Source organism: Peptoniphilus sp. oral taxon 836 str. F0141 (genome assembly GCF_000179335.1).
Taxonomy (GTDB): domain Bacteria; phylum Bacillota; class Clostridia; order Tissierellales; family Peptoniphilaceae; genus Peptoniphilus_A; species Peptoniphilus_A lacrimalis.
The window spans coordinates 1-42,215 of the sequence record NZ_AEAA01000079.1 but is presented as its reverse complement, the minus strand read 5'-3'; the positions used below and the strand labels follow the sequence as shown (position 1 = coordinate 42,215).

The 42,215-nt window shown below is 28.7% G+C and carries 40 protein-coding genes and 2 pseudogenes; 16 read left to right on the top strand and 26 right to left on the bottom strand.

From position 1 onward, the window contains the following. Positions 1–6: 6 nt before the first annotated feature. Positions 7–2,491: pseudogene (gene mprF, locus HMPREF9131_RS03685) on the top strand (bifunctional lysylphosphatidylglycerol flippase/synthetase MprF). A 137-nt stretch (positions 2,492–2,628) separates the two neighbouring features. Here the strand turns inward: mprF and HMPREF9131_RS03680 are convergent. The 7 genes from HMPREF9131_RS03680 to HMPREF9131_RS03650 all read right to left on the bottom strand — a co-directional run bounded on the left by HMPREF9131_RS03680 (position 2,629) and on the right by HMPREF9131_RS03650 (position 8,030). Next, positions 2,629–3,528 (bottom strand): membrane protein, encoded by a 900-nt coding sequence (locus HMPREF9131_RS03680; RefSeq protein ID WP_009345398.1) that lies wholly within the window; start codon positions 3,526–3,528, stop codon positions 2,629–2,631. A 164-nt stretch (positions 3,529–3,692) separates the two neighbouring features. After that, positions 3,693–4,697, bottom strand: coding sequence for a 3D domain-containing protein (locus tag HMPREF9131_RS03675; RefSeq protein ID WP_009345399.1), 1,005 nt, complete (start codon positions 4,695–4,697; stop codon positions 3,693–3,695). Positions 4,698–4,946: 249 nt separating this feature from the next. Next, positions 4,947–5,561 (bottom strand): CoA pyrophosphatase, encoded by a 615-nt coding sequence (locus tag HMPREF9131_RS03670; RefSeq protein ID WP_009345409.1) that lies wholly within the window; start codon positions 5,559–5,561, stop codon positions 4,947–4,949. Further along, complete coding sequence (locus HMPREF9131_RS03665) at positions 5,554–6,597, bottom strand: patatin-like phospholipase family protein (protein WP_009345404.1); 1,044 nt, start codon at positions 6,595–6,597, stop codon at positions 5,554–5,556. Before HMPREF9131_RS03665 ends, HMPREF9131_RS03670 begins: the two co-directional genes overlap by 8 nt. Positions 6,598–6,601: 4 nt before the next feature. Further along, positions 6,602–7,012 carry a large conductance mechanosensitive channel protein MscL gene (mscL, locus tag HMPREF9131_RS03660; RefSeq protein WP_009345388.1) on the bottom strand — a complete coding sequence of 137 codons (411 nt, stop codon included), beginning with the start codon at positions 7,010–7,012 and terminating at the stop codon, positions 6,602–6,604. 8 nt (positions 7,013–7,020) lie between these two features. Beyond that, complete coding sequence (locus HMPREF9131_RS03655) at positions 7,021–7,440, bottom strand: deaminase (protein WP_004826371.1); 420 nt, start codon at positions 7,438–7,440, stop codon at positions 7,021–7,023. Beyond that, the gene (locus tag HMPREF9131_RS03650) at positions 7,437–8,030 is read right to left on the bottom strand and encodes a viroplasmin family protein (protein ID WP_009345401.1); all 594 of its coding nucleotides are present in this window, start codon (positions 8,028–8,030) and stop codon (positions 7,437–7,439) included. Before HMPREF9131_RS03650 ends, HMPREF9131_RS03655 begins: the two co-directional genes overlap by 4 nt. Before the next feature lie 159 nt (positions 8,031–8,189). Here HMPREF9131_RS03650 and HMPREF9131_RS03645 point away from each other — a divergent pair, with 159 nt between their 5' ends. Next, complete coding sequence (locus HMPREF9131_RS03645) at positions 8,190–9,080, top strand: fructose bisphosphate aldolase (RefSeq protein WP_009345417.1); 891 nt, start codon at positions 8,190–8,192, stop codon at positions 9,078–9,080. A gap of 41 nt (positions 9,081–9,121) precedes the next feature. Here the strand turns inward: HMPREF9131_RS03645 and HMPREF9131_RS03640 are convergent, their stop codons facing one another. The 9 genes and pseudogenes from HMPREF9131_RS03640 to HMPREF9131_RS03605 form a co-directional block, all read right to left on the bottom strand. Next, on the bottom strand, positions 9,122–10,177 hold the full coding sequence (locus HMPREF9131_RS03640; protein WP_009345392.1) for a LacI family DNA-binding transcriptional regulator: 1,056 nt from the start codon (positions 10,175–10,177) through the stop codon (positions 9,122–9,124). Between the two features lie 227 nt (positions 10,178–10,404). Next, positions 10,405–12,027: a chaperonin GroEL gene (groL, locus tag HMPREF9131_RS03635; protein WP_004826393.1), complete on the bottom strand. Its 1,623-nt coding sequence runs from the start codon at positions 12,025–12,027 to the stop codon at positions 10,405–10,407. Positions 12,028–12,043: 16 nt separating this feature from the next. Continuing rightward, complete coding sequence (groES, locus tag HMPREF9131_RS03630; protein ID WP_004826402.1) at positions 12,044–12,325, bottom strand: co-chaperone GroES; 282 nt, start codon at positions 12,323–12,325, stop codon at positions 12,044–12,046. A gap of 166 nt (positions 12,326–12,491) precedes the next feature. Beyond that, a complete protein-coding gene (locus tag HMPREF9131_RS03625) occupies positions 12,492–13,709 on the bottom strand; it encodes an MFS transporter (protein ID WP_009345402.1) in 1,218 nt (405 codons plus the stop codon). A 213-nt stretch (positions 13,710–13,922) separates the two neighbouring features. Then, positions 13,923–14,132, bottom strand: a pseudogene (locus HMPREF9131_RS08945) (LytTR family transcriptional regulator DNA-binding domain-containing protein); the annotation flags it as partial. 13 nt (positions 14,133–14,145) lie between these two features. Then, positions 14,146–14,508: a hypothetical protein gene (locus tag HMPREF9131_RS03620; RefSeq protein WP_009345407.1), complete on the bottom strand. Its 363-nt coding sequence runs from the start codon at positions 14,506–14,508 to the stop codon at positions 14,146–14,148. A gap of 63 nt (positions 14,509–14,571) precedes the next feature. Continuing rightward, positions 14,572–15,267 carry a DUF554 domain-containing protein gene (locus HMPREF9131_RS03615; RefSeq protein ID WP_009345414.1) on the bottom strand — a complete coding sequence of 232 codons (696 nt, stop codon included), beginning with the start codon at positions 15,265–15,267 and terminating at the stop codon, positions 14,572–14,574. Further along, complete coding sequence (locus tag HMPREF9131_RS03610) at positions 15,264–16,145, bottom strand: DNA-3-methyladenine glycosylase (RefSeq protein ID WP_009345403.1); 882 nt, start codon at positions 16,143–16,145, stop codon at positions 15,264–15,266. Before HMPREF9131_RS03610 ends, HMPREF9131_RS03615 begins: the two co-directional genes overlap by 4 nt. Before the next feature lie 99 nt (positions 16,146–16,244). After that, complete coding sequence (locus HMPREF9131_RS03605; protein WP_009345419.1) at positions 16,245–16,874, bottom strand: redox-sensing transcriptional repressor Rex; 630 nt, start codon at positions 16,872–16,874, stop codon at positions 16,245–16,247. Positions 16,875–16,953: 79 nt separating this feature from the next. On the opposite strand from HMPREF9131_RS03605, the gene HMPREF9131_RS03600 reads away from it, so the two are divergent. Continuing rightward, on the top strand, positions 16,954–18,843 hold the full coding sequence (locus HMPREF9131_RS03600) for an ABC-F family ATP-binding cassette domain-containing protein (RefSeq protein ID WP_009345413.1): 1,890 nt from the start codon (positions 16,954–16,956) through the stop codon (positions 18,841–18,843). A gap of 359 nt (positions 18,844–19,202) precedes the next feature. Here HMPREF9131_RS03600 and HMPREF9131_RS03595 read toward each other — a convergent pair whose 3' ends face one another. After that, complete coding sequence (locus tag HMPREF9131_RS03595) at positions 19,203–20,240, bottom strand: acyltransferase (RefSeq protein WP_009345397.1); 1,038 nt, start codon at positions 20,238–20,240, stop codon at positions 19,203–19,205. 212 nt (positions 20,241–20,452) lie between these two features. Further along, complete coding sequence (locus HMPREF9131_RS03590) at positions 20,453–21,106, bottom strand: aspartate/glutamate racemase family protein (protein ID WP_009345396.1); 654 nt, start codon at positions 21,104–21,106, stop codon at positions 20,453–20,455. A gap of 283 nt (positions 21,107–21,389) precedes the next feature. Here HMPREF9131_RS03590 and gltS point away from each other — a divergent pair, with 283 nt between their 5' ends. Continuing rightward, positions 21,390–22,634, top strand: coding sequence for a sodium/glutamate symporter (gltS, locus tag HMPREF9131_RS03585; RefSeq protein ID WP_009345394.1), 1,245 nt, complete (start codon positions 21,390–21,392; stop codon positions 22,632–22,634). Positions 22,635–22,811: 177 nt separating this feature from the next. Here gltS and HMPREF9131_RS03580 read toward each other — a convergent pair whose 3' ends face one another. The 3 genes from HMPREF9131_RS03580 to HMPREF9131_RS03570 form a co-directional block, all read right to left on the bottom strand. Continuing rightward, complete coding sequence (locus tag HMPREF9131_RS03580; protein WP_009345387.1) at positions 22,812–24,383, bottom strand: SH3 domain-containing protein; 1,572 nt, start codon at positions 24,381–24,383, stop codon at positions 22,812–22,814. A 71-nt stretch (positions 24,384–24,454) separates the two neighbouring features. Continuing rightward, a complete protein-coding gene (locus HMPREF9131_RS03575; protein ID WP_009345395.1) occupies positions 24,455–25,003 on the bottom strand; it encodes a chromate transporter in 549 nt (182 codons plus the stop codon). Continuing rightward, on the bottom strand, positions 25,000–25,557 hold the full coding sequence (locus tag HMPREF9131_RS03570; protein WP_009345386.1) for a chromate transporter: 558 nt from the start codon (positions 25,555–25,557) through the stop codon (positions 25,000–25,002). Before HMPREF9131_RS03570 ends, HMPREF9131_RS03575 begins: the two co-directional genes overlap by 4 nt. Positions 25,558–25,651: 94 nt before the next feature. Here HMPREF9131_RS03570 and proC point away from each other — a divergent pair, with 94 nt between their 5' ends. The 4 genes from proC to HMPREF9131_RS03550 all read left to right on the top strand — a co-directional run bounded on the left by proC (position 25,652) and on the right by HMPREF9131_RS03550 (position 29,423). Beyond that, a complete protein-coding gene (proC, locus tag HMPREF9131_RS03565; RefSeq protein WP_009345423.1) occupies positions 25,652–26,407 on the top strand; it encodes a pyrroline-5-carboxylate reductase in 756 nt (251 codons plus the stop codon). Positions 26,408–26,458: 51 nt separating this feature from the next. Beyond that, positions 26,459–27,040, top strand: a complete 582-nt coding sequence (locus HMPREF9131_RS03560; protein WP_009345421.1) for a DJ-1 family glyoxalase III — start codon at positions 26,459–26,461, stop codon at positions 27,038–27,040. A gap of 137 nt (positions 27,041–27,177) precedes the next feature. Further along, positions 27,178–28,779: a Na/Pi cotransporter family protein gene (locus HMPREF9131_RS03555; RefSeq protein WP_009345420.1), complete on the top strand. Its 1,602-nt coding sequence runs from the start codon at positions 27,178–27,180 to the stop codon at positions 28,777–28,779. A gap of 35 nt (positions 28,780–28,814) precedes the next feature. Further along, entirely contained in the window at positions 28,815–29,423 is a 609-nt protein-coding gene (locus HMPREF9131_RS03550; RefSeq protein ID WP_009345390.1) for a C39 family peptidase, read from the top strand. Here HMPREF9131_RS03550 and HMPREF9131_RS03545 read toward each other — a convergent pair. Next, entirely contained in the window at positions 29,420–30,118 is a 699-nt protein-coding gene (locus HMPREF9131_RS03545) for a hypothetical protein (RefSeq protein ID WP_232202582.1), read from the bottom strand. The genes HMPREF9131_RS03550 and HMPREF9131_RS03545 overlap by 4 nt on opposite strands. A gap of 78 nt (positions 30,119–30,196) precedes the next feature. On the opposite strand from HMPREF9131_RS03545, the gene HMPREF9131_RS03540 reads away from it, so the two are divergent. Both HMPREF9131_RS03540 and HMPREF9131_RS03535 read left to right on the top strand, forming a co-directional pair. Further along, positions 30,197–30,490: a putative quinol monooxygenase gene (locus HMPREF9131_RS03540; protein WP_009345384.1), complete on the top strand. Its 294-nt coding sequence runs from the start codon at positions 30,197–30,199 to the stop codon at positions 30,488–30,490. A 58-nt stretch (positions 30,491–30,548) separates the two neighbouring features. After that, a complete protein-coding gene (locus HMPREF9131_RS03535; protein WP_009345411.1) occupies positions 30,549–31,088 on the top strand; it encodes a phosphatase PAP2 family protein in 540 nt (179 codons plus the stop codon). Positions 31,089–31,105: 17 nt separating this feature from the next. On the opposite strand, the gene HMPREF9131_RS03530 is transcribed toward HMPREF9131_RS03535, so the two are convergent. Further along, the gene (locus tag HMPREF9131_RS03530) at positions 31,106–32,221 is read right to left on the bottom strand and encodes a DUF3048 domain-containing protein (protein WP_009345406.1); all 1,116 of its coding nucleotides are present in this window, start codon (positions 32,219–32,221) and stop codon (positions 31,106–31,108) included. A gap of 3 nt (positions 32,222–32,224) precedes the next feature. Beyond that, positions 32,225–33,100 (bottom strand): LysR family transcriptional regulator, encoded by an 876-nt coding sequence (locus HMPREF9131_RS03525; RefSeq protein ID WP_009345385.1) that lies wholly within the window; start codon positions 33,098–33,100, stop codon positions 32,225–32,227. 276 nt (positions 33,101–33,376) lie between these two features. Between HMPREF9131_RS03525 and HMPREF9131_RS03520 the strand changes: the two genes are divergently transcribed. Further along, positions 33,377–34,741 (top strand): MATE family efflux transporter, encoded by a 1,365-nt coding sequence (locus HMPREF9131_RS03520; protein WP_009345400.1) that lies wholly within the window; start codon positions 33,377–33,379, stop codon positions 34,739–34,741. 36 nt (positions 34,742–34,777) lie between these two features. Here the strand turns inward: HMPREF9131_RS03520 and HMPREF9131_RS03515 are convergent, their stop codons facing one another. Next, a complete protein-coding gene (locus HMPREF9131_RS03515) occupies positions 34,778–35,296 on the bottom strand; it encodes a nitroreductase family protein (RefSeq protein WP_009345416.1) in 519 nt (172 codons plus the stop codon). 444 nt (positions 35,297–35,740) lie between these two features. Between HMPREF9131_RS03515 and HMPREF9131_RS03510 the strand changes: the two genes are divergently transcribed. After that, entirely contained in the window at positions 35,741–36,397 is a 657-nt protein-coding gene (locus tag HMPREF9131_RS03510) for an S-layer homology domain-containing protein (RefSeq protein WP_009345410.1), read from the top strand. Positions 36,398–36,467: 70 nt separating this feature from the next. Here the strand turns inward: HMPREF9131_RS03510 and HMPREF9131_RS03505 are convergent, their stop codons facing one another. After that, the gene (locus HMPREF9131_RS03505; protein WP_198002570.1) at positions 36,468–36,908 is read right to left on the bottom strand and encodes a nucleoside deaminase; all 441 of its coding nucleotides are present in this window, start codon (positions 36,906–36,908) and stop codon (positions 36,468–36,470) included. A gap of 144 nt (positions 36,909–37,052) precedes the next feature. Between HMPREF9131_RS03505 and HMPREF9131_RS03500 the strand changes: the two genes are divergently transcribed. Genes HMPREF9131_RS03500 through trxB form a run of 4 tightly spaced genes read left to right on the top strand, consistent with a single transcriptional unit; the run spans position 37,053 to position 42,174 of the window. Then, positions 37,053–38,693: a M20/M25/M40 family metallo-hydrolase gene (locus HMPREF9131_RS03500; protein ID WP_009345393.1), complete on the top strand. Its 1,641-nt coding sequence runs from the start codon at positions 37,053–37,055 to the stop codon at positions 38,691–38,693. 59 nt (positions 38,694–38,752) lie between these two features. Then, the gene (locus HMPREF9131_RS03495) at positions 38,753–39,631 is read left to right on the top strand and encodes a DegV family protein (protein ID WP_009345391.1); all 879 of its coding nucleotides are present in this window, start codon (positions 38,753–38,755) and stop codon (positions 39,629–39,631) included. Positions 39,632–39,677: 46 nt separating this feature from the next. Further along, complete coding sequence (gene glpK / locus HMPREF9131_RS03490) at positions 39,678–41,168, top strand: glycerol kinase GlpK (protein ID WP_009345405.1); 1,491 nt, start codon at positions 39,678–39,680, stop codon at positions 41,166–41,168. A 52-nt stretch (positions 41,169–41,220) separates the two neighbouring features. Next, positions 41,221–42,174 carry a thioredoxin-disulfide reductase gene (gene trxB / locus HMPREF9131_RS03485; RefSeq protein WP_009345408.1) on the top strand — a complete coding sequence of 318 codons (954 nt, stop codon included), beginning with the start codon at positions 41,221–41,223 and terminating at the stop codon, positions 42,172–42,174. The last annotated feature ends 41 nt before the right edge of the window (positions 42,175–42,215 follow it).

Below are 42,215 nucleotides of genomic sequence, written 5' to 3'. Positions count from 1 at the left end.
ATATTTTTGATTGGTGTAGTTTTTTTAGTTATATTTGAACTTTCAAAGTTAAGACGCGAATTTTCTTATGATGAACTTTCAAATATTTTTACAAGCATAGGATTTTTTAAACTAACTTTTTTGATGGTTTTAGGTTTCTTAGCCTTTATACCTATGATAAATTACGATTTAATCTTGAATAGATTTGCCAATTGTGAAAAATCTATTAAATATACAATAAAAAGAAGTATTATAATAAATTCTTTTAACAATTTAATAGGTTTTGGAGGCCTAATAAATATGGGTCTAAGATTTAGATATTTTGCAAAGGAAAATGACGATAAAAAACTTCTGAAATTTTTGGCGAAATCTTTTTTATTTGATTTAACTGGCATTTCCTTTTTATCTTTAATCACTTTAATTTCTCTTATAATTTATAAAAGTACGATTATTATAAATTATAAATATTGGTTAATTGGTGGGATTTTATATGGACCTTTAATTTTAATTGTTTCTTTATATAAAAACACAGACGAATTTCATATTTCTAAAAAATATAGCCTAGATGTTTCACTAACTTCTATTGTAGAGTGGACAAGTGCTATGTTATTTTTCATAAGCATAGCTTATGTTTTAGATTTAAAAATAAAGTTTTTCCCTGTGGCTGCTATTTTTGTTGTGGCAAACTTAATAGGTCTTATTTCTTTTATCCCAGGTGGTTTGGGATCTTTTGACCTAGCAATAATTACCATTCTTTCTTCTATAGGAATAAATACCAATGAAGTTTTTACTTGGTTAATTTTATATAGACTTTTTTATTACATTGTGCCTTTCATAATAGGAATTTTATTTTTTATTTCAGATTTAGGAGAAAGTTTTGATTTAAAAAATGATAAAATTCCATCAAAAATAGTTAAGTCTATTGGGCTTGATCTTCTTTGCCTAATACTTTATATACTTGGGGCTTTAATGGTAATTTCTATTTCTGTACCTGATAATTTATCAAAAATTCGACTATTTAAAGGCTTTAACCTTCTAAATGCCAATTTAATTTATCAGTTTTTAAGTTTGCTCTTGGGTTTTTCTTTTATTCTTCTTGGCAGAGCAAACAGAAAAAGAGTAAAAAGTGCAGTTAAGGCAACAATTATTTATTTATTAATAGCTTTATTTTACTGCATTTTATCAGGATTTAGTTTTATAGAAATAAGTTTAATAATAATAAGTCTAATTCTTATTACTTTCACAAGAGAAATCCATTTTCGTAAACAATTTGTTTACTCTATGGAAAATATAACACTAGATTCAATAGTTTATTTTGCTATTGGAACTTTAACAGTAATTTTAAGTGTAATAAATTATGGTATAAAAATTAAAAGGACCAGATACTTTATTTTAATTCCTTTTGAAAAATCTTTTGTAAATATAATTATAATTACAGGAATTGTATATTTTGCAACGAGAATTTTAATGGATTATTTAAAGGGAAATAAGGAAAAATTAGGAGAAAAATTAAATAGACAAACCGTTCTTGAAATTTTAAATAAATATGATTGTTATGCTGAATCTGCTCTAGCTCTTGTAGGAGATAAAGATATTTATTATTATGAAAATGAAAACGGTGAAAAAACTTGTGCTATGTCGATATGTACCTACAGAGATAGGGTTTTAGTTATGGGAGATGCTTTTGGAAAGAAAGAAGATTTTAAAAAGCTTATAGAAAATTTTGTAACAGATGCAGATAAACTTTGTTATAATCCAGTATTCTATGAAATAAAAGAAAATCAAACCATATATCTTCATGACTTTGGCTACTCTTTTATAAAATTTGGTGAAAAGGCAAAAGTTAAACTTTCAGACTTCGTAATGGAAGGCCCTAAGCGTAAATCTCAAAGAAATGTAATAAAAAAATTTGAAAAAAAAGGTCTAAGCTTTGAAATTGTAAGCCCTCCTTACCAAGATGATTTTATGGAAGAACTCAAAAAAATATCAGATTCTTGGCTTGATGGCAGAATCGAGAAAGGATTTTCTCTTGGATTTTTTAACGAAGATTATTTAAAACTTTGTCCAATGGCCTTAGTTAAAGATGGAGAAAAAAATCCTTGCTTTCTCAAATATAATGCCCACCTCAGGAGAAACTTGGGCAACAATAGATTTAATGAGATATGACAGGGAAAATGAGCAAAATGGAATCATGGATTTTTTATTTATAAATTTAATTTTATATTTTAAAGATTTAGGCAAAAAATATTTTGACTTTGGCATGGCTCCCCTTTATAACGTCGGCATAAATTCCAACAGTTTTATCGAAGAAAAACTCGCATATTTAGTTTATAAATTTGGCTATAAATTTTATTCTTTTGATGGTCTAAGGGCATATAAGGAAAAATTTAACCCAGAGTGGTCTTCTGTTTATTTAAGTTATACTAAAAATACTTGGTTATTATATAGTGTAATAACAATTTTTCTTATAGATATAAAAGCCAAGGAAAATTACGATAAAAATAGAAAATAATTTTTTCAAATTGATTCATATCAGAAATATTAAAAGTCCCCATATTTAGGGGACTTTTTGCTTGCAATAATTTTTATTAAACTAATAAATATTTAATAATATAAAATAATGAATAATAAATTTATTGATGATTAAAACTATTTATCCTCATCAATTTTTTTATATTTTCTATTTCTATTTTCACGTTTCCTCTTTTTTCTAAGACTGATAATGTTTTTATCTCTAAATAAATTTACAGTCATATATAAAATATCTACAACATTCATAAAAATAATAACCCTGATAGGAAAAATATTTGGTATAGCAAATTTTAAAAGAATAGCGAAAATAGATATAGTAAGCAAGTCAAAAATATAAGCCACATAAACAATATTAGATACAGTTGAGTCCTCGCTAATTCTTAGCGTATCCCTTAAAACATTTACAAAAAAGAGCAAAATAATAATATTATAGGTACTTTTTTCAATATTTCCTGTTTTTGTATAAAGTTGTAAAAGAAAAAACATTGATGAATATATAAGAATAAATATAATGCCATATATAGAATGTTTTATAGAAGATGATTCATATAGGTCATCAATGCTCCAAGCTTTCATAAAAGTTTTTAAAATTTTTGTACTCTTCACTTTTTCACATATCCATGAAGGTATAAGAGCAAGCATAAAAGCCGTAAGAATTATGGTTTGTAATATTTCAAAAAAACCGAGCTTCGATATTCTTGCAAAATAGTTGAAGAAAAAAAGAATTAGGGAAACTGCACCTGCAGAAAAAAGCATGTAAATCATGGAAATAAATATCTCATAAGACTTACCATTTAATAAAAAATTACCCTTATTACTATATTTAAGACCTATCTCATAAGGATTTCCCAGTCTATTTAGCTCATCTTTAATGTCTTTATCGGTATAGGCTATAGGAAGTCGCCTTTGTAAAATATCCATAATTTCATCCTTAGCCAATTCCTTTTTATCATAAGGAATATAACGACACAAATAATATATATATCTATTAATAATTTCATTATCTATAAGTTTCATTCAATCACCTTTAGTTCTCTATAATATATTATAAGGGATAAATTACCTCTTGCAATAAATAAGATAAAATTTTCTAAAAAAAAATCGGCATAAAAGATAAAACCTCTTTGCCGATTAAATATCATAAAATAATATCAAATTAAGATAAAATTCTTATATCAATTTTATTTTCCTAAAACATAAACTTTAACAGTTCTTCTGCCGAATTTGTTAGCCGTTGCATTTGAATTAAAGAATAGATCAATCCTATTACCCTTAATAGCTCCGCCTGTATCTTCAGCTACTGCATAACCATAAGATGGCCATGAATCAGTTGATTCAATATAAAGTTTTGAACCTAAAGCAATTACTGATGGATCAACTGCAACTGCTCCTACTCTTGCTCTAGTTCCTGAAGCAGTCCTTGAGCCTGCTGATGGGTCATAAGCTGTTGCCTTCATTGTATAAACAGCTATTACATTATCTCCTGTAGGACTTTTGCTAACAGTGTTTTTAACTCCAATTTCTTCTACTTGTGTTACAGGTTCTTTAATAACTTTTCTTGAAACAAGCTCTTGAGAACGAAGTTGGTCATTAATGTAAAGGCTTTTTATTGTGTCTTCTTGTAGACCTTTTTGTCCAGGTGTAATGATGTTTTTTTCTCCCTGTTCTAAATCTTTATTCTCTTTTGATATAATTTGAAAATCAATTTCTGTTTGATTCTTAGTAACTTCTTCTTTAACCCTATATATAGTTATTTGAAATTCATCTTCTATAGTATCTGTAGCTGTATCAAGAGATGGTTTTACAATATCAAGTTTGTTAACTTTAATTCCTAAATTGTTTAAAACTTCTTGAACACTTGCGCCCTTAGCTTTAACTACAATTGTTCTGTTATTAATTTTAATTTTATATGTTTTTATTTTCCTGATATTAATTTCCATTCCTTCAGTAATTTCTTCTGAAGGTGAAGGATAAACCTCTTCGTCATCTTTAAGTTCAATTTTTTCTTGATTTAATAAAGTTTCTACATCATTAGCATAAGTAAAAACTTCTTTTACCTCTCCATTTATATTTATAACAACATCCTTACCAAGGACTGTTGAGAAACCCATTGTAATAATAGAAAGGAGAAATATTGCTATAGTTAAAATTTTAAAATAGCTTTTTCTTCTTTTGTATTTATTCAATTAATTACCTCCCAAATTGAAAAATTATAAATAGTTACTAAAAATTGTTACTAATTTGTAACTTTTCTATATATTAGTATAAAGAAAGGCTTTTTATTTGTCAAGATTTTTGTAACTATTTTGTAACCTTTGATAAACACTGGGTTTCATGGGATTATTTCGACCTAAAATACAATAAAAAAATAAATAATAAAGGCTCCATTCCCTAAAAATGGAGCTTTTAATGCTTGTATTACAGTTTTATTACAATTAATATACATTTTTTATGAAATTCCTCAACATTTTTGCTGTAAATCCCCAAATAACTATGTCTTTATAAACATAAAAATCCATCTCTCCCTCAGCTCTTTTCCACTTATAATTCCTACCATTAGGAATAAGTTCGTAGGGAAAAGAATCTTCTCTAATTAGATTAATTTTTGTTTTATAGGAATTGGGTTTATTAATTTTAAAAAAATCCAAGGGTATAGTAAAAATACTTTCTACCTCTTCTTTTGAAGGGCTTATAGCATCAAATTCAATATTTAATATGCCCACATAAGAATAAATAATGGCTGAATAAGGATTTACCCAAAAATCTCCCTTACCAATTATTGATAAATCTCTCTTATTAATTAATAATTCCTCACAAGTTTCTCTGATCGCAGCATCCCTGGAATTTTCTCCTCTTTCAATTCCACCTCCTGGAAATGAAATTTCTCCAGGCTGATTTTTTAAGCTTAAGGCTCTTTTTTCAAAAAGAATATGAACTTCATTATCTCTTTTTATTAGAGGAATCAAAACTGAGTATGCATTCCTAACATCTATTGCTCTTGGCTTTTTATGTCTAAATTTTTCTTTTATTGTAAAAAGCTCTCTATCCACTAATTATTTCACCTACAAGTTCATCTACACTATAAATTTTTAGCCTATCAATATGCTTTTTCTTGGCCTCTCTCTCAATTAAAAGATATAAGATATCTCTATAATCGTAATCATTTTTTACATTAAATTCTTTAGCCATTTTGGGAATAAGATTTTCAACTATATATCTCATCAATAAATTTTCATTCTCTTTGAGGGAATTTTTTAATATCATATAAATATACTTCAAGGAATCTTCTTCAGGAATTTCTTTGATGTAATAATCATAACCCTTAAGATTTTTTATTTCTTTATAGGTATCAAAATATCCCAATCTAATTAAATTATCACTTTTTTCTGGGTCAAAATCCATTATTTTACCTAAAGAATGTTTTGGGCTTATAATATATTTTGCTTGTGAGAGATCATCATTAATTGGAAGATTTTTAAGCCTTATTACTATTGGGGTAAGTCCCTTTTTTAAAACCATGTTTATTGGGGCTTGTGAGTGAAATCCACCATCCAAATAATACTTACCGTTAATTGGTCTCATTTTAAATATAGGTAGATAACAAGAAGCTATTATATAATTTTTAATCTGCCCCTCAGGCATATCTTCACAAAAAAGTTCTTCACTTTTAAAATCCGAAATATTTACTGTGCAAAGTCCAAAATCTATTTGGCTATTTCTAATCTTATCTTCACAAATAAGTTTATCTACAAGATCAAATAAGGGCTGTGGTGATACTCCTATATCGGTTATTTTTTTTGTAATTTCATTTAATCTGTTTTTTATAATTTCAATTAAATCTAAATTTTTAAAGTTTTTGTTTGAAATCTCTATATTTTTATTGAAATATTCAAGGTCCAAAGACCTCCAAGCTCTCAAACAATCATAAGAATCTCCAGACACAAACATTGCCGCATTTATTGCACCAATTGAAGAACCAACTATTGCTTGGAATTTAAATCCCAATTCACAAAGAGCAAGATAAGCTCCAACGTGGTAGGCACCTCTAGCCCCTCCACCTTCTAAAACAAGACCGTACTTATCCATTTTATCACTTACTTAATTCTGATGTACAATGTGGACATCTAATAGCTTCAATAGGTATTTGTGTAAAGCAGTAGGGGCATGATTTTTCTTTCTCTACTTTGGGTTCTTCTTTCTTCATCTTTGAAGTTAGTTTTCCGATTTGTTTAATAACTAAGAATATTACAAAAGCAATTATTAAGAAATTAACTATACTTTGGATAAACATACCATATTTAACTTCAGCACCACCAACTGTTATTGATAGAGATTCAAAATTAATTCCTCCTATAAGTATTCCTATAAGGGGCATAATAATATTATCTACTAGAGAAGTAACAATGGCTCCAAAAGCTGCACCAATTACAACACCTACAGCCATATCAATAACATTGCCACGTGCAATAAATGCCTTAAATTCTTTAATAAATTCCTTCATTATTCCTCCTAAATTTTCTTTAAACTGACATTATTTCTTTCCAAAATTTCCAATGCATAATCATCTACCCTATAAGCTTCATGATAATAAATTGCAGATATTCCAGCTTGAATCAAAGCTTTTGTGCAGTTAAGGCAAGGAAAATGCGTTACATAGCATATGCTTCCCTTAGCCGGTATCCCTTCCTTGGCACAGTATAAAAGAGCATTCATTTCTGCATGAATAGTTGCAATGCAATGACCATCCCTCATCCTGTGACCCACATCAATACAGTGAGGGTTTCCTGAAGCCGTGCCGTTATAACCAGTTGAAACAATCCTATGGTCGCTATTAACAAGAACACAACCTACAAAAGCCCTATCGCAAGTAGATCTTTGGGCTACAAGCTGTGTTATTTCCATAAAATACTCATCCCAAGACTTTCTCATTTTGCCTCCTTTGCTAACTTATCAACAAGCTCATTAAATTCCACTCCGCTATGAGCCTTCACTTTAACAAAAATAACTTTTAACCTATCTTTTATTGAATCGAAATAATTTTTGTAGGAAATTGTGCCTTCTTTATTGGTTTTCCAATTTCCTTGAGGCCAAGCCCTTATACCTTCATAATCATAATGTAGATAAAGAACTTTTTTATTTTTCTCCAAGGAAACTTCCATAGCCTTCATGGCACCTTTAATCTCACCACAAACATTTCTCATAGTTGAATCTTCATCGTGAAATCTTTTGGAAAAAGAATAACTTTCCCTCTCATTAAAGATATATACCCCATAAGAGAAGGACTTATCACTATTTCTGTAAGACCCATCAACATAAGCTATAAATTCATCATCTTTTACCTTTATATCTTCCTTATCTTCTAAGGAAAAACTATCAGTTTTAATAAAATTTTCAGCATCTTCTAAATTTGAAAACTTTTTATATATAGCACCCTTAAAGCCTTTAACTTCTTTATTGCACTCATCCCAAGTTTTATAAATTCCAGGATTTCTTCCACACCTCACAGCGTAATAATTCAAATAATCACCTCAGTATTGTAATTGTAATATACTTATAAAATTATACTATCTTTAGAAGAACTATAGTAAATAATTTTGCCAAATATATTTAAAATTATTTTATAAATTTTACTTATGAAACTCGGTATTATATAATTAAATAAAGACTAGGAGGTATTTATGAATAGGCAACAATTTGAAAGAATGAAAAGTGGCAAGGGTTTTATAGCTGCTCTAGACCAAAGTGGCGGTTCAACACCTAAGGCTTTAAAAATTTATGGCATAAACGAAGATGCGTACAAAAATGATGACGAGATGTTTGAACTTGTCCATGAAATGAGAAAAAGAATTATAACAAACGAAGCCTTTACTTCTCAAAGAATTTTGGCTGCTATTTTATTTAAAATTACTATGAATTCAAAAGTTGGAGAACTTTACACTGCAGATTACTTATGGGAAAAAAAGGGCATAGTTCCAATTTTAAAAGTTGATGAAGGTTTAGACGAATTAAAAGACGGAGTTCAACTTATGAAGCCTTTTAAAAACTTAAATAGCCTGCTTGAAAATGCAAAACAAAGACATATATTCGGCACTAAGATGAGATCAGTTATAAAGGAATTAAATGAAGAAAGCATTAAAAAAGTTGTTAAACAACAATTTGATTATGCAAAAGAAATTTCTAAACAAGGTTTCGTACCTATTATAGAACCAGAAGTGGATATACATTCAAAAGATAAGGAAAAAATTGAAGAAGTCCTAAAAAAAGAATTGATAACTGAACTTGAAAAGCTTGATAAAGAAACTTATGTAATGTTTAAACTAACTTTACCTGAAAAAGCAAATTTATATCACGATTTATATAATTACGAAAATACTCTAAGAGTTGTCGCTTTATCTGGTGGATATTCAAGAAAAGAAGCTAATGAAAAACTATCAAAAAATAAAGATGTTATAGCATCTTACTCAAGAGCCTTAACAGAAGGTTTAAATGTAGATCAATCAGAAGAAGAATTTACAAAAACACTAGATGATTCAATAGACAAAAATTATAAGGCTTCAATTGCAGGCTGACAAAAATGGACTTAAAGTCGAAAAAGCTTTAAGTCCATTTTTTAATCAAAATATTTATTATTTTCAACCAATTTGGGATTATATTTAATCCTTATTACACCTTTATTTATAAGCGGTTCTCTAATCTTAGTTGTTAAAAGATTATAAGCTGACATAGCAAGTTTATCTATAGAATAATCCACGCTAGTTAGGGAATAACTTTTAAGATATGCTAGAAAAGAATTTCCAAAACTTGCAACGGGTATCTTTCTTTCATTAATATAATCAAGCTCCTTACAAGCATCAACAATTCCGCATGCTAAAAAATCAGAAGAACCAATAAATGAATCTATATTAGGTTCTTTTTTTAGTATTGATATAGCTAAATTATAACCTGTTTGATATTCTATGATATATGGGTCTAAATCACTTTCAAGCTCAACATCTTTTTTATAAAAACTTAATTTCACATGTTCATGTAAATCTGCTTCTTTTTTCGCACCTTTTATAGCTTTTAATCTAGTCAATGAAGGATATTTGTAAGTTGTATAAACATAGGCTATGTTTTTGTGACCCTTTTCTACTAAAGATTTAACTATTGTACTAGCAGCTATTTGATCGTTAGTATCTATAGAATCAAAAGAATCCTCATAATCAAAATTATTTAGAATAACTGTTGGAATTTGCTCATTGATAGCTTTTGCAACTTCTATATTTAAAGGATAAGCCGAATATATGACTCCCATAACTCTGTGTTCTCTTATAATTTCTAAAAGTTCTTCTTCCTTTTCCTTATTGGCACAATTATTAAAAATAAGAACCTGATAATTATCCTTGGATGCTAATTTGCAAATATAATGAGCTACACTTAAAGAAAGAAGCTTATTAAAATTAGCAGAAATTATTATTAGTCTTCCACCTTCTAAAAGAGTTTGTCTATCTTTTTGAGTTTTTACCTTATAACCTAATTGTTCTGCTGCTTTAAAAACATTTTCCTTTGTATCCTCTTGAAAGCTTACGCCTTTTTTATTATTTAATATCATAGATGCTGAGGAAGTAGAAACACCTGCTAATTTTGCAACATCTATTAGTGTGGGTCTTCTTTTATTACTTTTCATGATTCCAATCCCCTGTTAAAATATATAAATTTTCTAACTGATTAAGGATATTATACACTATATCGTAAGAAAATTTAATGTAATAATTTAATAAATATTAAATTTTTTACAAATTTTGAAAATATTTTCCTACTTTTTAATTAATACTAGAATCTGAAAAAAGCATCAAAAATTTGAATAAAAAAATCGACCTTAAAATAATTAAGGTCGATTTAACTTATTTTATCTTACATCATGCCGCCCATACCTGGATTCATTGGTGGTTGTGGATTATCTTCTTTGATATTTGCAACAGCAGCTTCTGTTGTTAAAATCATAGCTGAAGCTGAAGCAGCATTTTGAAGAGCTGATCTTGTTACCTTTGTTGGGTCAACAATACCTTCTTCAAGCATATTTACATATTTATTTGTGAAGGCATCATAGCCAATTCCTTTTTCTTTGTTTCTAATATTTTCAACTATAATAGAACCTTCAACACCAGCATTTTCTGCAATTTGTCTTACTGGAGCTTCTAGTGCTTTAAGGATAATATTAGCACCTGTTTTTTCATCACCTTCAAGAGAGTCAACAAGTTTTTGAACTTCATCACAAGAATCAAGAAGTACAGTTCCACCACCTGGTACAATTCCTTCTTCAACAGCAGCTCTTGTTGCTGATAGGGCATCTTCTATACGAAGTTTTCTTTCTTTAAGCTCAACTTCTGTAGCTGCACCTACTTGAATTACAGCAACTCCGCCAACAAGCTTTGCAAGTCTTTCTTGTAATTTTTCTCTATCGAAATCAGAATCAGTTTCTTCAATTTGTCCTCTGATTTGACCAATTCTTTTATCAATAGCTTCCTTTTCTCCTGAACCATTAACAATAACTGTTAATTCTTTTTCTACTCTAACCTTGCCACAATGACCAAGCATTTCTATTGTAGTATCTTTAAGGTCTTGACCAAGATCAGTAGAAACAACTGTGCCACCTGTTAAGATAGCAATATCTTGTAACATATCTTTTCTTCTGTCACCATAACCTGGAGCCTTTACACCAACAACATTTAAAGTTCCTCTTAAAGAGTTAACAACAAGTGTAGCAAGAGCTTCTCCATCAATATCTTCAGCAATAATTAAAAGTGGTTTAGATTGTTGAAGAACTTTTTCAAGTAAAGGTAAAATTTCTTGAATATTTGAAATCTTCTTATCAGTAATTAAAATATATGGGTCATCAAGTTCAGCAACCATTTTTTCAGAATCAGTTACCATATATGGAGAAAGATATCCTCTATCAAATTGCATACCTTCAACAACATCAAGACTTGTTCCCATAGATTTTGATTCTTCAACAGTAATAACACCGTCGTTGCCTACTTTTTCCATAGCTTCTGAGATAAGCTTTCCGATTTGTTCATCAGCAGCAGAAACAGCGGCAACTTGTGCTATTTCATCTTTAGAATCTACAGATTTTGAATATTTTTTAATAGTTTCAACAGCCTTATCTACAGCTTTTCTTATACCTTTTTGTAAAACCATAGGATTTGCACCTGCTGCCAAGTTTTTCATACCTTCAAGAGTAATAGCTTGGGCAAGTAGGGTAGCAGTAGTTGTTCCATCCCCTGCAACATCATTAGTTTTTGTTGCAACTTCTTTTAAAAGTTGAGCACCCATGTTTTCAAATTTATCTTCACATTCAATTTCACGAGCAATAGTAACACCATCATTAGTAATAAGTGGAGTTCCATATTCCTTATCAAGGATAACATTTCTTCCCTTAGGTCCAAGAGTAACTTTTACTGTATTTGCAAGTTTGTTAATACCTTCAATAAGGCCAGCTCTTGCATCTTCTGAAAATTTAATTTCCTTTGCCATATTATCACCTTTCTTCTTATTCAATTACAGCTAAAACATCAGCGAATTTTATTATTGTAAATTTTTCTTTTTCAAGTTCAATTTCTGAACCAGCATATTTAGAAAATACTACCTTATCTCCAACTTTAAGAAGACCTTTCATATCTTCATCTTTATCAATTTTATTGCCAAGAGCAATAATTTCAGCTACATTTGATTCTTCCTTAGCGCTTGAAGGTAAAACAATACCTGAAGCGGTTCTTTCTTCCATTTCTATTTTTTTAATAACAATTTTGTCATCTAAGGGTCTTAAATTCATATTATACCTCCAATTTCTTTTTAGCACTCACCGTCGAGTACTGCTAACACTTATTATAATAATACATATTCTGTAATTTTGCAAGAGATAAATATATAAAATATAAATTTCAATAAATTTTCACACACCGACATAAATTATGAATATTTAAATCAGTTTTCAAATTTCATGTAGATTTAATTAATTTCTTCATTTTTATAAACAAGATAAATGCAATTAATTCAGCTATAAGGGAAATAATGATAATGGTAGTAATTGAAGACTTGTCATAAAGCAGACCCATTATTGAGGAACCCCAAAAAAGTGCAAGTCCATAAGAAGTATTAAATACACCATAACCGCTACCTCTTTTAGAAAAAGGAACTAAATCTCCTATGGCAGATTTCATTATTGTTTCATGAGTGCCCATAACCATTCCCCAAATAAACATTCCTATTATAATAAGGGGGATTTTATAGGAAAGTGTCAGAAAAGGAAGCAGACAGGTTAATAGAGGAATTAGGGCCAAAACTAAAATACCTCCGGTTTCAAGGCCTGTTTTATCTTTTAACTTATCGTATAAATGACCAACTAAAAGGGCAAAAAAAGCATCAACAATCATTGCAAAAGAATAGATCATTGCGATTGACTTATCACCAATTATTGCTTTTGCTTTTAAATGATAGCCGATAATAGAAAAGTTTACAAAGCCTAAGCTGGCAAAAAAGGCAAAGAATGTATAAATCCAAAAAATACTTTTTAAATTATCCGACCTGTATTCTTTAATATTTATTTCTTTAATAATATTTTCTCCGTTAACTTTTCTATAAGCAATATACACAAAAACCATTAATAAAATAAAAGGCACAATTAAAAGTTTGTAGGAAAACTGATATTCATTGATTGTATTTTTACCGGTAAAATAAAAGACAGCAGTAAAAATCAAGGGACCTAAAAAAGCACCTACCTGATCAAGAGCTTCCTGCAAACCGAAGGCAAAGCCAAGGCCGACTTCATTTTTAGCAATGCTTGATAAAATTGTGTCTTTGGCAGGATTTCTTAAAGATTTTCCAATTCTTTCCAATAAAATTAAGATGATTAAAATATTCCAATTTTGACTAAAGCCAATTAATGGAATAACAAATAATAAGCCATAGCCAACAAAAATAAAAAGCCAATGTTTTTTTGTATAATCAGACAGGTATCCTGCAAAAAGTCTTAAAAAATAACCTAAAAATTCACCAATGCCAAATACTACTCCAACTTTTGTTGCACTGATGCCTATTAAATTTAAATATTGGCTGTTTACGCCCCTTGCAGATTCGTAAATCACATCACCCAGCATGGAAATAATTCCGAAAATTAGGATTATTTGAATCGCTGGAGATATATTTCTTTTTTTCATATAATCACCTTGTTTAATTATACACTAATAAAATTTATAAAAACTTTTGTAATATTAAGTTATTGTAAAGAAAAATCTTATAAAAAAATATAAATATAACTTTAAACATAAAAAAAGATGCTATCTATAATATAGAAAGCATCCATTTATAATAAATATAAGAATATTATAATTTTTTATTAAGAATTAAATATGGCTTAGATTATTAATAAACTAACTTATTTTGTGAAAAGATTCTAAAAAACTTTTGAATTTTCTTTCGGATCCCTTAATCTTCTTAGAATTTTTAAATAAGATCTGTTTCTTTTCTTTATTTATAACACATATATTTGAACAATTTACTAAAATAGACCTATGGATAAATAAAAAGTCGGGAAAATTTTCCTTTATATGATTAAGATCTACTCTTATTTTATAGTCTTTGTCTTGAGTGTAATTATTTTTTTATTTTTCTTAAAAATTCCGCCAAGATTTGACCCATTAATATTAATAGCAAAAATAAGATTTTATAGACATGATCGATATTTTGACTCGGGGAAATAATTGCCAGTAAAATAAATGCTGTTAAGAAAGTAAATATAAGAGTTTTTTTACTTAGATTTTTAATATCTACTGCGAATAGATTCAAGAAAAATCCCAAAAGAATTATTTGAAAAGCTTGTACCAGCAAAGATGAAATAAAAAATTTATGGTCAAAACTCTTTTTAAAATAAATAGAAAACCTATTTAAAATTAAATCGCTTATAAGGTATAAAAATGTTATAAATGAATAACTAATTATTTTTGAAAATTTTTTCATATATTAAAGTCCTTTCTTTATAAAAAATACAAAATAAAGAAATAAAGAGCTAAAACTCATTAATTAAGCAATAATATTTAATATAAGTTGATAAATTAAGGGAACTAAAAGGGCAGGCAGGGTATTAGCAATTTTAAAATTTTTAATTTTCATCATTTGTAGACCTATTGCAAAAATCATAACTCCCCCAATTCCAGATATATTTGCTATTACAGCTTCTGAAAAAATTGGGGCTAAAAAACTTGCTAGTATGGTCAAAGTTCCTTGATAAATTAAGAGGGAAAATCCTGATACAGCTACTCCTATGCCCATTGTTGAAGCAAGTATTAAGGCTGTTATTCCATCTATTGATGCTTTTGCTAGTAAAATGTCAGAGTTTCCTCTTATTCCTGCATCAAGAGAACCTAAGATACCCATTGAACCCATGCAAAATATAAGGGTTGCAGAAACATAGCCCTCAACAAATTTTGAATCATTATCTTCAGGATTTTTTATCAGTAATTTTTTGAATTTTTCTCCCAATTTGTTTACAGAACCTTCAAGGTCAAGTTTTTCTCCTATTACAATTCCTATTACTAGGGACACAATAATAATTAGAGTGCTGCCCTTTAAACCTGCGTTTACACCTATCATCATTATAGCTATAGGTATAAATGCTAAAATTGTATCTTGTAAGGATTTTGAAATTTTATCTCCAATTTTTGAGCCTGCAAATCCAAGTATTAAAACGGCTAAGGCATTTGCAATTACTCCTATCATTTTTTTACTCCTATCTTATTTTCACGTCCATAATAAAAAAGATATTGATTAGCAAAACCCGCATAGGCTCCGAAAATCTCTCTGCCTTTTTGGGCAACTTCTTTTTTTTGTATTTCTTCTTTTATATATAATTCTTCCATTACTCTTTTAATCCATACATCTACTGGAAAGGATTCATTTCTTTCAAAAGAAAATAATAGTATGCAGTCTGCAACTTTAGGACCAACTCCTGGAAGTTTCATCAGTTCTTCTCTTTGAGATTGTAATGAAAGTTTTGAAATTTCTTCTATGTCTATATCTTTATTATAAATCATTTTTGAGCTTTCAACTATTCTTTTATCTCTAAAACCCACCTTTGTTTTTTCTCTTATTTCTAGCGGGTCTATATCTTTTAATACTGATGGACTAGGAAAAGAGTAGTAGCTTCTGTTTTTATCTTCTGTAATATAATTTCCATATAAATTTGAAATTTTTTCTATAGATTTTCTTATTCTTGAAATTCCATTATTTGCTGATATTATAAAAGAGATTATGGTTTCAAATTTTTCCTGATTTAGAATTCTTATACCCTTGCCGTAGGAGATTGCTTTTTTCATAACAGGGTCTATAGAAAGAGCTTTTTCAATTTTTTTGTAATCTTTTTCTAAATCAAAATATTTATACCAAATATTTTTGAAATCTTCTTCGTTAGAGCCAATAATATAAATATCATCATCTTCTTTTTTTATATTAAGGACTTTTCCGTAAGCTACTATTGTAAAAGATTCATCATCTTCTTCATAAAACCTAAAGCATTGACCACAGGTAAATATATCTTTAGGATCAAATTCTATCAAATTTTTTATGTGCACATGGTCTGAATAATAAGTAATTTCCATATAATCTTCCTTAATAATTAATTTAAAATAACTACAGAATAAATACCCTGTAGTTAGTTATTTGATTTTTAAATACAATTTAAAATCTTAAGTAGTTTCTTATTTATCTATATTTTTCATATAATATGATAATATAAGTAGTGAATCATTTAATCTTATGTTTTCTACAACAACATCTTTTGGTGCTTTTAAATCAAAGGGTGCAAAATTCCAAATTCCCTTTATACCTGCATCTATCAAATCTTTGCCAACTTTTTCAGCTTGTGATTTAGGCACTGTTATTATAGCTATTTGAATTTTATTTTCTATTATAAAACTTTTTAACTTATCCATAGGTAAAACAGGAATACCTTCAAGATTCGGGAGATTTTTTACATCAAAAAGGGCTTTTATATTAAAACCCGACTTGCTAAAACTAATATATCTTGCAATAGCTGAGCCTAGTCTTCCTGCTCCTACCAATATTGTATTATAAGATTTATCAACGCCTAAAATTAAATCTATCTGTGATTTAAGTTCGTAAGTATTGTATCCGTAACCCTGTTGACCAAAACCACCAAAATTGTTAAAATCTTGTCTTATCTGTGAAGCTGTAAATCCTGTTAGTTCACTTAATTCTTGGGATGAAACTCTATTGATACCTCTATTTATCAAATCTTCCAAATATCTGTGATAGACAGGCATTCTTCTTATTACCGTATCTGATATTTTATTAGATAATTTAGCCACATTTCACCTCCAACCTAAATAATTATAACAATCTTTTATTGCTTTGTAAATTCTGTTAGAATAAGAAGTGGAGGATAGTATGGCAGAAATTCTACTAAAAGATATTAAAAAAATTTTTATAGATAAGGTAATTTTACAAAAAGCTAATTTGACTGTTGAAAGTGGAGATAAAATTGGACTTATAGGTGCAAATGGTGCTGGTAAAACAACTCTTTTTAAAATTATTTTAGGAGAAATTTCTTATGATGATGGAGATATTTTTGCCAAAAAAGCTTTAAAAATTGGATATTTAGAACAGCAACTTAATCTTTTAAATTCCAGTAAGGTTTACGATACTTTGCTGGAAATTTTTTCTGATTTAATTGCTATGGAAGACAGATTAAAGCATTTAACTGAGCAAATTTCTAAGGACCCCCATTCTAAAGAATTACTTGAAACTTATTCCAAGCTTCTTGAAGATTTTAACAACAAGGGTGGCTATTCCTATCCCTCTATGATAAGGGGTACTTTGATTGGTCTTGGATTTAAAGAAGAAGATTTTGATAAAGATATTGGAACTCTTAGTGGAGGACAAAAAGCAAGGGTTGCCCTTGCTAAGCTTTTGCTTGAAGATTCTGATATTTTACTATTAGATGAACCTACTAACCACTTGGATATAGAAGCAATTAATTGGCTGGAAAAATTTTTAAAGGACTACAAAAAGGCTTTGATCGTAATTTCTCACGATAGATATTTTTTAAATAATGTAGTTAATAAAATAGTTCTATTGGAACATGGAATTACCACTACTTATAAGGGAAATTATGATTATTATGTAAAAAAGAGAAAACTAGATTTAGAAATCTTAAAAAAGCAATATGAGGATCAGCAAAAAGAAATTAAAAGACAAGAGGAAATAATAAAGAGATTTCTAAACCTCGGCAGAGATAGATTTATTAAACAAGGCAAGTCTAGAAAAAAACTTTTAGATGCCATGACAAAAATGCCAGCTCCAACTAATGAAAAAAAGACCAAAATTTCTTTTACAACAAAAATTGAATCTGGTAAGGAAGTTTTACAAATAGAAGGCTTGAAAAAAACTTTCAAAGATAAATTGTTATTTGAAAATTTATCCCTAAAGGTTTTTAAAAAAGATTTGATCGGCTTAATTGGTCCTAATGGAATAGGAAAGTCAACTCTATTTAAAATTATTTTAGGGAAAATGCAAAAAGATCAAGGCAAGATAGAAATTGGAACTAATGTTAAAATAGCTTATTTTGACCAAGAGCTAAAAAACCTAAATAAAGAAAATACAGTAATTGATGAAATTTGGGATGCTTATCCTAAATTAGACCATTTTCAGCTAAGAAAATATCTTGCCCAATTTTTATTTGTTGGTGATGATATTTTTAAAAGTATATCTGAGCTTTCAGGTGGAGAGATGGGCAGACTTAGCCTTTTAAAAATTATGCTTTCAAAGGCAAATTTTCTCCTTCTTGACGAACCCACTAACCATTTAGATATAGACTCAAAAGAAATTCTTGAAGATGCCCTAAATTTATATGAAGGAACTGTTCTTGCAATTTCTCACGATAGGTATTTTTTAAATAAAGTAGCTAATAAAATTTTTGCCATGGATAAGTGTGGAATTGATGAATATTTAGGTAATTATGACTATTATTTAGAAAAGACCCAAAATACAGTTGAAAATGAGGATGAATATATTTCAAAAACTCAACTGCAAAAAAAGAAAAAAGAAGACCAAAAAATTCGTCAGGAAAAAAAGTTACTTAAGGGTAAAAAACAAAAAATGGAAGACGAGATAAAAACTCTAGAAGAAAACTTATCCACAATTGATGCAAAACTGACAAATAACAGTAATTACGAAGATTATAAAGAAATTTTAAAGCTTACAGAAGATAGGCAAAAGCTTGAAAATAAGCTGAATTCTCTATATGAAGAATGGATTTTGTTAGATGATAAAGTCTAAAAAAACTTTCCACTTTTATTATTTGTTTCAAAGTTACTTATGGACTTTATCCCCAAACTTATGCACATTATCCACATACTTTATAGGATTTTTAAATGATACTATTAACATTTGCTGTGAATTTATACTTATTCACAGCAAATCTCATATTTTATAGTTTTCCCACCGTTTTTTTACAAAAAATATATAAACTTATCCACATTTTTTATAATATTATCAACATTTGTTAATAAATCGCTATTTTTTAAGATTTTATACTTATCATGAATTGAAAAAATTTTTTAAAAAGTTTTGTCAACTGATAAATGTAATTTTATCTTAAATTTTAAGAAATTCTTATATTTAATCACTAAAAAGTTTTAATTCCTTTGAAAAATCTTTTTTGCCAATATAGATATACCGAGAGATAAAAAAAGGATTATGAAAAGATCTATAAATAAAATTAAAATTTTCTCTATTCCAAAAAAATTAATATAATCTAAATCCATATTGTGAATAAAATCTGTAAATAAAACATGAACAAGATATATACCCAGAGTATTTTGGCTAACAAGTGTCAAAATTTTTTTAATTTTATTGGAATTTATTTTAACCTTTAAGGCAAGAACAAATAAAAAATATGACATAAGGAAAGTAAAAATATTAACGCTGTCCCATATAGAATAATCGCTTTGTCCACTGGTTTTTGATAGCTTCCACATAATAAAAACTACACCTAAATATCCAATCAAAAATCCTAAGATGCAAAGAATAGTATTAAAATTTAGATGGATTTTTTTGTACTTTCTTATATATGCTCCCAGCAGTGCGTAAATAATAAAATTGTAGGCTCCATTAAGAATATAAATATTAAATATTTTAAAAATTCTTATATTAACAATATCTGCTAAAAAAAGCGTACACATTGATAAAATTATCCATAATTTTAGAAGATATGAAAGTTCTTTATTTTCATTTTTTACAATTAATATTCCCAAGGGTGCAAATAAGTACACCAATGATATAATTTGCAAGAAATACAGGTGAGGTTTTATGTTTCCTTGTAAAATATCTTCTATTATATTATGTAAAACAATTTTTTCCCCATACAAATATTTCATATATGGACAATAACTTATCCTATATACTATTTCTGCTAAAACAAAAATAATTGCAAATTTTAAAACTTTTTTTAAAATCTTATTTATATCTATGGAATCTTTTGTGTATAATAAGTAGCCTGTTGCCATGCAAAATACTGGCACACAAAACCTTAGTAAAGAGCCGAATAATACAAAAAAATTCCAAGTTTTTGAATAAATTTGGCATATTGATCCACAAGCATTTAAGTGAATCCCCACTGTTGCTATTATTGCTAATGTTTTTATCAAATCTAAATTATAATCTCTTTGTTTCATCTTATTCTCCTTATTTGAAAAAATTATAGCATAAAACTAAGCTTGAGGTTTTATTATATTTCATATCAGATTAAAATAAATAAAAAAAGACTCGCAAGAGCCTTTTTTATATTTAGATTTTCCTAACAAGCCAATACCAAGCTCAGGCTTTATGATGAAAGTTTCTCTTAAATCTTGGCTTTAGGTTTTACCACCACTATATTCTCAATAAACTAATTTTTTAATAATTTTATCATTTCAGTAGCTGGGTCTATAATATCAATTGAAGTATATTTTTTCAGCTCATCTTTTAAATAAGGAAAATGAGTACATCCTAAAATTATTGCTTGAATCTTATATTTTTCATCCTTGATATTGTTAATATAATTCATTAGTCCTTTTAAATTTAATTTTTCAATAATTTCTTCTGCAGGTGTATCCACTTCTATATTTTCTACAATCGAAAGATTACCCATGCTTATTATATTTCTGTGAAAAGTTTTACTTAAAATTTCATCTTCCTTATATGCTGCTAGGGCATTTGCAGCTAATATAAATATATTTTTATATTTTTCATCTAAATTTTCATATACATCAAAGGGACAGATAATTTGAATATCTAGCTCCTTTGATAATCTTTTAACATCTAAAGCTGCAGAAAGTGAATTACAATATATAAAAAATTTTTCAGCTCCCCAAGATAAAGCTTGTCTACTTAAATTTTTGAATTTTTTTTCTAACATATCTTTAGAATAATATTGAAGCCTACTTTGTTCTTTTGGTGAATCTGCTAAGAAAAACTTTCTAGCTTCAAAATTATTTTCTATAAGAATGTCTTGACCCATCTGGCTATCTTTTGGAGTTCCAGCAAAAACAGCTACTTTCATTTTTTATCACCTCAATCTTTATTATTTTAGCCTATATTAATTTTCATGTAAATATTTTACTATAGTTTCGCTCTATTAATTTAACTCAATTATAACATTACTAAAATTTACTTAACTCACCTATAATTTTGCATAATTATGAGTTTATTTATTACGTTTCGTATATTATTTCATCAAATGAAAAAATTGTGTAAAATTTAAGAAAATTTTATTTTAAAAAAATAAAAATTCTGCTATACTATGTAACGTTGTTAAAAATTATACATAGGGAAGGAGAAATAATATGTTAACAATTAAACTTAATATGATGCAAGCAGTTGCTCTTGCAATCGTTGTGTATTATATAGGAAAATTTTTAAGAGGGAAGATAAAGTTTTTTCAAACTTTCTGTGTTCCTGCACCAGTTATTGGTGGTTTTTTGTTCGCTTTAGTTCACTTAGGATTAAAACTTGCAGGCATTTGTCAATTTGAAATGGACACTACACTTCAAGATCCATTTATGATGGTATTCTTCACTGCTATTGGTGTAGGTGCAAATCTAGAAACTTTGAAAAAAGGTGGAAGAGGCTTCGTTTTATTTCTAGTTATTTCTGTAATACTTGTATTTTTACAAAATGCAATTGGTATGGCTATTGCAATAGGTCTTAAAGAAAATCCTTTGATGGGACTCATCTGTGGTTCTATTTCAATGGTTGGTGGTCACGGCTCAGCAGGAGCTTGGGGTCCTAATTTTGAACAAAACTTTGGTTACCAAAATGCCACAGTTTATGCAATGGCAGCCGCAACATTTGGTGTAATTATGGGTTCTTTAATTGGTGGACCTATTGGCTCATCTCTAATTAAAAGACATAACTTAAAACCTGTTGAAGATAGGAAAAAAATTGAAAGTTATGACGAAGTCCTTGAAAATCTTCATGATCAAGAAAATGGCTATGAACATTTACCATTAACAGCAGAAGATTTCATCAAAGTTTTAGGACTTATATTTATTTCTATAGGATTGGGAGCAATTCTACAAAAATTCATTTATGACCATATATCTATTAAAGGAACAGCTCTTTCTTTACCAGCATATGTAACATCAATGATTATTTCAGGTGTTTATGTTAATACTATTGGTAAAAAAGGAAGAATGGCTGTAGATCAAAGAGCTGCAGGAATTTGCGGTGATGTTGGTTTAAATGTATTTCTTGTAATGGCTCTTACAAATATTGACCTTTTAACATTAAAAGATGTTGCTGGAAATATGCTTATTATTTTAGGAGCACAAACACTTTTAATGGCTTTATTCTCATCTATAGTATGTTTCAGAGTTATGGGCAAAAATTACGATGCTGCTGTTTTATCTGGAGGAATGTGTGGATTTGGAATGGGTGCTACTTATAATGCCCTTGCAAATATGGACTCTATTACTGAAAAATACGGTCCTTCTCCAACAGCATATTTCATATTGCCAATGGTTGGAGCTTTTGCTATTGATATCATAAATTCTTTGTGGATAACATTCTTTTCAAACTTATCCTTCTAGGATTTATAAACTATATTTTTAAAGCTGATTTCTTTTTGAAGTCAGCTTTTTTTATTTTTATCTTTATATTATTGTAGAAATTTTCTCAATAATTTTTTTCAATTCTAATTTTCTTTAATTTATGAAAAAATATTGGTGTAAATTATCAATTAAAATGCAATTAAAAATGCCCTAAAACTAGGGCATAAGAACCTTGTTGGAAATCCAACCATAATAACTTTTTTCATTTTCTATATTTTTTGCTTGAACATAACACCAAACTCTTGTTGAGCCTTCAATCTTTGTCTTTTCTATATAAAGCTCACTTCCTTGGGGAAGTGTTGTAATTATATCAGAATCAGCATCTGCTTCTTTCCTTAAATTTGCCATCTTCATCGTAACCTTTTGGTAAGTATTTAGAAGAGAACCAGCAAGCTCTTTCATAGAAACTGCATTGGCATCATCGGTTGATTTTTCATAATCTTCATCAATTACTTCAGAAACTTTTATTAAATTTTTGTTGACCTTTATATCCTTTAAGATATTTTCTGCTCTAACAGACAAAGGCTCAGCTTGAATATATGATTTTATTAAGCTTATAGCATTATCTTTATCTCCTTTTTGATAAAACACTATAGCTTTTTGTAAAATTATATCTTCAAGTTCTTCAAGTTTTTCACCAGCTTTGGTGAAATTTTTTTCATCTTGAGGAATGACTTTATTTAACGATTTTACAGCCTCAATATAATCGCCATCTAAAACTTCTCTATTGGCATTTTTAAAATAATTATCAGATTTAATCAGACTATTAGCTTTATCAAATTCCTTGCTCAAATCTATTGAGGGATTTATTCGGCTAATATTTTTGTAGATATTTTCTGCACGAGTATAATCTCCCTCTTCTATAAGAATCTCAGCCTTTGCAAGTCGATTTTTTTCATAAATTTTACGGCCAAATAGAAATAAACCGAAGAAAATTAAAAGGGCCAATAAAATTTTGAAAATTGTATTAAAAATATTTTTGGTTTTCTTAATTGTTTTTTTATAGCTTAAAGATAAGTCATTAATTCTACTTTTTGTAATGCTTTCTTTTGTAGGAGCAACCTTGGTTAGATTTGAACGTGTCATGTTTCTTTCCAAAGATTCCATTTCAATAACTGATTTATCAGATGTCTGAAGAATTTCATTAACAATTTTTGAATTAATGAGAGCCTCTGTTAAATTATTTAAAACAAAATTTTTATTTCTTTTACAAAATCTACATTCTTCAATATCTTTTGGATTAATTGCCCCACAAATACATCTCCAATAGTCAAGGAGATTTTCACCATAGGTATTAATATCAGGACCTAAAATTTCCTTTATTTTTTCTAATTTTTTTTCAGGTATTATTGGCTGCAATATTTGCACTTCGCCATCCATACTGATTTTTTTTACCCCTTTATTTGCATTATAAGAAGCTATTCTAATATCAATAGACCTGCTAGAAGAAAACCTCTCATCAAGAGAAAAAGGCTTAAGATAATATTTTGAATGAGGTAAAATTTCAACATCTGAAGAAAAATAAAATTCTCCTCCATTAAATAAATATTCTCCAGAAAAATTTTTAAACTTTACAGATAGAGTAATCTTATTTACTGTTTCTTCACCCATATTTAAAATATCTATGGCTAAAGAGAATTCTTCAGATAAAAGTTCCGCCTTTGAAATTTGAAGAGTTTCATTTGGATTAAAATATATAGTTGTAGGTAATGTTCTAAAATTTTCCACTGTAAACTCCTTTCAAGACCTTTTAATTATAAACTAGGAAATTAAAATTTTCAATCAGATAAGCTTATAGGTTAAATTATTAAATTAATTACTATTCCACATACTGCTCCCATGATAATAAGTTTGAAAAGTCCAACTTTTTTATAATACAAGATCAGTGCTGGAATAAAGGTTAATAGAGCTGCAAAATTAATAGAAGAAAAAGAAATTTCATCAGCAAAAACTGATGATCTAAATAAATCTAAAGCAGTAATAAAAATTAAAGATACAATTCCTGCTTTAATTCCATTTAGACCATAGTCTAAAATCTTGAATTTTTTATTTTTTGTAAATAAAAAATATCCCAAAACTAACATTAAAACAAGCTGCGGCAAAACAAAACCTGCTGTTGCAATAATTGATCCAACTAATCCGTAAACTTTTTGACCTACAAAAGTTGCAGAATTTATTGCTATTGGTCCTGGTGTCATCTGAGAAATAGAAATTAAATCAATAAGCTCTTTCATTGAAAGCCAGGCATTTTCTTCAACTACAAATTTTGAAATAAGAGGTATGACGGCATAACCTCCACCAAAGGCAAAACAACCTATTTTTACAAATACTAAAAATAAAGCTATCATGAATACCTCCTATCTACAAAAGAGAAGAATCCAACACCTATTAAAGCTAATATTAAAATTATAAGTGCGGCATTAATTTTCGTAAAATATCCAAGGACAAAGGCAATAATTATTAATAAAATGGTAAATCCTGGATATTTGCTATATGACTTTAGACCCATTCTAATTACAGTAACAAAAAGTACGGCAGAAATTACACCGCTTATCCCTTGCAAGGCTGCATTGATGAAAAAATTTTCTTTAAATTCTTGATAAAAACCTGCTATCAGAGAAAGAATAATTAAACATGGCAAAACACTTGCCACCAAACAAATAAAGGCACCAATAGGGCCTCTTAATTTATAACCTGTTAAAATTGATGCTGAAATTGCCATAGCACCAGGCCCACCTTGAGCAAGAGCTACAATATCCATCATATCATCTTCATTAATTAGCTTTAAATCTTCAACAAAAATATCTTTTATTACGGGAACAATTGTATATCCGCCCCCAAAAGTAATTGCATTTATTTTAAAAAAAGTGAAAAAAAGCTTAACTAAAGATATTTTTTTCATTAAATCACCTTACTTCCAATTAATTATAACATAATAATTAAAGCTTTAATATTAATTAAGGCTCAGCTGTAGTATAATGAGGGTAGGTGATAAAATGAAAATAGGAATAATTGGACTTGGATCAATGGGAGGAGCTATACTAAAAGGTTTAACTCAATCAGGAATTGAAGTGAACTTTCACAGCCCCCACTTTGATAAAAATGAAAAGATAAGAAATGCAAGTTTTTATGAATCAAATTCTCTAGTTGTAAAAAATTCTGATCTTATAATACTTACTGTTAAACCAAATGTTTACAGGCAAGTTTTAGAAGAAATTAAGGATTTTGTTGAAGATAAAATCATTGTTTCTGTGACATCTAAATTTGGTTTTGAAGAATTAAGACAGATACTTGGAAATAAAAGATTTATTCAAATGATGCCCAACACTCCAGCTTTAGTTAAAGAATCAATGACAGGAATATGTCCTGACCAAAGCATAAAAAAAGAGGAAGTAGAAGAAATCATTAAACTATTTAATTCTTTCGGAAAAACTGTTGTAATTAAAAAGGAAGATTTTTTAACTTTTGAAGCTGTGTGCGGATGTCTACCAGCTTTCATATATGTAATAATTGAAGCCTTAGCTGATGGAGCTGTTTTAAATGGTATGAAAAGAGATGAGGCTTACCAATATATTTCTCAAACAGTTTTAGGTTCTGCTAAAATGATTTTAGAAACTAAAACTCATCCAGGAATATTAAAAGATAAGGTAACAACACCTGGAGGTTCAACAATAGTTGGTATAAAATCTCTTGAAGATAGTGGCATCAGAGGTTATTTAATAGATGCTATTTGTAATATTATAAATAGATAGGTTTATAAATATACTTTTAGGGTATAATATATAATAAAGAAAGGAGACATCATGAAAGATTTATTGGTATTTTTGGCAGATGGGTTTGAAGAGGTAGAAGCTTTAAGTGTAGTTGATATTCTTAGACGTGGTGGTTTAAGTGTTGATACTTGCTCAATAAAAGATAGTAAGAAAGTAACAAGTTCTCACCAAGTTACAGTTTTAGCTGATGTTCATATTGATGATATCAAAATTGATAATTACAAGGCTTGTTATATACCTGGTGGTCAACCAGGAGCAACAAATCTTCAAAATGACCGCCGCATAATTCAAATAGTTGAAATGTTTAAGGAACAAGGAAAATTTGTAGCGGCCATTTGTGCAGGTCCTCAAGTTTTAGACACAGCAGGAGTTTTAACCGATGAAAAGTTTACATGTTATCCTGGCGTTGAAGAAAGATTGAAAACTAAAAAAAGACTGGATGTTCCCGTAGTGGTTGATGATAATATTATTACGGCTATGGGTCCTGCCATGGCACCTTTTTTAGGATACGAATTGCTTAAAATTTTATCTGGAAAAAAGAAGGCAAAAGAAGTAGGAGATGGATTCTTAATTAATAAGATTAAAGAGTTTATCAAAGAAGATATAATTTAATATTTCTTGAGGTCGGCGTGATTTGCCGACCTATTTTTTTATATATTTTACAGTTTTTTCACAAAATTTACATTTCATCTTTAAAAAAGATTAAATTTATTATATTATAAATATATAATTATTTATTGGAGGATGCAATGTCTATAAATTATATATTCGGTCTTTTAGGTGGATTAGCTTTATTTTTATATGGGATGGAGCTAATGAGCAGAGGACTTGAACTTGTAGCAGGTGCAAGACTTAGAACTATAATAGAAAAAATGACATCTAATCTATTTAAATCTATTTTAGTGGGAACAATTGTAACCGCTATAATTCAGTCTTCATCAGCCACTACAGTTATGGTTGTCGGATTTGTAAATGCTGGTGTAATGAATATTTACCAAGCTGTCGGTATCATTATGGGAGCTAATATTGGTACTACAATTACAGGTCAGTTAGTGGCTTTAAATATTACCTTAATGGCCCCACTTATTGCCTTTATAGGCTTTGTTATGTTTACATTTTCCAAGAAAAAAACAAAAAAATATCTAGGACAAGTCATTATTGGTCTTGGATTTTTATTTATGGGTTTGCAATTTATGTCAGAATCTATGGAACCTTTGAGATATTATGAAGGTTTTATAAATTTAATGACTAAATTTTCAAACCCAATTTTAGGTGTGCTTGTTGGTGCGGGAATTACTGCTATTATCCAGTCTTCATCAGCATCAGTAGGTATTTTACAAGCGATCAGTAATCAAGGGCTTATACCCTTATCCTCTTCAATGTTTATCGTATGTGGATTTAATATAGGTACTTGTATAACTTCAGTTCTTTCAGCAATTGGTACTTCTAAAAATGCTCAAAGAACTGCAGCCGTTCACGTTTTGTTTAACTTAATTGGTACAATAATTTTTATAATAATTTCATTTTTCATTCCAATAGATAAAATTATCATCTCTTTTACAAGAAACTTGCCAGCGGCTGAAGTTGCAAACTTGCATACACTTTTTAATGTTGGTACTACAATTTTACTTTTCCCATTTTCTAAAAAACTTGCTGATTTATCAAAATTAATAATCGTTGGTGATGACAATGATTATGATGAAATGAAGCTAAAATATATTAACCCATCTGTGAAAAAAGATCCTACAATTATGCTTACAGATATAAAAGCTGAAATAAATAGAATGTTTAAAATTTGTAGGAATAATTTTATGGAAACAGTATCTTTGATTGGTAATTATAGCGAGGAAAAATATGATGGTATCTACAAAAGAGAAGATGTAATAAACCTCCTAAATAAAGAAATCACAAGATATATAATAACTGGCCTTGGTAAGGAAATGGATGAAAAAACATCAAATAATTTTGCTGGATATTTAAGAATAGTAAGAGATCTTGAAAGGGTTGGTGATCACTGTAAAAATATTGCTGATTCTACTAAGCAGATGGATGAAGAAATGCTAAGTTTTTCTTCTATGACTTCTGGAGAAATTGAATCTTTGAGAGATACAATTTACCAAATTTTTGAAACTTTAAGAGAAGATTTAACAGCTCGTGAAGTTGATATTGATGTAAAAAGAGAATTACAAACTCTTGTTAAAGATGTGGATACTATAAGAAATGCCCATATGGAAAGAATGAAAACAGGAGTATGTAATCCTGAAAGTGGTCTTAATTACGAAAAAATGCTCACTGCTTTTGATAGGATAGGTTCTTATCTTTCCAATGCAGTAAGGCTGTATTGTAATTAATTTTATTAATGATTGGTTGTAATTTTGGTGATTGAATGATTAATTTTGATACAAAAAATAAGAGAATTTCAGATTTAGATTCTTATATTAATAAATATTACAATGGAGCAGAATTAATTGAAGAAAAATCTATTGACCTTCCAACTTATACCATAAAAGATATTACAAATGATAGGAATGCTTGCTCGCTTGTTTCATTAACAAGGTTAATAAATTACTATTATAAAGATATTGACCCTATGGAAATTTATAATTTCATAATAATTTTTGCCAGAAAAAGAGGTTATTATGAAGAATATGGAACTTTCCCAAATTTTATATCTGAAATAGGAAATTCATACTTTAAACTAAAAAAAATTCCTCTTAAATTCAAAGGAATTTATTTTACAAATTTTTATATTCATGTAAAAAATCAAATTGACAAGGATAGACCGGTGATTATGAATATAGGCGAAGGATATTACAAAAATCATTCCTTGACTGTAATAGGTTATAAAATATTTTTATATAAGAAATTGAAAATAAAAATATTAGAAGTCATAGATGGGTGGTCAAAAGAAAAAAGATATATAGATTATTCAGCCCTAAATGGTCTAAATTCTTTAGGTGCTTATTCTTTTAATTTAATTAAATTTAATGATTAGCTTAAACTTTTGGCAATAGATATATTTAAAGCTTCCTCTAGGGAGCCATATAATTCAATATAATCATTATAAATATTTTCAAGTCTTTTGAGATTATAGATTATAGCATCTGAATCTTCTAAAAGGCTTATTTTATTTAAGGGAAAACTTCTATATAAATCAGATATTTCTATTTCAAGTTTAAATCTTAAATTTTCAAGTTCTTTAGTTGATAATTTTAATTCTAAATGACTTTTATAGGAATCCATATTTTTTAAACTCACCAAATCATAGGCATAAAAAGCTTGTCTTATATTTTCAAAATTTTCCAAAGGAAATTCATAAAGTTTTGGAGAATATTTACTTATTAAAGACCTATATAAATCTTGGCATTTCTTTTTTATAGATTGAGGTTTTTTTTCAAAGGGATATGTGAAAATTCTTTTATTTTTCTTTATTTTATTTTCTTCAATTTCTATTTTAAATTCCTTTTCCACTTTTTCATTAACATAAAGTGAATCACATTCTCTCAAAAGATCAAGTTTTCTCCTTATAATCCTGATATTTAAATTTAAGTCATCACACATATCTTCAAGCTTAGCAAAAATCTTGTTATATTGACATTCTGTTTTTGGGATAAGATGCATTACTGTATCGTCTTTTAAAAAGAGTAATTCAGAAACTAAAAAAGACAAATATTTTCTGTTCAAATTCATCACCTTTTCTTTATTGTAACATATACCCTTCTTTACAAAATTCATTTATTTTTAGATAATAATCTTAGAGGTGATTAGATGAAATTTTTTACAAGAAAAATACTTACAAAAGAAAATTACAATAAGGCTCTTGAACTTTTAAAAGAATTAAGAGATAAATCAAGGCTTGAGCAAGGCTGTATTTACTATGATTTATATAGTGATGTAGACAGTCCATATACCATAATAATAAATGAAGAATGGGAAAATTTAGAATTTCAACAAAAACATGCCCAAAGCGAACATTTTAAGAGAATTGTTCCTTTAGTTGCAGAATTAGTAAAAGAAAAATCTCCATTAATAAGATTCGATGAATTAAAAGAGATTAAATAATTTCTATAAAGATTTTGTAAAAATTTCATTATTTGCTATACTTTTTAAAGGTGATTAAATGAATTTTGAATTTAATATTTTATATTTTATACACTCGTTTCAAAGTCCACTTTTAAATATAGTAATGAAATTTATTACAAAGCTAGGAAATGGAGGTATGGTTTGGTTAATTTTAGCACTAGCATTTTTTATTAGTAAAGATAAAGAAAAAAAACAATTAGCCCTTACAATAATACTGAGCTTATGTATAGAATTAGTTTTAGGCTCTTTTATTTTAAAGCCAATAATTAAAAGGCAAAGACCATCGTGGATAGTAAATATTCCACTACTAATAAGTAATCCAAGAGATTATTCCTTTCCATCAGGACATACAGCCTCATCAATAGCTGCAAGTTTTGTAATATATAAATATAAAAAATCATGGGGTATAATATCCTTTATACTAGCAAGTCTTATAGCTTTTTCAAGGCTCTATCTTTTTGTCCATTTCCCAACAGATGTGCTTGGTGGAATAATACTTGGATTAGTATCAGCAAAGTTTGCATTATTAATAAAAAATAAGATAGAGATGAAAAATAAAAAATTACCCTCACACTAGTGAGGGCATTTTTATTGCTATTTACTTTCTACATTATCAGATGAATTTTCATCTGCATTTTTTTCTTGAGATGGCTCTTTTTCTATTATGTCTTTAGGGTCAAGTACAGATACCCAAGTTTGTCCCGGGCTTAAAATTATTTCTTTTCCGTCTTGTGTCGTAAATTTTGTTCTTTGACTTGGATCATCTTTTTGCCAATTAATATTTATTATCTTACCATTTGTTAAAAGTAGCCCCTTTCCTTGACCTACAATATCTATTGTCAAAGTTCCCAATGGTCCTGTTACCTTTGATGATGCAAATTCAACTATCAAATTAGAAACAAGAACATCTTTTCCATCTGCTTCATCTGTTACATTTTTTTCATTTCTTATTATCCTATATTTGTTTGTATTTGCATCATACTCATACTTTTCCTTATAATGTTTGAAAAAATTAAGGGTTATAGAATTGCAAATTTCATCTCCCATTTGTTTTTTTATTTCATCTAGGTTTTCGCTTGTATCAAAATTAAAAGCCTTATTGTCAGAAACTAAATCATATTTATATTTTTCTGATTGCTTTGTCATTAAATCAATGGAGCTGTAACCGTCATGGGGTCTTTTTTTCTTTACATCCTTATTTCTATAAAAAGTTATTCCTTCAAGGGCTATTCCATCTAAATCGTCAACTTTTATTTTAGGAATTTCAGCATAACCCATTTCACTTCCACCCCAATGAGCATAAATTGCGTTATATTCCTTAGCTGTGTCTACAAAATATGGTCTAGCACTTCTTATTGGTCCAATAACTGATGGACTTTGTGATTGAAATATTGCCATATATCTTGTAAATTCGCCTTCAGCCTTAAATTCATAAATCATATCACTTTGGTTAAGACCAGATTGAGGTATGGCATCAAAATGATTATCAAGCATAACAGCAAAAGGACGTCTTCTAAGAGTATCCTCTGTTGTTTCTAGTCCTGTAAAGGGACTTCTTATTACTTCTTTTTCATCAATACTTTCTTCTTTTTTTACATCTTTTCCACTATTGGCATCCTTATCATTACGCAAGTCTTTGCATGCACTCAAGGTAAAAATTAATAATCCAACACCTATGAAAAGAACAAGTTTTCTAGCTTTAAATCTCATCAATTAAATCTCCTCATTTAGTTTTTCTTTTGTAAAATCAATAAAATCCTCTACAACTTGGCTTATTTGTCTGTCTTTTTTTACTATTGCCTTATAGGATCTTTGCAAATTGACATTTTTAATAGGTATGCTAACCAAATCTTCAAAATGACTTAAGAACTTTGGAAAAAAGCTTATAGCTTGACCGGATTTTACAATATTTAAAACCATATCATTACTTAAACACATAAATTTTAAATCAATAATTACTTCATGGTCTCTTAAAATGCTAAGTAATGCTTTTCTATCCTCGTCATCAAACTCTCCCAATACAAACTTCTCACCATTGATATCCTTAATATCAATTTCTTTTTTATTTGCCAGCCTGTGATTTTTATTCACTATAAGACAAAATTTATCTTCATAAAGATTATAACATTGACACCCATCTTCTGCTATATCACCTTCAACTATACCTAAATTTATAAAGCCCTGGCGACTATCTTTTATTATTTCAGTTTTCCCCTTAACACTTGTCCTAATTTGCACCCTAGGATTTAGTTTTTCATACTCAAAAACTATATTTTTAAGGAAATCACTTGAAAAAGACGAACTTAGACCTAAGTTTAAGTCATAGATTTTTGAGGAAGATTGTAGAAAAAGAATTATCTGGTCGAACTTTTCAATCAGTTCCATTGCATAATCAAAAAGTTTAAGGCTGACATCAGTTAAATATAGCTTTTTTGAAACTCTATCAAATAATTTTACTGAATATTCCTTTTCAATTTGTGATATTGCATGAGATACTGTAGGTTGAGATATAGATAAATTCTTTGCAGCTTGGGACATATTTTTAGTCCTGACCACTTCCACAAAAATTTCAAGATCTCTTATAGTCATTATCCTCCCCCCTTTATTTTAGTTTAATATGTAAGCTTTTAAAATGCAATATTATATATATAAAAACAGATCTTTAATAAAATTACAAATATTTTAAAGTCATTTTTAAATAAATATGAATATTTATAAATTTTTACAAATTTTTTGATGATTTTTTTTCATTTTGTGATAGAATAAAAATCTATAGAAATTTTATACAAAATTTCATCTAATGTTTGAATTTTAAGTGTTTTAATCATTCCATAAACTGGAAAAAATAATAGAAAAGAGGATAGATTGACAAAATTAAAAGAAAAATTTAGTAAAAATATTTCATTAACAGAAGGTAGTATTTTTGAAGGGCTTATAATTTTTTCAATTCCTTTAATTCTTACTAACTTTCTACAACAACTTTATAACACAGCCGATTTAATGATAGTTGGTAGGTTTGCAGGAAAAAATCCTATGGCAGCAGTTGGGGCAACAGGACCCTTATCAACTCTTCTTGTCGGACTTTTTTTAGGTCTAACCACTGGGGCAGGTGTAATAATTTCAACCTATTATGGTATGAATGATGCTAAAAAACTAAGAGATTCCGTAACTTGTGCATACTTTTTAGCAATTTTATCTGGAATTATTATTACTGTTGGAGGAATTCTAACTACACCGTTACTTTTGAGGCTTTTGGGAACGCCAGATGAAATTATGACTGATGCCATAAATTATATGAGAATATTTTATCTTGGAGCTACCCCCCTAATAATTTATAATATGGGTGCTTCTATTTCTATTGCCACAGGTGACTCTAAGCGTCCATTTAACTTTTTATTAGTAGCCGCTCTAGTCAATATTGTTCTTGACTTTGTTTTTGTCGGATATTTCAAAATGTCTGTAATAGGTGCTGGTATAGCAACCTTTTCAGCTCAAGCAGTTTCTGCAATTCTTGTAACTTTAAACCTAACAAGTTCAGACAGTGCTTTTAGACTTAGAATTAAAAAAATTTCTTATCACAAAGAAATAGCAAAGCAGATATTTTTAATTGGAATACCAACAGGCCTACAATCATCATTTATCTCCTTCACAAATGTAGTTATTCAAGCAAAGATTAACTCCTTTGGTTCTAATGTAATAGCTGGTATTGCCGCAGAGGGAAGAATTGATGGATTTGTCTTTATGACCTTACAAGCCGTGGCTCTTGCTGCTACAACTTATGCTGGGCAAAATTATGGGGCTAAAAAAATTGATAGAATTAAAGAAGGTGTAAAAGTTACTGTTAATATAACTTTGGCAATAGCTCTAGCTCTGTCATTAATATCAATAGTATTTGCAAATCAATTAATTGCTGCCTTTAATCCTAATGAAGAAGTAGTCTTTTATGGAGCTAAAATGCTTAGAATAATATGTCTAGCAGTTTGGGCTTTTGGACTATCAGAAAGTTTATCTGCTTTCATTAGAGGAAGTGGAGAAGCCCTTGCACCAATGCTTATATCTTTTGTATGGCTTTGTATTTCAAGAATAGCTTTTATTTATTTACCAATTAAAGGCTGGTCAGAAAGTATTGACCCCTTATGCTGGTCTTATCCTTTTTCATATATATGTAATTTTATAGTAACTTATATATATTATAAATTTGGAAAATGGAGAAAAAAAGCTTCTTTATAAAAAACCTTGGATCTTTAAATCCAAGGTTTTTATTAATTAAAATTCATTATAGTGAACTTTACTTGTAACATCAAAATCTTCATGAGCCTTTGTGCCACGTTTTTTATAACCAACAGGTATTAAGCACATCGGTTTATAAGGTTTTTTAACTCCAAAATTCTTTTCAAAATATTCGTCATAAGAAATTTTTCCTGAAGTATTTCCACGAACTACGTTTATCCATGAAGTAGATAGACCTTCTTCTTCAGCTAAAAGTTGGAAGTAAGATGCATCTATTGCACATTCTTCAAGCCAAGTTGTAGAAAGTTCAGTATTTCCCATAAAAAGAATTACACAAGGACATTCCTTTAAGTATAGGGTAGAATATGAATCCATATTAGAAAGCTCATCTATTTTTTCTTTATCATCAATAACTAAAAACTCTACAGGATGAGCATTACCATTAGATGGAGCCATTGAAGCATACATTAAAAGTTTTTCTAATGTTTCTCTTTCAACTTTTTTATCCTTAAAGGCCCTAACAGTTCTACGATTCTTTATAATATCAGTTAACATTAAATCAACTCCTTAAATTTTATTAATTATATTCTACCATATTATTGAAATAACTTCTTCTTTAAAAAATTATTTTTATAATAATTATATGGAATATACCTGCAAACAATATCAAAATGATAATTTACAAGAGCTTTTAAAAAACTTAAATCTGTTAATTTTATTGAATTTTTAAGCTTTTATAAGAATAAAATAATAATAATTTTTTTTGAAAATATTTTCATAAAAAACTTGACAAATTTAAAATAGTAGGTTATTATATTAGAGAAGTGAAAACTTCATCATCTTTTTTCTTCCCTGGAGGGTGCTGTGTTAGTACATATAAGCACCCTCTTTTTATATTTCACTAATATTACAAAAGCTAAAATCTGTAACAGAATCTTAAACTTAATTTTTACTATACTTGTTATAATATAGATAGAAGTTCTTAGAAGGGTTGATGTCATGAAAAGGAAGTTTGTAGTAATTGCCTTTTTGTCTTTGACTTTGCTTACAGGTGGAGTTTATGCTAAATCTTTTAAAGACACCAATAATCATTGGGCTAAAAATGCTGTAGATAATATTACTAATTTAAATGTAATGAATGGCTATGAAAATGCTTATTTCAAACCTGACCAACTTATGAAAAAAGTTGAATTCTATTCTCTTGTAAATAAGTTATCAAGTTTGAATAAAACTTATACAGTTACTTTTTCAGATGTAAATCCCAATGATTGGTATTACAATGATGTAGCTAAAGCTATAAAGGCAGGATATTTAATACCTACTATGGGAAAACTCTATCCAGATGAACCGATCACAAGGGAAGAAGTTTGTGAAATTTTAGGTTATATGTATGGTTTGAGAAAAAACAAAGATGTTTTAAAAGAATTTCATGATTATAATGAAATTTCTGAATCTGCCAAGGGATATGTTGGAGCCATGGTTAAAGCCAATATAATTAATGGTTACTCTCAAAACATTTTTGCACCAAAAAGAGGTATGACAAGGGCCGAAATTGCTACAGTTGTTAACTCTCTTATGGAGGAATATAATCGTCCTCAAGGAAAAGTTGTAATTGATAGCAAGATTAAATTTGGCAACAGAAATCTATATGAATAATTTGAACTCAGGAAAAAGCACTATAAATAGTAAATCTACTTATAGTGCTTTTTTCTTTTATATTATAAATTTATCTAGAAGAATTTCTTAATTTTTCAAAAAAGGAATTTAAAAGTCTAGCTGATTCTTCTTTTAAAATTCCTCCTTGGTAATTTGTTTTATGATTAAAACCCCCATCTTTTAAGAGTTCAACATGAGATAATACAGCTCCGAATCTGTAATTATAAGCTCCAAAATATAAATTTTTTATGCGGGCATTTATTATTGCTCCAACACACATGAGGCAAGGCTCCAAAGTAACATACATATCACAATCTTCTAAATGATATGAATTTAAATTTTTACAAGCAGAATTTATAGCATTTATCTCTGCGTGACATAAGGGATTTTTCTTTTTCTCCTTTTGATTATATCCTTGACCTATTATTTTTTTATCTTTAACTATTACACATCCTACGGGAACATCAAAATTTTTATAAGAAATTTTTGCTAATTCCAAGGCTTTTTTCATAAAATAAACTTCCATAAATTTATTATATATCAATAAAAATTTATAGTAAAATTTTTAATTAAATTATCGCTGTAGTATAATATTAATATAATTAATTTTACACAAAATAAAAAATTTACAAGATAAAATGAAAGAGAGGTTCTTATGAAACAAGATAATTTAGGAAATAGGATTGAAGAATTAGCTATAGAATATGGCAAAGTTGTTACTCATACTGGAACTGAGCTTGAACAAAATAGTGTGAACTTTTTTCAAAAATGGTTTAAACACCTTGAAAAAATAGCAAAACTTCCTATAGAAACTAAAATTTCACCAGTTAAAAATGACCATCTCAATAGGTCAGTTTGTTATGCACTTTTACAAGGCAAGAGTAAAGATACTGTTGTACTTATCGGTCATTCAGACACTGTTGATGTCGAAGACTTTGGAAAAATTAAAGATATAGCTTATGAACCTGAAAAAATTAAAGAGGCTTTCAAAAATGGCCAAGTTGATGTTTTAGACAAAGTAAAAAAAGATTTAACAGACGAATGGCTTTTTGGTCGTGGTATTTGCGATATGAAGGCTGGTGGTGCTATTGAAATGGCTCTATTTGAAAAGTATGTTCAAGATGAAGATTTTCCAGGTTCAGTACTCTTAGTTGCTGTCTGTGATGAAGAAAATCTATCTGCCGGTATGCGTCATCTTTCTTATATTTTAGATGATCTAAATAAAAGATATGGTCTAAATTATAAGCTAATAATTGATGGTGAACCTCATGAAAGAATAGATAAAAATACAATGATTATTTATGATGGCTCCATAGGAAAAATTATGCCAATATGTCTAACTCGTGGAAAACTTACTCATGTTGGACAAGTTTATCAAGGACTAAATCCAATTTCTTTATTATCTGAAATTGTAAGTTTAACTGATCTTAATCAAGACTTTATAGAAACTAGAGGAAATACTACTTCTCCTGCACCAACATGGCTATATCAAAAGGATAGAAAATATGTATATGATGTATCTCTTCCTATTACATCTGGTGGATATATGTCATTATTACCCCTTACCAAAACTCCTAAAGAAATCATGGAAAAATTAAAGGAAATTTCTGTTGAAGCCTTTGAAAATGTAATTAAGAGAACTGACAAATCCTTTAAAAAATATTTACAAGCTAGTGGAGAAGAAGGAAAAATTGAATATCCAACAAAAGTTTTTATTTTTGAAGAATTAGTCAGGGAAATAAAAAATGAAAATAAAGTAGATATAGAAAAAATTCTAAAAGATACAGAAAATAAATTAACAAAAATGGTTAATGATGGAGAAGTATCTATTCCTGAAGCTGTCTTTAGATTAATGGAAGAACTTTTATCAAACTATTCATATAGGGGACCTGTAGTTTTATGGGGAATTTGTCCACCATACTATCCTTCAGTAAATAACTTAGATTTAAAGAATTACAAAGAAATGCAAGAACTTGTGGAAAAAATGAAGGATTTTACAAAAGAAAATTTAGATTTAAAATTAGATGTTCAAAATTATTTTACAGGTATCTGTGATTTATCCTATGCAATGCTTACTCTAGATGATGAGGAACTTTCATATGTTAAAGATAACTTTTTAATGTGGAATACTTATCCTATAAATCTTGATTTAATTAGAAAATATTCAATGCCTGTATTTAACATCGGTCCATGGGGTAAAGACCTTCACAAATATACTGAAAGGGTTTCAAGATCAGATTTAAAATCCAATACTCCTAAACTTATGGATTTTGTAATAAAGGAAATTTTAAAATAATACTTATTACTTATGGATAATCTTATAATTTTAAGGTATCATATCTAATGAGGGAAAATATGAATATTAAAATAATAGCGGATAATGCATGTGATTTAACAAAACAAGAAATTAAAGAATTTGATATAGAAATAATGCATATTGCTTTAATTTCATCAAAAGCTGATGAAGTTGATAGGAACATAGAAGTTGAAGAAATTTTTAAAAGGCAAGGACAAGGAGAAAGTTTTAAAACATCTCAGATACCTGAATTTGAATATTTAGAATGCTTTGAAAAATATGCTAAAGAAGATATACCTTTTATTTATCTGAGTCTTTCAAGTGGACTTACAGGCGGCTATGCCAACTCCTGTATGGCACTAAAAAATATAAAAGAAAAATATCCAAATATTAAGGCTTCTGTTATTGATACAGGATCTGCTTCAGTTGGCTTTGGATTATTTACTTATCTTATGGCTAAGGCAAATAAAAAAGGTAAAACTTTTGATGAACTATTAGAATTTGCAGATTTTTTACAAGAAAATATAAGCCATATATTTACAGTTTTTGATTTAAAATACCTCTACCAAGGTGGTAGGATTATTAAAGTAGGAAAAAATATTACTAAATTGTTAAATATTATGCCTATTATCACCTTTTCTAATAAAAAATTAAAGATAGCAGAAATTGTTAGAGGTAAGAAAAAAACAATTAAATCTATGGTAAATACTATGGAAAGGGATATGAAAAGACCCTTTAAAGACGAAATAATAATGCCTGTTTACGGACAGGATATGGAAATCATAGGAAACTTTGAAGAACTTTTAAAAGAAGCAGGTGCTAATAAAATTATACCCCACCAAATGGGAACTGTAATAGCATCTCATGTAGGTCCTGACATAATTGGGGCAAGCTATTTAAAAGAAGAAATTCCTGAAAAATTTAAAGATATTTTATAAAATGGCCGCTTTTGCGGCTATTTTTCTACATAATAAAGGAGTAAATATGAAAAAATATATTATGGCATTTGATGCTGGAACTACAAGTGCAAGAACTATATTGTTTAATAAAGATGGAGAAATTGTTTCACAAGCTTCAAAAGAATTTACCCAATATTTTCCCCATCCAGGATGGGTGGAAGAAGATGCATCAGAAATATGGTCATCTCAAATAGGAACTGCTGTAGAAGCTATGTCAAAAATTTCTGCAACAGCCGATGAGATATCAGCTATAGGAATAGCTAACCAAAGAGAAACAACAATAGTTTGGGACAAAAATACAGGTGATGCCATATATAATGCAATTGTTTGGCAATGTAAGAGAACTGCTCCCTTGTGTGACAAATTAAAAAAAGATGAACTCACAGATATGATTAAGAAGAAAACTGGACTTGTAATTGACCCATATTTTTCAGCAACAAAAATCAAGTGGATTCTTGATAATGTTCCTTTGGCAAGAGAAAAAGCTCAAAAAGGTGAACTTTTATTTGGAACAGTAGATTCCTATTTAATTTATAAATTAACTGGTGGACTTTGCCATATTACTGATTATTCCAACGCCTCAAGAACCATGCTATTTAATATAAAAGACTTGAAATGGGACGATGAACTTCTAAAAATTTTTGACATACCAAAATCAATGCTTCCTCAAGTAAAAAATTCTAGCGAAATCTATGGAAAAAGCTCTTCTAAATTTTTAGGTGGAGAAATCCCTATAGCTGGAATTTTAGGAGATCAACAGGCATCACTTTTTGGTCAAGCTTGCTTTAACAAAGCTATGGCAAAGGCTACTTACGGAACTGGTGCTTTTATATTGATGAATACTGGAAATGAAATTGTAAATAGCAATAATGGACTTGTAACAACAATTGCTTGGTCCTATAAAGATAAAGTTACCTATGCTTTAGAAGGATCAATATTTGAATGTGGCTCTGCAATAAATTGGCTTAGAGATGATTTAAAAATTCTTGATGCTGCTGATGATTCAGAATATATGGCAACAAAGGTAAAAGACACCTGTGGATGTTTTGTTGTTCCTGCTTTTTCAGGCCTTGGAGCTCCTTATTGGAATCAATATGCAAGAGGAACAATAGTTGGTCTTACAAGGGCAGTAAGTAAATACCATATAGTAAGGGCAACATTAGAATCTTTAGCCTATCTTTCAAAAGATGTATTAAATGCCATGGAAGAAGATGCAGGATTTAAAATTGAAGAACTAAAAGTAGATGGTGGAGTTAGTAAAAATAATTTCATAATGCAATTTCTTTCAGATATGACTGGTATCTCAGTTTTAAGACCAAAAATTGTTGAACTGACAGCCTTAGGAGCAGCCTATATGGCAGGACTTGGCACAGGTTTTTGGAAAGATTTAGAAGATGCAAAAAATATTTTAAAAATAGATATTAGTTTTAAATCTAATTTTGATGAAAAAAAGCGAGAAGAAAAAATAAAAGCTTGGCACAAGGCTGTAAAAACTTCACTATATTATAAGGAATAATAATGGCTATTACTTATAAATTTGGGTAATAATGAAAAAGGAGTGTGATTAAATGTATGATATCATAATTCTTGGAGCGGGACCTGCCGGCTTGAGTGCAGGTATTTATGGAGCCAGAAGTAAGAAAAAAGTATTAATAATAGAAAAAGCAATTGATGGCGGTCAAATGGCTGAAACCATTTCTATAGAAAATTATCCTGGAATAGATAAAATTTCAGGAGCAGAATTAGGTCAAAAAATGGCAGAGCAAGCAAAATCTTTTGGAGCTGAAATTGTTTCAGACCAAGTTGAATCAATAGATATAAATGGAGATATTAAAAAAATCCAAGGAAAACTTGGAACTTATGAAGCTAAATCTTTAATAATTGCACAAGGTTCAATTCCTAGACCTCTTGGTGCCAAAGGTGAAGAAAAATTTAAGGGCAAAGGAATTTCTTTTTGTGCCACTTGCGATGCAGCATTTTATGAAGATTTGGATGTTTATGTAGTTGGTGGTGGAGATGCCGCTATTCAAGAAGCACTTTTTATAGCAAATTTTGCAAAAAAAGTTCACATAATTCACAGACGTGATAGGCTTCGTGCAGCTCAAGATATTCAAGAAAGAGCCTTTAACAATAAAAAAATAGACTTTATATGGGATACTTGTGTAGATGAAGTAAAAGGCGATAAAATTGCAAATGAACTTGTAATAAGAAATTTAAAAACAGGGGAAGTTAAAAGCATAAAATCTGATGAACCCTTTGGCATATTTGTGTTTATAGGATACCTGCCAAATACCGATTTATATAAAGATATAATTGATTTAGACGATAAGGGCTATATAATTACAGATGATGAAATGAGAACAAAAATAGATGGAGTATTTGCTGCAGGAGACATTCGTAAAAAAACAATAAGACAAGTTGTAACAGCAGCTGGAGATGGTGCCATTGCTGCAATGAATGCTCAAAAATATGTAGATGAAAAAGAGGGCAATCTCTATGAAGGATTTAAAGAAAATAAATAAAATTTATTAATATAATATTTTCAAACTAAAATAAGTGTCAG

Bases quoted from the DNA above. Each gene is read 5' to 3' on its own strand.
- HMPREF9131_RS03680 (WP_009345398.1), bottom strand. From the start codon at position 3,528: ATGAAACTTATAGATAATGAAATTATTAATAGATATATATATTATTTG.
- HMPREF9131_RS03665 (WP_009345404.1), bottom strand. From the start codon at position 6,597: ATGGATAAGTACGGTCTTGTTTTAGAAGGTGGAGGGGCTAGAGGTGCC.
- mscL (WP_009345388.1), bottom strand. From the start codon at position 7,012: ATGAAGGAATTTATTAAAGAATTTAAGGCATTTATTGCACGTGGCAAT.
- HMPREF9131_RS03655 (WP_004826371.1), bottom strand. From the start codon at position 7,440: ATGAGAAAGTCTTGGGATGAGTATTTTATGGAAATAACACAGCTTGTA.
- HMPREF9131_RS03645 (WP_009345417.1), top strand. From the start codon at position 8,190: ATGAATAGGCAACAATTTGAAAGAATGAAAAGTGGCAAGGGTTTTATA.
- HMPREF9131_RS03640 (WP_009345392.1), bottom strand. From the start codon at position 10,177: ATGAAAAGTAATAAAAGAAGACCCACACTAATAGATGTTGCAAAATTA.
- groL (WP_004826393.1), bottom strand. From the start codon at position 12,027: ATGGCAAAGGAAATTAAATTTTCAGAAGATGCAAGAGCTGGCCTTATT.
- groES (WP_004826402.1), bottom strand. From the start codon at position 12,325: ATGAATTTAAGACCCTTAGATGACAAAATTGTTATTAAAAAAATAGAA.
- HMPREF9131_RS03625 (WP_009345402.1), bottom strand. From the start codon at position 13,709: ATGAAAAAAAGAAATATATCTCCAGCGATTCAAATAATCCTAATTTTC.
- HMPREF9131_RS03620 (WP_009345407.1), bottom strand. From the start codon at position 14,508: ATGAAAAAATTTTCAAAAATAATTAGTTATTCATTTATAACATTTTTA.
- HMPREF9131_RS03615 (WP_009345414.1), bottom strand. From the start codon at position 15,267: ATGATAGGAGTAATTGCAAATGCCTTAGCCGTTTTAATACTTGGATTT.
- HMPREF9131_RS03610 (WP_009345403.1), bottom strand. From the start codon at position 16,145: ATGGAAATTACTTATTATTCAGACCATGTGCACATAAAAAATTTGATA.
- HMPREF9131_RS03600 (WP_009345413.1), top strand. From the start codon at position 16,954: ATGGCAGAAATTCTACTAAAAGATATTAAAAAAATTTTTATAGATAAG.
- HMPREF9131_RS03595 (WP_009345397.1), bottom strand. From the start codon at position 20,240: ATGAAACAAAGAGATTATAATTTAGATTTGATAAAAACATTAGCAATA.
- HMPREF9131_RS03590 (WP_009345396.1), bottom strand. From the start codon at position 21,106: ATGAAAGTAGCTGTTTTTGCTGGAACTCCAAAAGATAGCCAGATGGGT.
- gltS (WP_009345394.1), top strand. From the start codon at position 21,390: ATGTTAACAATTAAACTTAATATGATGCAAGCAGTTGCTCTTGCAATC.
- HMPREF9131_RS03575 (WP_009345395.1), bottom strand. From the start codon at position 25,003: ATGATAGCTTTATTTTTAGTATTTGTAAAAATAGGTTGTTTTGCCTTT.
- HMPREF9131_RS03570 (WP_009345386.1), bottom strand. From the start codon at position 25,557: ATGAAAAAAATATCTTTAGTTAAGCTTTTTTTCACTTTTTTTAAAATA.
- proC (WP_009345423.1), top strand. From the start codon at position 25,652: ATGAAAATAGGAATAATTGGACTTGGATCAATGGGAGGAGCTATACTA.
- HMPREF9131_RS03560 (WP_009345421.1), top strand. From the start codon at position 26,459: ATGAAAGATTTATTGGTATTTTTGGCAGATGGGTTTGAAGAGGTAGAA.
- HMPREF9131_RS03555 (WP_009345420.1), top strand. From the start codon at position 27,178: ATGTCTATAAATTATATATTCGGTCTTTTAGGTGGATTAGCTTTATTT.
- HMPREF9131_RS03550 (WP_009345390.1), top strand. From the start codon at position 28,815: ATGATTAATTTTGATACAAAAAATAAGAGAATTTCAGATTTAGATTCT.
- HMPREF9131_RS03545 (WP_232202582.1), bottom strand. From the start codon at position 30,118: ATGAATTTGAACAGAAAATATTTGTCTTTTTTAGTTTCTGAATTACTC.
- HMPREF9131_RS03540 (WP_009345384.1), top strand. From the start codon at position 30,197: ATGAAATTTTTTACAAGAAAAATACTTACAAAAGAAAATTACAATAAG.
- HMPREF9131_RS03535 (WP_009345411.1), top strand. From the start codon at position 30,549: ATGAATTTTGAATTTAATATTTTATATTTTATACACTCGTTTCAAAGT.
- HMPREF9131_RS03530 (WP_009345406.1), bottom strand. From the start codon at position 32,221: ATGAGATTTAAAGCTAGAAAACTTGTTCTTTTCATAGGTGTTGGATTA.
- HMPREF9131_RS03525 (WP_009345385.1), bottom strand. From the start codon at position 33,100: ATGACTATAAGAGATCTTGAAATTTTTGTGGAAGTGGTCAGGACTAAA.
- HMPREF9131_RS03515 (WP_009345416.1), bottom strand. From the start codon at position 35,296: ATGTTAACTGATATTATAAAGAATCGTAGAACTGTTAGGGCCTTTAAG.
- HMPREF9131_RS03510 (WP_009345410.1), top strand. From the start codon at position 35,741: ATGAAAAGGAAGTTTGTAGTAATTGCCTTTTTGTCTTTGACTTTGCTT.
- HMPREF9131_RS03505 (WP_198002570.1), bottom strand. From the start codon at position 36,908: ATGAAAAAAGCCTTGGAATTAGCAAAAATTTCTTATAAAAATTTTGAT.
- HMPREF9131_RS03500 (WP_009345393.1), top strand. From the start codon at position 37,053: ATGAAACAAGATAATTTAGGAAATAGGATTGAAGAATTAGCTATAGAA.
- HMPREF9131_RS03495 (WP_009345391.1), top strand. From the start codon at position 38,753: ATGAATATTAAAATAATAGCGGATAATGCATGTGATTTAACAAAACAA.
- glpK (WP_009345405.1), top strand. From the start codon at position 39,678: ATGAAAAAATATATTATGGCATTTGATGCTGGAACTACAAGTGCAAGA.
- trxB (WP_009345408.1), top strand. From the start codon at position 41,221: ATGTATGATATCATAATTCTTGGAGCGGGACCTGCCGGCTTGAGTGCA.